General features: G+C 56.1%; 56 protein-coding genes, 1 tRNA gene, 2 pseudogenes and 2 riboswitches (1 of these 61 running past the window's edge). Of the genes and pseudogenes, 26 read left to right on the top strand and 33 right to left on the bottom strand.

Annotated features, from left to right (window positions below; genetic code table 11):
- Together ACG98I_RS11530 and ACG98I_RS11525 are read right to left on the bottom strand one after the other, a co-directional pair.
- Positions 1–508: the 5' portion of a YdhK family protein gene (locus ACG98I_RS11530; protein WP_394720789.1), read on the bottom strand. It extends 107 nt beyond the left edge of the window; only the first 508 of its 615 coding nucleotides appear in the window; its start codon is at positions 506–508; its stop codon lies off the left edge, out of view.
- A 57-nt stretch (positions 509–565) separates the two neighbouring features.
- Positions 566–2,653 carry a heavy metal translocating P-type ATPase gene (locus ACG98I_RS11525; protein ID WP_394720788.1) on the bottom strand — a complete coding sequence of 696 codons (2,088 nt, stop codon included), beginning with the start codon at positions 2,651–2,653 and terminating at the stop codon, positions 566–568.
- Between the two features lie 156 nt (positions 2,654–2,809).
- On the opposite strand from ACG98I_RS11525, the gene ACG98I_RS11520 reads away from it, so the two are divergent.
- The gene (locus ACG98I_RS11520) at positions 2,810–3,424 is read left to right on the top strand and encodes a CueP family metal-binding protein (protein ID WP_394720787.1); all 615 of its coding nucleotides are present in this window, start codon (positions 2,810–2,812) and stop codon (positions 3,422–3,424) included.
- Here the strand turns inward: ACG98I_RS11520 and ACG98I_RS11515 are convergent.
- On the bottom strand, positions 3,417–4,493 hold the full coding sequence (locus ACG98I_RS11515; protein ID WP_394720786.1) for a threonine aldolase family protein: 1,077 nt from the start codon (positions 4,491–4,493) through the stop codon (positions 3,417–3,419). The two genes, ACG98I_RS11520 and ACG98I_RS11515, sit on opposite strands and share 8 nt — an antisense overlap.
- 136 nt (positions 4,494–4,629) lie before the next feature.
- A riboswitch (TPP riboswitch) is annotated at positions 4,630–4,725 on the top strand.
- 85 nt (positions 4,726–4,810) lie between these two features.
- Between ACG98I_RS11515 and thiM the strand changes: the two genes are divergently transcribed.
- The 5 genes from thiM to ACG98I_RS11490 are packed head-to-tail and all read left to right on the top strand — an operon-like array spanning position 4,811 to position 8,840.
- On the top strand, positions 4,811–5,620 hold the full coding sequence (gene thiM / locus ACG98I_RS11510; protein WP_394720785.1) for a hydroxyethylthiazole kinase: 810 nt from the start codon (positions 4,811–4,813) through the stop codon (positions 5,618–5,620).
- Positions 5,617–6,267 (top strand): thiamine phosphate synthase, encoded by a 651-nt coding sequence (thiE, locus tag ACG98I_RS11505; protein WP_394720784.1) that lies wholly within the window; start codon positions 5,617–5,619, stop codon positions 6,265–6,267. The genes thiM and thiE overlap by 4 nt, the downstream gene beginning before the upstream one ends.
- A gap of 8 nt (positions 6,268–6,275) precedes the next feature.
- Positions 6,276–7,322, top strand: coding sequence for an ABC transporter substrate-binding protein (locus tag ACG98I_RS11500; protein ID WP_394720783.1), 1,047 nt, complete (start codon positions 6,276–6,278; stop codon positions 7,320–7,322).
- Positions 7,322–8,104 (top strand): ABC transporter permease, encoded by a 783-nt coding sequence (locus ACG98I_RS11495; protein WP_394720782.1) that lies wholly within the window; start codon positions 7,322–7,324, stop codon positions 8,102–8,104. The genes ACG98I_RS11500 and ACG98I_RS11495 overlap by 1 nt, the downstream gene beginning before the upstream one ends.
- The gene (locus ACG98I_RS11490; RefSeq protein ID WP_394720781.1) at positions 8,094–8,840 is read left to right on the top strand and encodes an ABC transporter ATP-binding protein; all 747 of its coding nucleotides are present in this window, start codon (positions 8,094–8,096) and stop codon (positions 8,838–8,840) included. The genes ACG98I_RS11495 and ACG98I_RS11490 overlap by 11 nt, the downstream gene beginning before the upstream one ends.
- 1 nt (position 8,841) lies before the next feature.
- Here the strand turns inward: ACG98I_RS11490 and tenA are convergent, their stop codons facing one another.
- From tenA to ACG98I_RS11465, 5 genes are all read right to left on the bottom strand, one after another.
- A complete protein-coding gene (gene tenA / locus ACG98I_RS11485) occupies positions 8,842–9,513 on the bottom strand; it encodes a thiaminase II (protein ID WP_394720780.1) in 672 nt (223 codons plus the stop codon).
- A complete protein-coding gene (locus ACG98I_RS11480) occupies positions 9,513–10,175 on the bottom strand; it encodes a TenA family protein (RefSeq protein ID WP_394720779.1) in 663 nt (220 codons plus the stop codon). The genes tenA and ACG98I_RS11480 overlap by 1 nt, the downstream gene beginning before the upstream one ends.
- The gene (gene thiD / locus ACG98I_RS11475) at positions 10,172–11,032 is read right to left on the bottom strand and encodes a bifunctional hydroxymethylpyrimidine kinase/phosphomethylpyrimidine kinase (protein WP_394720778.1); all 861 of its coding nucleotides are present in this window, start codon (positions 11,030–11,032) and stop codon (positions 10,172–10,174) included. Before thiD ends, ACG98I_RS11480 begins: the two co-directional genes overlap by 4 nt.
- 67 nt (positions 11,033–11,099) lie before the next feature.
- Positions 11,100–11,191, bottom strand: a riboswitch (TPP riboswitch).
- 36 nt (positions 11,192–11,227) lie between these two features.
- Entirely contained in the window at positions 11,228–12,358 is a 1,131-nt protein-coding gene (locus ACG98I_RS11470) for a calcium:proton antiporter (RefSeq protein ID WP_394720777.1), read from the bottom strand.
- Between the two features lie 124 nt (positions 12,359–12,482).
- A complete protein-coding gene (locus ACG98I_RS11465) occupies positions 12,483–12,662 on the bottom strand; it encodes a hypothetical protein (RefSeq protein ID WP_105324662.1) in 180 nt (59 codons plus the stop codon).
- Positions 12,663–12,875: 213 nt separating this feature from the next.
- Here ACG98I_RS11465 and ACG98I_RS11460 point away from each other — a divergent pair, with 213 nt between their 5' ends.
- The gene (locus ACG98I_RS11460; protein ID WP_394720776.1) at positions 12,876–13,385 is read left to right on the top strand and encodes a hypothetical protein; all 510 of its coding nucleotides are present in this window, start codon (positions 12,876–12,878) and stop codon (positions 13,383–13,385) included.
- Between the two features lies 1 nt (position 13,386).
- On the opposite strand, the gene ACG98I_RS11455 is transcribed toward ACG98I_RS11460, so the two are convergent.
- Positions 13,387–13,950: a LysR substrate-binding domain-containing protein gene (locus ACG98I_RS11455; protein ID WP_394720775.1), complete on the bottom strand. Its 564-nt coding sequence runs from the start codon at positions 13,948–13,950 to the stop codon at positions 13,387–13,389.
- A gap of 13 nt (positions 13,951–13,963) precedes the next feature.
- Between ACG98I_RS11455 and ACG98I_RS11450 the strand changes: the two are divergent.
- From ACG98I_RS11450 to ACG98I_RS11440, 3 genes and pseudogenes are all read left to right on the top strand, one after another.
- Positions 13,964–14,098: pseudogene (locus ACG98I_RS11450) on the top strand (putative sulfate exporter family transporter); the annotation flags it as partial.
- A gap of 112 nt (positions 14,099–14,210) precedes the next feature.
- Positions 14,211–15,350 carry an HNH endonuclease signature motif containing protein gene (locus ACG98I_RS11445; RefSeq protein WP_394720774.1) on the top strand — a complete coding sequence of 380 codons (1,140 nt, stop codon included), beginning with the start codon at positions 14,211–14,213 and terminating at the stop codon, positions 15,348–15,350.
- A 75-nt stretch (positions 15,351–15,425) separates the two neighbouring features.
- The gene (locus ACG98I_RS11440) at positions 15,426–16,436 is read left to right on the top strand and encodes a pirin family protein (protein WP_394720773.1); all 1,011 of its coding nucleotides are present in this window, start codon (positions 15,426–15,428) and stop codon (positions 16,434–16,436) included.
- Here the strand turns inward: ACG98I_RS11440 and ACG98I_RS11435 are convergent.
- The 3 genes and pseudogenes from ACG98I_RS11435 to ACG98I_RS11425 form a co-directional block, all read right to left on the bottom strand.
- Entirely contained in the window at positions 16,433–17,338 is a 906-nt protein-coding gene (locus tag ACG98I_RS11435) for a CPBP family intramembrane glutamic endopeptidase (RefSeq protein ID WP_394720772.1), read from the bottom strand. The two genes, ACG98I_RS11440 and ACG98I_RS11435, sit on opposite strands and share 4 nt — an antisense overlap.
- Complete coding sequence (locus tag ACG98I_RS11430) at positions 17,338–17,997, bottom strand: DUF3887 domain-containing protein (protein WP_075722122.1); 660 nt, start codon at positions 17,995–17,997, stop codon at positions 17,338–17,340. Before ACG98I_RS11430 ends, ACG98I_RS11435 begins: the two co-directional genes overlap by 1 nt.
- Before the next feature lie 55 nt (positions 17,998–18,052).
- Positions 18,053–19,572 (bottom strand): annotated as a pseudogene (locus ACG98I_RS11425) (DASS family sodium-coupled anion symporter).
- A 355-nt stretch (positions 19,573–19,927) separates the two neighbouring features.
- On the opposite strand from ACG98I_RS11425, the gene ACG98I_RS11420 reads away from it, so the two are divergent.
- From ACG98I_RS11420 to ACG98I_RS11395, 6 genes are all read left to right on the top strand, one after another.
- Positions 19,928–20,740: an ABC transporter ATP-binding protein gene (locus tag ACG98I_RS11420; protein ID WP_394720771.1), complete on the top strand. Its 813-nt coding sequence runs from the start codon at positions 19,928–19,930 to the stop codon at positions 20,738–20,740.
- Positions 20,737–21,396, top strand: a complete 660-nt coding sequence (locus ACG98I_RS11415) for an ABC transporter permease (protein ID WP_394720770.1) — start codon at positions 20,737–20,739, stop codon at positions 21,394–21,396. The genes ACG98I_RS11420 and ACG98I_RS11415 overlap by 4 nt, the downstream gene beginning before the upstream one ends.
- Positions 21,393–22,067, top strand: coding sequence for an ABC transporter permease (locus ACG98I_RS11410; protein ID WP_394720769.1), 675 nt, complete (start codon positions 21,393–21,395; stop codon positions 22,065–22,067). The genes ACG98I_RS11415 and ACG98I_RS11410 overlap by 4 nt, the downstream gene beginning before the upstream one ends.
- Before the next feature lie 11 nt (positions 22,068–22,078).
- Positions 22,079–23,005, top strand: a complete 927-nt coding sequence (locus tag ACG98I_RS11405; RefSeq protein ID WP_394720768.1) for a glycine betaine ABC transporter substrate-binding protein — start codon at positions 22,079–22,081, stop codon at positions 23,003–23,005.
- A 2-nt stretch (positions 23,006–23,007) separates the two neighbouring features.
- Positions 23,008–23,742 carry an alpha/beta fold hydrolase gene (locus ACG98I_RS11400; protein ID WP_394720767.1) on the top strand — a complete coding sequence of 245 codons (735 nt, stop codon included), beginning with the start codon at positions 23,008–23,010 and terminating at the stop codon, positions 23,740–23,742.
- A 253-nt stretch (positions 23,743–23,995) separates the two neighbouring features.
- Positions 23,996–24,277 (top strand): hypothetical protein, encoded by a 282-nt coding sequence (locus ACG98I_RS11395; protein WP_394720766.1) that lies wholly within the window; start codon positions 23,996–23,998, stop codon positions 24,275–24,277.
- 6 nt (positions 24,278–24,283) lie between these two features.
- On the opposite strand, the gene ACG98I_RS11390 is transcribed toward ACG98I_RS11395, so the two are convergent.
- From ACG98I_RS11390 to ACG98I_RS11370, 5 genes are all read right to left on the bottom strand, one after another.
- On the bottom strand, positions 24,284–24,811 hold the full coding sequence (locus tag ACG98I_RS11390; protein ID WP_394720765.1) for a GNAT family N-acetyltransferase: 528 nt from the start codon (positions 24,809–24,811) through the stop codon (positions 24,284–24,286).
- A gap of 16 nt (positions 24,812–24,827) precedes the next feature.
- On the bottom strand, positions 24,828–26,651 hold the full coding sequence (locus tag ACG98I_RS11385; RefSeq protein ID WP_394720764.1) for an ABC transporter ATP-binding protein: 1,824 nt from the start codon (positions 26,649–26,651) through the stop codon (positions 24,828–24,830).
- Entirely contained in the window at positions 26,648–28,252 is a 1,605-nt protein-coding gene (locus ACG98I_RS11380; RefSeq protein WP_394720763.1) for an ABC transporter transmembrane domain-containing protein, read from the bottom strand. Before ACG98I_RS11380 ends, ACG98I_RS11385 begins: the two co-directional genes overlap by 4 nt.
- Positions 28,253–28,351: 99 nt before the next feature.
- Positions 28,352–28,555, bottom strand: a complete 204-nt coding sequence (locus ACG98I_RS11375) for a hypothetical protein (protein WP_394720761.1) — start codon at positions 28,553–28,555, stop codon at positions 28,352–28,354.
- Positions 28,556–28,916: 361 nt separating this feature from the next.
- A complete protein-coding gene (locus tag ACG98I_RS11370; RefSeq protein ID WP_394720759.1) occupies positions 28,917–29,825 on the bottom strand; it encodes a hypothetical protein in 909 nt (302 codons plus the stop codon).
- A gap of 290 nt (positions 29,826–30,115) precedes the next feature.
- Between ACG98I_RS11370 and ACG98I_RS11365 the strand changes: the two genes are divergently transcribed.
- Together ACG98I_RS11365 and metE are read left to right on the top strand one after the other, a co-directional pair.
- Complete coding sequence (locus ACG98I_RS11365) at positions 30,116–31,087, top strand: methylenetetrahydrofolate reductase (protein WP_394720757.1); 972 nt, start codon at positions 30,116–30,118, stop codon at positions 31,085–31,087.
- On the top strand, positions 31,080–33,377 hold the full coding sequence (metE, locus tag ACG98I_RS11360; protein WP_394720755.1) for a 5-methyltetrahydropteroyltriglutamate--homocysteine S-methyltransferase: 2,298 nt from the start codon (positions 31,080–31,082) through the stop codon (positions 33,375–33,377). The genes ACG98I_RS11365 and metE overlap by 8 nt, the downstream gene beginning before the upstream one ends.
- A gap of 22 nt (positions 33,378–33,399) precedes the next feature.
- Here metE and ACG98I_RS11355 read toward each other — a convergent pair whose 3' ends face one another.
- On the bottom strand, positions 33,400–34,089 hold the full coding sequence (locus ACG98I_RS11355) for an HAD family hydrolase (protein ID WP_394720754.1): 690 nt from the start codon (positions 34,087–34,089) through the stop codon (positions 33,400–33,402).
- Between the two features lie 92 nt (positions 34,090–34,181).
- Here ACG98I_RS11355 and ACG98I_RS11350 point away from each other — a divergent pair, with 92 nt between their 5' ends.
- From ACG98I_RS11350 to ACG98I_RS11325, 6 genes are all read left to right on the top strand, one after another.
- Positions 34,182–34,718, top strand: a complete 537-nt coding sequence (locus ACG98I_RS11350; protein WP_394720753.1) for a peptidylprolyl isomerase — start codon at positions 34,182–34,184, stop codon at positions 34,716–34,718.
- A gap of 170 nt (positions 34,719–34,888) precedes the next feature.
- Complete coding sequence (locus tag ACG98I_RS11345; protein WP_394720751.1) at positions 34,889–35,557, top strand: rhomboid family intramembrane serine protease; 669 nt, start codon at positions 34,889–34,891, stop codon at positions 35,555–35,557.
- A gap of 117 nt (positions 35,558–35,674) precedes the next feature.
- Positions 35,675–35,875, top strand: a complete 201-nt coding sequence (locus ACG98I_RS11340) for a hypothetical protein (protein ID WP_394720750.1) — start codon at positions 35,675–35,677, stop codon at positions 35,873–35,875.
- Positions 35,876–36,529: 654 nt separating this feature from the next.
- On the top strand, positions 36,530–36,880 hold the full coding sequence (locus ACG98I_RS11335; RefSeq protein ID WP_394720749.1) for a PadR family transcriptional regulator: 351 nt from the start codon (positions 36,530–36,532) through the stop codon (positions 36,878–36,880).
- A complete protein-coding gene (locus tag ACG98I_RS11330; RefSeq protein WP_394720748.1) occupies positions 36,873–37,397 on the top strand; it encodes a DUF2812 domain-containing protein in 525 nt (174 codons plus the stop codon). Before ACG98I_RS11335 ends, ACG98I_RS11330 begins: the two co-directional genes overlap by 8 nt.
- 79 nt (positions 37,398–37,476) lie before the next feature.
- Positions 37,477–37,710: a hypothetical protein gene (locus tag ACG98I_RS11325; protein ID WP_394720747.1), complete on the top strand. Its 234-nt coding sequence runs from the start codon at positions 37,477–37,479 to the stop codon at positions 37,708–37,710.
- A 78-nt stretch (positions 37,711–37,788) separates the two neighbouring features.
- On the opposite strand, the gene crgA is transcribed toward ACG98I_RS11325, so the two are convergent.
- The 8 genes from crgA to ACG98I_RS11285 form a co-directional block, all read right to left on the bottom strand.
- Positions 37,789–38,064, bottom strand: a complete 276-nt coding sequence (crgA, locus tag ACG98I_RS11320) for a cell division protein CrgA (protein WP_394720746.1) — start codon at positions 38,062–38,064, stop codon at positions 37,789–37,791.
- Between the two features lie 152 nt (positions 38,065–38,216).
- Positions 38,217–40,247: a Stk1 family PASTA domain-containing Ser/Thr kinase gene (pknB, locus tag ACG98I_RS11315; RefSeq protein WP_394720745.1), complete on the bottom strand. Its 2,031-nt coding sequence runs from the start codon at positions 40,245–40,247 to the stop codon at positions 38,217–38,219.
- Entirely contained in the window at positions 40,240–41,802 is a 1,563-nt protein-coding gene (locus ACG98I_RS11310) for a serine/threonine-protein kinase (protein ID WP_394720744.1), read from the bottom strand. The genes pknB and ACG98I_RS11310 overlap by 8 nt, the downstream gene beginning before the upstream one ends.
- Entirely contained in the window at positions 41,802–43,217 is a 1,416-nt protein-coding gene (locus ACG98I_RS11305; RefSeq protein ID WP_394720743.1) for a penicillin-binding transpeptidase domain-containing protein, read from the bottom strand. The genes ACG98I_RS11310 and ACG98I_RS11305 overlap by 1 nt, the downstream gene beginning before the upstream one ends.
- Positions 43,217–44,566 carry an FtsW/RodA/SpoVE family cell cycle protein gene (locus ACG98I_RS11300; RefSeq protein ID WP_394720742.1) on the bottom strand — a complete coding sequence of 450 codons (1,350 nt, stop codon included), beginning with the start codon at positions 44,564–44,566 and terminating at the stop codon, positions 43,217–43,219. Before ACG98I_RS11300 ends, ACG98I_RS11305 begins: the two co-directional genes overlap by 1 nt.
- Positions 44,567–46,312: a PP2C family protein-serine/threonine phosphatase gene (locus ACG98I_RS11295; protein ID WP_394720741.1), complete on the bottom strand. Its 1,746-nt coding sequence runs from the start codon at positions 46,310–46,312 to the stop codon at positions 44,567–44,569.
- 2 nt (positions 46,313–46,314) lie between these two features.
- Positions 46,315–46,779, bottom strand: a complete 465-nt coding sequence (locus ACG98I_RS11290; RefSeq protein WP_394720740.1) for an FHA domain-containing protein — start codon at positions 46,777–46,779, stop codon at positions 46,315–46,317.
- 168 nt (positions 46,780–46,947) lie between these two features.
- Complete coding sequence (locus ACG98I_RS11285; RefSeq protein ID WP_394720739.1) at positions 46,948–47,808, bottom strand: DUF3662 and FHA domain-containing protein; 861 nt, start codon at positions 47,806–47,808, stop codon at positions 46,948–46,950.
- A 221-nt stretch (positions 47,809–48,029) separates the two neighbouring features.
- Here ACG98I_RS11285 and ACG98I_RS11280 point away from each other — a divergent pair.
- A tRNA-Leu gene (locus ACG98I_RS11280) sits at positions 48,030–48,114 on the top strand.
- Positions 48,115–48,208: 94 nt separating this feature from the next.
- On the opposite strand, the gene ACG98I_RS11275 is transcribed toward ACG98I_RS11280, so the two are convergent.
- From ACG98I_RS11275 to ACG98I_RS11250, 6 genes are all read right to left on the bottom strand, one after another.
- Positions 48,209–49,207, bottom strand: coding sequence for an SDR family NAD(P)-dependent oxidoreductase (locus ACG98I_RS11275; RefSeq protein ID WP_394720738.1), 999 nt, complete (start codon positions 49,205–49,207; stop codon positions 48,209–48,211).
- A gap of 172 nt (positions 49,208–49,379) precedes the next feature.
- Complete coding sequence (locus ACG98I_RS11270) at positions 49,380–50,525, bottom strand: ATP-binding cassette domain-containing protein (protein ID WP_394720737.1); 1,146 nt, start codon at positions 50,523–50,525, stop codon at positions 49,380–49,382.
- A complete protein-coding gene (locus ACG98I_RS11265; protein WP_394720736.1) occupies positions 50,480–51,139 on the bottom strand; it encodes an energy-coupling factor transporter transmembrane protein EcfT in 660 nt (219 codons plus the stop codon). The genes ACG98I_RS11270 and ACG98I_RS11265 overlap by 46 nt, the downstream gene beginning before the upstream one ends.
- A 2-nt stretch (positions 51,140–51,141) precedes the next feature.
- Complete coding sequence (locus ACG98I_RS11260) at positions 51,142–51,930, bottom strand: ECF transporter S component (RefSeq protein ID WP_394720735.1); 789 nt, start codon at positions 51,928–51,930, stop codon at positions 51,142–51,144.
- A 138-nt stretch (positions 51,931–52,068) separates the two neighbouring features.
- A complete protein-coding gene (locus ACG98I_RS11255) occupies positions 52,069–52,332 on the bottom strand; it encodes a hypothetical protein (RefSeq protein WP_394720734.1) in 264 nt (87 codons plus the stop codon).
- A 295-nt stretch (positions 52,333–52,627) separates the two neighbouring features.
- Complete coding sequence (locus ACG98I_RS11250; RefSeq protein WP_394720733.1) at positions 52,628–53,551, bottom strand: nucleoside hydrolase; 924 nt, start codon at positions 53,549–53,551, stop codon at positions 52,628–52,630.
- A gap of 172 nt (positions 53,552–53,723) precedes the next feature.
- Here ACG98I_RS11250 and ACG98I_RS11245 point away from each other — a divergent pair, with 172 nt between their 5' ends.
- Positions 53,724–54,431 carry a histidine kinase gene (locus ACG98I_RS11245; protein WP_394720732.1) on the top strand — a complete coding sequence of 236 codons (708 nt, stop codon included), beginning with the start codon at positions 53,724–53,726 and terminating at the stop codon, positions 54,429–54,431.
- Here the strand turns inward: ACG98I_RS11245 and ACG98I_RS11240 are convergent.
- The gene (locus ACG98I_RS11240; protein WP_394719581.1) at positions 54,422–55,765 is read right to left on the bottom strand and encodes an IS256 family transposase; all 1,344 of its coding nucleotides are present in this window, start codon (positions 55,763–55,765) and stop codon (positions 54,422–54,424) included. The genes ACG98I_RS11245 and ACG98I_RS11240 overlap by 10 nt on opposite strands.
- Positions 55,766–55,784 lie beyond the last annotated feature (19 nt).

Here is a 55,784-nt window from a genome sequence, read left to right as displayed (position 1 = left end):
CAATCGTGGCCTCGGCGTCCTTCATCCCGGGCATGTGCTCAGCGGTCATCACTGCCTTGGCGCCATCAGCAAGCGGTGCTTCGCCGGGATCCACGAGTTCTTCGTGCACAACCCAACGGTGATCCGTAACTGGAGCATCGCCGTTGGTGGGGGTGTAACTCACGGAGTAGGTCGTGGTATCAAAGGCTCCGGAGATGGTTGCGGTTGCGCCATCCATGCCGGGCATGTGATCCGCGGTCAAGGTGACCTCAGTGCCGACGGGGTAGGTCGGGTTTTCTGCTTCCTCAATTCCGGCTGGGGGAGCGCCGCCGTCTTCAGGATGGTCGTGAGCCATGTCTTTGTGCCCTTCGTCCTCCGTCGCATTTTCTGAAGTCGCAGCGTTGTCCGAGCTATCGGCACTTTCGGAAGTAGCCGGCGCAGGCTCTGCGGAATCTGAGGCGTCGCTGCAGGCACTCAAGGTAAGACCAGCGGCGAGCGTGAGAGCGATGAGAGAAGTGGAATGTTTCATGTGAAACCTTTCTGAGGTTGAGAAAATTATGGTTTAGAAAGCTTTATCATCAAGCGTTTATGGTTGAAGTTTTTCGCTTGAGGTAGCGGGTGCTACATGCGTTGGTTTTAGATCGATCCTTCTTAAAAGTTGGGCATTGAAGGCCACGATTATGGTCGACAATGACATCAAAATTGCGCCCACCGCTGGCGAGAGAACAAAGCCAATGGGAGCTAGTACACCAGCAGCGAGTGGGACCGCGAGGATGTTGTAGCCCGATGCCCAGACCAAGTTTTGAACCATCTTGGAGTAGCTGGCCTTGGACAACGTGATCATGGACAACACCGCGCGGGGATCATCGCTGGCGAGCACAACGCCAGCGGATTCCATGGCTACATCTGTGCCCGCCCCGATAGCGATGCCAATATCGGCCCGCGCCAAGGCAGGCGCGTCATTGACGCCATCGCCGACCATGGCCACGTCGAATCCGCGTTCCTGCAGTTCAGCGACTTTAGTGTCTTTGTCCTGCGGTAGAACTTCGGCAAAGACTTCGTCGATGCCCAATTCTTGGGCCACGCTTTCTGCAACTTGAGAAGCATCGCCGGTGATCAGCGCGACTTTCACACCCGCATCTTGCAGTGCCCGGACGGCATCGCGGGATTCGGGGCGGATGTGATCCTCGACGGCTATGGCCCCAATGACTTCCTTGTTGCGAAGCACGTGCAAGACTCCTGCGCCGCGGGAGGTCCACGTAGAAATCTTGTCGTGCAGTGAGTCAGGGGAGTCAACGCCAAGCTCGCGCAGCATATTGGGGCCTCCAACCATGATGTTTTCTCCATCGACGGTTGCTTGCACGCCACGACCCGCGGCGGTGCGGAAATCCGAGCCAACGCGCGGGCTTTGCGATGCCACTGGGTGCGCGGCTGCAGCAGTGACGATCGCTCGGGCTAGTGGATGCTCACTATTAATTTCAGCTGCAGAAGCTAGGGCCAGAACATCTCCCTCCGGCACTTCCGATGCTGCCGCGACACCGGTGACCGCGTGTGCACCTTCGGTTAAGGTGCCAGTTTTATCAAATAAAACAATATCGATGGAGCGCATGCGTTCAAGGGCAAGCCGGTCCTTGATGAGTAAGCCAGTTTTGGCGGCGCGTTCCGTAGCGATGGCAATGACCAGGGGGATGGCCAGGCCCAGGGCATGGGGGCAGGCAATGACCAGCACGGTGACGGTGCGGACAATGGCGTCATTAGGGCTGCCGATGATTGTCCAGACGATGGCCGTAATAATGCCAGCGGCTAAGGCAAACCAGAAGAGCAAAGCCGCGGCTCTATCGGCCAGGGCTTGCGCACGGGAAGAAGAATTTTGTGCTTCGGCAACCATGCGTTGAATACCAGCCAAGGTGGTATCAGCGCCGGTCTTTTCCACTCGGACGCGCACGGTGTTATCCGTAGCCACGGTGCCGGCGATAACTGTTTCGCCACTGTTGCGATATACAGGCTGGGATTCGCCAGTGATCATCGATTCGTCGAATTCGGCGAAACCATCGATAATGGTGCCGTCAGCAGGTACTCGCGCGCCGGGGCGAACTAGCACGATGTCATCAGCAGTAAGTTCAGAGATGGCTACCGAGTGGATAGCATCGCCGTCAACCTTTTCTGCTTTGTCCGGAAGGAGGGCAGCTAAGGCATCGAGGGCAGAAGATGCAGAACCTAGGGCCCGCATTTCCATCCAATGGCCCAACAACATGATGACAACCAGCAGGGCAAGCTCCCACCAGAAGTCGAGTTCAAAACCACCGATGCCCAAAGTGGTAACCCATGAAGCGACAAATGCGACTGTGATCGCCATGGCAATCAGCAGCATCATGCCCGGTTGACGCGAGCGAATCTCTGACACGCCACCTTGGAGGAAAGGGCTGCCGCCGTAGAGGAAAATCACGGTTCCTAGAACCGGGGCGACCCAGGTTGAACCTGAGAATTCCGGCACGGTGTAGCCCAGGAAGGTGGCAAACATAGGGCTGAAGACAATCACCGGGATGGATAGTAGGAGGCTCAGCCAAAAGCGGTCTTTAAACTTTGTAACGCTGTGACCCGCATGTTCATCATGGTTATGGCCTTCATGGCCATCATGGCTTGAGGACTTGTGATCGTGGTGTGGGGTACTCATGTCACTTCTTCTCTCAATTTTTAGGATTTTAGGAAACCGAGATATGGAGGAGATAGGTAATTAATCGCTACAAACAACGGTATACCCCGACAGGGTATGTTTCAAGGAAGGCTAGTTCTTTGTCGGGATAGGAGAAATGGTGCTATTAATTAGCCTATGGAAAATATTCAGGATGGAGCTGGATCACAACCAGCAAGCCCCCAGCGGGCTGCGAGAAAAAGCGCGTCAATTGTTAGCGCAATCGTCGGTGCTTCGCTCGCTTTAAGTGCTTGTTCATCCTCGGGCACGGAGCAGGAAGAAGTACTAAACGCGTACGGCCTAGAAGGGATGGATGCTCGCGAGATTATTGACTATCTGGATCAGCAACCGATCGCTGAACGCCCTACTGATTTGATGGCTTCAGTAAGAAGCGAAGAATTGATCCTGAGCAATCAGGCGGGAGAAGTGACACTCGATATGCCTGAGGACCGGAGTTATGTCTCGGTCGCCCCCTTCGTGTCGCAAACCCATGATTGCTACTACCACAGCCTTACCACCTGCGTGGGAGAGCTGGACAATGAGTCAGTAGAGGTATCAGTCTTTGATGAGGAAACCGGCACAACGCTTGTCGATGGCCCCGCCACGACCTTCGATAATGGCTTTGCCGGGTTTTGGGTTCCGCGCGGAAGCGCCGGTACCATCACGGTGAATTACCAGGGATTAGAGGGCACAACGGAATTTGCCACGGGAACAGAAGACGCAACGTGTATCACCGATTTGCGCCTTAGCTAGGGTGTGAAGCCCACACTTGTTTTATGGCTGCGGCAAAAGCGTCAATGTCGTTTTCAGTGGTGTCGAAGGAGCACATCCAGCGCACTTCATTGCGTGTGGCATCCCAGTCGTAGAAGTGGAAGTTTTGGCGCAGTTCATCGGCAATGTCGTCGGGCAGGGTGGCAAAGACCGCATTAGATTCGGTGGTTTGGGTAAATTTCAAGCCCGGTAGGTTCGCTTCTTCCAGGGAGCTGCGTAGGCGCTTGGCCATCGCGTTGGAATGACGAGCGTTATTAAGCCACACGTCGCCTTCATATAGGGCGATGATTTGTGCGGAGATAAACCGCATTTTGGAAGCTAATTGCATCGATAGTTTGCGCACAAACGGCAACGCCTCCGCGCCACCGACTAGCGCATCGGGGTTAAGAATTACCACGGCCTCAGCCCCGAGTGCACCATTTTTGGTTCCACCCAGGCTTAAAACATCCACGCCAGCCTCGGTAGTAAAAGCAGACAGCGGCAGCCCGAGTGTTGCGGCCGCATTTGAAAGACGCGCACCATCCATATGCAAGGCCATGCCGCGGGCATGGACATGATCTGCCAATGCGCGGATTTCTTCGGGGGTATAGCAGGTACCCATCTCTGTGGTCTGCGAAATGGAGACCACCAGTGGCTGCGCGCGGTGTTCATTGCCAAAGCCCCAGGCTTCACGGTCGACGAGTTCTGCGGTGAGTTTGCCATTGGCAGTTGGCACTGGCAATAACTTGATGGAACCCATGCGTTCGGGTGCGCCGCCTTCATCGACATTGATGTGCGCAGTCGCAGCACAAATCACCGCGCCCCACCGCGGCAGCAACGCCTGCAAGCCCACCACGTTTGCGCCAGTTCCGTTAAAAACCGGATACGCGGTGGCGGTGGAGCCAAAATGTTTCACGATGACATCGTCAAGCAATGCCGTGTACTCATCCGCCCCATATGCCGCCTGGTGCCCGCCGTTAGCTGTCGTCAACGCCGCCAGTACCTCCGGGGCAATGCCGGAATAATTATCGGAAGCGAAACTGTGCGCTTGTACGTTATGCAAGGATTTCACGCGGGACTCCTTCGAGATTCTTCGGCTCTGCAGAAAACCGTACACCGCACCGAACTCGCGCGATAAAAATTTCTCCCCCGGCATGTTCTGATATTAAAAGTTATTGCCGGGACACGCGGCCTGGGCTAGTGTGGTGCGTTAAGACACGGGGTGCCGTAAAGACCGGCTGAGATAACACCCGTCGAACCTGATCTAGTTAGTACTGGCGAAGGGATTGTCCGGATGAAACTGGCTGTGCGCGGATACCATTGGTGTCCTATTGAGCGCTGCGGTGATGCTGCACATTCTTCTTCGTCAGAGGAAGAAAGCGAAAGGCCATGACCTTATCTTTTGCCGCAGCATTGCTCGGTGAACTACGCGCGCACAATCCTTTGGTGCAGTGCATAACCAATTCGGTGGTTACCAACTTCACCGCCAATGTGGTGCTTGCTATCGGGGCGGCACCAGCGATGACGGACATCGTCGGGGAAGCAGGCCCTTTCGCCCGGGTCGCGGGCGGGGTACTGGTGAATTTGGGAACCCCCACGCCGGAGCAGCGCCTAGCGATGGAAGAAGCCGTCGCCGCCGCCAACGAATCTGCAACACCGTGGGTGTTGGATCCAGTGGCGATTGGCGCTTTGCCCATTCGCACGGCCTTGGCGCAGAAACTCGCGCCGCAAACCCCGTTTGCGATTCGCGGTAATGCCTCTGAGATTCTTGCCCTGACAGGGGAAGGAGCCGGCGGCAAGGGCGTGGAGTCCACGGATTCCACAGAAGCCGCCGCGCCGGGCGCGATTGCTTTGGCGCAGCGTCTCAACACCGTGGTGGCGGTATCCGGGCCGGAGGATTTCATCACCGATGGTACGCGCGTTATCCGCGTGGCTAACGGCGATGAGCTTTTAACCAAAGTCACCGGCGGCGGTTGTGCGCTGGGCGCGTTGATAGCTGCGTTCGCTGCGGTGCGCGGGACAAATTCCCCAGTCGAGGCAGTCGCCGCCGCGCATGCAGTCTACGGCATTGCAGCCGAACAGGCCGCCGCGCAAGCAGCAGGTCCAGGGTCTTTCGCAGTTTCGCTTATCGATGCCCTCTCCACCCTCACCCCGTCCGCCATCTCCTCGGAGCAGCGCATCCGGGAGTACGCGGCATGAGCAGCAACCAGGATTATGGCATCTATTTAGTCACCGACCCGGTGCTGTGTGGAACCCGCGGCGTAGTGGAAACTGTACGTCTGGCCGTGGACGGTGGCGTGCAAACGGTGCAGCTACGCGATAAAAATGCCAGCTTTGACCAGCAGCTATCCCAACTAGATCAGCTCGCAGCTGTCATCGATGGCCGCGCGAAGCTAGTGATCAACGACCGCCTCGATGTCGCCGTCGAAGCTCAAAGGCGTGGCATTGCCATCGACGGTGTGCACCTTGGTCAAGGTGACGAAGCGGTCCTGACCGCCCGCGAAGCCCTTGGAGCGGGCGCCGTCATCGGACTTACCGCCAATACCGAAGATCACCTCGCTGCCGTTGCCGCACTTCCCGCAGGCACCGTGGATTATGTCGGCGTCGGTGTTATCCGGCCGACTTCTACCAAGCCGGATCATCCACCAGCACTGGGCATCGCGGGCTTTGCGCACCTGACCGCGTTGTCATCAGCGCCGACCGTGGCCATCGGTGGTGTCCTCCAAGAAGACATCGCTGATCTGCGATCCGCTGGAGCCGCAGGCGTCTGCTTTGTCTCCGCGCTATGTGCTGCCGAGGATCCCGAGCATGTCGCCCGCAGCATGGCCGAATCCTGGAAGGAATAAAGAAAACCGTGAAAACTACATCAATTTCTCTTCGCACCATCGCCGCAGCCGGCGTCCTTGCTCTTGCTACCTTGCTGACTAGCTGTGCGGGAGGTGATGCGGCGGAGGAGGCATCGACAAGCAATGCGAAAACCACCGTCCGCTTCGCGCTGGACTGGACACCGAATACCAACCACACCGGGCTGTATGTGGCGTTGAATAAGGGCTACTTCGAAGAAGCCGGCATTGACGTGGAAATCCTGCCGTTTAACAACAGCAACCCCGAAGTACTTGTCGATGCCGGCCAAGCCGAGTTCGGCATCAGCTTCCAAGACACAGCATCGATGTCCATGGCGTCTGGCGCGGACCTGAAATCAGTACTCGCCGTGGAACAAACCTGGGCCACGGAAGTAGCGGTACTGGCAGACCGTGATGACATCCAAAGCCCTGCCGACTTGGATGGGCTGACCTTCGGTGGATTCGATAACCCGGCGGAGACCAAGACCATGCAGGGCGTGGTGCAGTCCGCCGGCGGCGAGGGGGATTTCGAAACCGTGACGTTGGGGACCTCTGCCTATGAGGCGTTGTACTCCGGCGATGTTGATTTCACCGTCCCTTATGTCGCCTGGGAAGGCATTGAGGCTGAACACCGCGGCGTGGACCTGAAGACTTTCGCGTACACCGATTATGGTTTCCCGGATGCGTACCAAGTCTTGGTGGTGGGCAATAACACCTGGTTGGAAGATAATCCGGATACCGCGCGTGGCTTTGTGCAGGCCCTTGCCCGCGGCTATGAAGATTCCGTGGAAGACCCCGAAGCCGCCGCAAAGATTTTGCAGGAAGAAAACGCCGGCCTGCTCACTGACCTAGACATACTGGTGGAAAGCCAGGAGATGCTTGCGGATAAGTACATGCTCGATGACAACGGTGACTTCGGCGTGCAAACCGAAGAGCACTGGAGCGAGCTCGGCCAGTTCCTCTTTGATTCCGATTTGCTGACTGATAACAACGGCAAACCGTTGGATGAGCAGCCTGCGTGGTCAGAGTTTTTCACCAATGAATATCTGCAGGACTGATGAAGCAGTATTTATCTTTTAAGAATATCTGGGTGCCCGCAGGCTTTCTGGCCGTGCTGCTTATCGCGTGGGAGTTAATCGTGCGTTTGACTGCGGTGCGCCCGCAGGTGCTGCCGGCGCCAACGCTTGTGGCAAGCTCCGGTTGGGAGCACCGCAGCGCACTTGGCGCGCATGCCCTGGCCACCTTAAATGTCACGCTACTGGGCTTTGCGGTGTCGTTAGCGTGCGCGTGGATGATTGCTATCGTCATTGATTTCTCGCCGCTTATGCGCCGTGGCCTGGTTCCGCTGCTGATTTCTTCCCAAACCATTCCGATTGTCGCTATCGCGCCGTTGATGATCATCTGGTTCGGCTTCGGGCTGCTGCCCAAGATCCTGGTGGTGGCGTTGGTGACCTTCTTCCCAGTCACCATCGGGCTAGTCGATGGTTTTGCGCGCGCGGACAGGGAAGCATCGGCGTTGCTGCGCAGCATGGGTGCCGGGCGCATCAAAGAGTTCCTCTTTTTGCGGCTACCGTCGGCGCTGCCGCTGTTTTTCACTTCCTTGCGCATCGGCATTACGTATGCCGTGGTGGGCGCCATCTTCGCCGAGTATGTCGGCGCGAAGCAGGGCTTGGGCATTTATATGAGCGTGCAAAAGAATGCTTTTCGCACCGATTTGGTGCTCGCCGCCGTAGCCGTCGCAGCTGCGATTAGCATCGTGCTCTACCTATCCACGTACCTGGTGGAACGGGCCGTTATTCCGTGGCACATCAAAGAAAGGACCACTGCCAATGAGCGTTAAAACCGTACCGCGCTTGCAGCTAGAAGGCATCTCGCGCACCTTCTCGCTTGCCGATGGCCGCCAGCGCGCAGTGCTGGATGACATCTCTTTGACGGTGAATCCCGGGGAATTTGTCTCCATCATTGGGCCATCCGGTTGCGGGAAGAGCACGCTTTTTAACATCATCGCCGGTTTGGATTCACCGACTAGTGGCACGGTGGGCATTGATGGAGAAGTGGCCTATATGCCGCAAAAGGATGCGTTGTTTCCGTGGCGCAGCATCGCCGCGAATGCCGCACTCGGCCTGGAGGTCCACGGGGTCAAACGCCGTGCGGCGCGGGCACGGGTCAAGGAATGGTTTCCCCGCTTTGGGCTTGCGGGCTTTGAAGATTCCTTGCCGTTTGAGCTTTCCGGGGGCATGCGCCAGCGGGCAGCACTTCTACGCACGGTGGTTCAAAACAAGAGCACTTTACTTCTCGATGAACCCTTCGGCGCCCTCGACGCCCTTACCAAACAGGATTTACAAACCTGGCTGCAACAAGTGTGGGCCGAACATAATTGGACAGCCCTGTTGATTACCCATGATGTCCGCGAAGCGATCTTGCTTTCAGACCGCGTGGTGGTGCTCAGCCCACGCCCGGCGAAAGTCAGCCTCATTCTCGACGTTGACCTACCGAAGCCGCGCGGGATCGATGCGTTGACCAGCCCTAGATTCTTAGAGCTGGAACGCACGCTGCTTCAAACACTAGGCAGTTGAATCAGTCAGCTGAGTCCAGTGCTTGCTGCCAGAACGCAGCTTCTAAGCGGGTGGCGGCGCGGAAGATTTCCACTAAGGAATCAAAGCGCTCCGCGGTGACACTACCTGCGGTTAGCGCGTCGAGTCTTTCGGTGGCAGCACGTGCTGCGGTTTGGAATTCCGTGCCGGAGTATTCCGCAATCCACTCGCCGTAGGGGTGTTCTTCGCTGGCATCGAGAGCCCGTATTCGTTGCGGCTCTAGGGCTACACCAATTTCTGCATAACCAATGGAGCATGGTGAAAGCGCGACGTGCATATCCAGCAGGTCGCCGGACATCCCGGTGTCCAAAACGTAGCGGGTATAAGCCACGGTGGTTTGTTTTTCTGCCGCCGCATCAAGCTCTTCTTCCGTGATTCCCCAGCGTGCGGTCAGTCGGCGGTGCAGTTCGGTTTCGTGCAAGATAGCCTGCAGTGCGCCCGTCGCGTCTTTAATATCGGCCAGCTTGCGGCTCTTGTATGCAGCCAGTGCGTTTGCCCGCGCGAACTGCACTAGGAAGTGATAATCCTGCACCAGATAGTCCTGGAAGACGGGTAGTGGCAAGGTGCCTTCGCCAAGTTTGCGCACGAATTCGTGCTCGGTGTAGTCGGTCCACTCGGTACCGATGGCCTTTTTCAGATCAGCAAATAGTGTCATTACTTTTCTCCTATGATGGGGTGGGCGTAGGCAGCGTCGAAGAATGCGAGCTCGATTTCGACTGCGCGGTGAAAGAAGTCTTGTGCAATAGCGCGCCGGGCCGGGCCTACGCGGTCGAGTTCTGCGCGTAAGAACGCGATACGCTCGTGGAATTCGGGGAAATCATGCAAGCGAATCCACTCCGCGTGCACGAAGTTCTTAGGTAGAGGGCGTGAGTCGCGGGTTGCCCAGTCAAGATATAGCCATTCCGCAACCAGCAACACCGCGACGATTGCTACGTAATCGCGGGTTTCCGCAGCCTCACGCATCAATGCGCAAAATGCGGTGGTTGGCTCGGTATTCGGGATTTCTTCGCGCTGCTTGGCGCTCACGCCCAATGCTTTAAAGGCGTCGAGGAAATAAGTATTTTCATCGCCGGCTATCTCGCCGATAAATTGCGCAAACCGCAGCCGTGGTTCCAGCGCATCCGCCGTGCTTACCGATGCCCCCAGCAACACCAAGAAACTATCCAAAAAGCGGTAGTCCTGCACCAAGTAGCTGGCCATGACAGAGTCGTCGATGGTGCCATCGAAAAGCTCCTGCACAAAGCGGTGAGTAACTGCCTTCTCCCACGTGGTGTGGTTCTGCTCGCGCAAAAGGTCCGTAAATCGTTGAGTGCTCATCGCTGTGCTCCTTGCAGTTGTAAAGGCGCGTTATTCCACAGCGCTTGGAAGTGATGGACGGGGCCGTGGCCTGCACCGACGTCCAATTCATCCGCGTGGGCCAGCGCGTGCGTGAGATAGTCTTTGGCGCGGCGCACCGCTTCATCGTAGCCGTGTTGGGGTAAAAGCGCTGCTATCGCGGCCGATAATGTGCACCCGGTGCCGTGGTCATTGATGGTGTCCACGCGCGGTGCGGTCAGTTCCACGGTGTGCTCGCCGGCATCACCGCCGGTGAGGATATCGGTGCTTTCCGCACCGCTTAAATGCCCGCCTTTGAGCAGTACCCACTTTGCGCCCAAAGCGCGCAGATCGTTTAAGGACTCACGCATTTCTGCCAAGCTGTCCATCTCCACATCGCGGCCAAGCAGCACTGATGCCTCTGGCAGGTTCGGCGTAATCAGCGTTGCCCGCGGCACGAGACGCTCCCGAATCGCGTCGACATCATCCTGGTTGAGCAGATGATCGCCACTTTTAGCGACCATCACCGGATCCAAGACCACCGGGCACTGCGCGTATTTATCCAGTGACTGCGTGATCGCATCGGCGATCCCAGCATTGGCCACCATGCCGATTTTCACTGCATCGACGCGGACATCCTCAAAGACCGCGGCGATTTGTTCGGCCACGAATTCAGGTTCCATCGCGACGATGCTTCCCACACCGCGCGTATTTTGCGCGACCACCGCGGTGACCACGCTCATCCCGTATGCGCCGTTGGCTGAAAATGCTTTTAAGTCTGCTTGAATCCCCGCGCCACCGGTGGGATCTGTGCCAGCAATGGTTAATACGTTCGGTATCAACGCTTGTCTCCGTTTCATCACTCATATCGAGTTCGAAGAAGCGAAGCGTGCTGCAATAGATACAGGTATCCCTGCATATATTGCCTGCGTCGTTTACCGACATTCCTCCGCGAGTCCGAACTCGATCAGGTTCTCGGGTGTAATCTCAGCCCTTTTTGGGCACCCCGTGTCTGGCGCCCACGCTAGCACAGAAAGTCCTGGCAAGGAACGACTTTAAGAAAATACGCTGAGTGCGTAGAGGATGAAGACGAATAGGTGTGCTCCGCCGTGAATCGCGGTGATTTTCTGGGAGTTAAACGTCGCGATGCTCAAAGCCAGGCTGATTCCTAGGAGCAGCAGGTTGGTGGGGTTTTCGGCGAGAGTAACGGTCTGCCCAGTAAGCAGACCGATGATGAGCACGACCGGCAGAGTGAGGCCAACACAGGAGACGAGCGCGCCGTGGGCGAGGTTAACCACGCGTTGTCCTTCGCCACCCCAGGCAGCGCGGACGGTGGTGATTGCTTCGGGCAAAAAGACAATCATTGCGATGATGATGCCTGATAGGGCGATGGGAGCGCCGAGGCGGTTGAGGCCGTCATCGAGAAGCGATGCCATATCGTGAGAGAGCAACACGATCGGAATTACCGTGATGAGCAAAACCAGCGCGCGGGTGAGAATTTCGTCTTTGTGCTCGCGGAAAATTGCGGCGATTCCGGGGTTGTTGGAAGCAACGATGTCCTTGTCTGTTTCGGTGAAGTCGGCATGCTGGGCGCCGGTTTGGCGGTAGAGAAAGAATCCGTAGAGGATGACTGTCAAGGTCACGATGGTGATGGCCTGCGCGGTGTTGTATGCGCCATCGGTGCCGATGACAGCTGGAATGGCGAAGGCGGTGGCGATGAGTACGACGAGCGTCGATAAGTATGCGGAAATACCGGCGCGGTTGACCTGCAGGTTGCTATGACGCATGCCGCCGACGATGAGTGCCAGGCCGATGACCAGGTTGAGGACAATCATGACCGTGGCCATGACGGAATCACGCGCGATGGTGTGGTGATCGCCTGGGCCGAGCATGACCGCGGAGATGAGAATGACTTCAATGCCGACAATTGAAAGCGTCAGCACCAGGGTGCCGTAGGGATCACCAAGCCGGTGCGCGAGGTGTTCAGCCTGGGTGACAACCCCGCCGGAACACACGATGATGACGCCTACGATGAGCGCAAGAAGGGTGAAGACGAGAGGCGTCGATAAGCTGCCGGCGAGAAAACCTGATGCCAGTGATAGTAGTGCGACCGCAACCCAGCCCAATACAATTCGGGTGATGACGGATCCGGTGAGAACGCCGCGCAGTGCAGTAGAGGCTGACATGGACGAAGACTCCTTTAAGTGCAGGGTCGTCCCGGCTCTAGCTTTTAACTGTGCAGGTCGTCCTGCCAGAGTGTTCTAACCAGCAGGCTAGCACGCCTGGCCGCTACGGCAAGCTCAGATTTATTTAATTTGGACGATTGGTTTTATACACCAGATAAGACAGCAGAGCCCCGAACAGTACGAATCCGATGGTGGCTACCGTCATGGAATGCTGCCATTCGAGATAGGCAGCGAATAATAGGCCGCCGATAAATACGGTTATGGCTTTCGTAATGGCACGCTGCTTAGTTCTTTTATCACGCACGACTAGTGCTCCTTAGATCGCAGGATTGTCCCGGCCAAGCTTTAACTGTGTAAGTCCCCCCTACCAGTACGGCTCATAATGAACCCTACACGCCAGGCGGCTCAGGCGAGACAGCCCGATTTCTATAGTGGGGCTGTTTAGGGCAGTGGACGACGTATTAGTGTGGGGCACACTGAATGCTTGATTCCTATGCGTGCTCGTTGAGGGGAAATGATGACTGACACCGCCACGGTTAAGGAGCAACGCCGGCCCACGGCTTCGTTAAAGCGGTTAGCCACTGTAGAAGCCATGTTCGGCTATATTATGGTGCCGTTTTATGTGGTGTTGCAGTACGTTTTCCCAAAGCCGCGGGAGAAAAACGACCGTCAGCAAGGGGCAATTAAAGGTTTCATTGCCACGTGGGTGAAGTCGATTGGTATCGCGGTTAGTGTAGGAGCACTACTTGGCGCGGTGGAGTGGGGATTGGCCAAACTATTAAATCGCAGGCTTCTCGATGGCATCCCCGCCGTCCTGACCGGAATCAGCATTCCGGCACTGGTCGGGGGCTGGTTGATTGATAAGCGCCATCGCCTGCGCGGCGCGATGATTGCCGCGGTGGTAACGCTGCCGCGCATCGTGGTTTCTGAAAGTTGGGTCCGCGATAAATCCAGTGATGAGGAATTCGACCAGGAGATGAACATCGCGCGGGATCGCCTGTACGCAGTGCTTAACGATGCCTCCTGATTCAAGCGCCAGTGGACTTCGCGATGGTAATCAGTTCATACGCCAACCTGGGCGGACGGCGGTGTCCTGACCAGATTGCTGTGAGCGGGCGCGTGATCTTGTCGCCTTCTAAAGGCACTTGCAGGAGATTGCCATTGGCGAGCTGATCGCGCACGGCCAGTTCGCTCATTACTGCGGGGCCGGCACCGGAAGCAACTGCGACGCGCACGGCCGCAATGCTGTTGAGCACCTGGGCTGGAGTAGCAACATCCAATCCAGACAGATGCTCTTGCAGGGCTTCGAAGGTTCCGGAGCCGGGTTCTCTTACAACGAGTGCTGTTTCAGCCAGCTCTTGCAGGCTGATTCGCCCGGTTCGCGAAGCCCATGGGTGGTGCGGGGAAATCACCACAAAAAGCTCGTCCTCCTGGACGATTTGAGCATTCAGCTGCACTGGTACATGTGGCGTTTCGATGAAACCTACATGGAAATGCCCATGTCGAACCTGTGAGATAACTTCTGCTGAATTCACCACAGAAATAGCAACCTGGACATCGGGGTATCGTTCACGCAGCGCGGCAATCCACACCGGCAAGAGTGTCTCCGCAATGTTTGCTCTCGGGTGCGGGGTCAAAATTCAAAGCTTGCTAGACGTTGGAGTGCGCCCTTTCATCCTCGCTTTTGCGTCAACAGGGATCGTCGCAACCATCGCACTTGTAGGCATTGAGCTCGTCTAATCGGCGGCCCTGTGGATAACTTCGCCATTTGGGTGACGTGTCATGTGAATTACTCGCAGGTTTTTGAACTTGCCCTAGTCAGGGGTTGCACTGTCGTTTTAGTGTCGAAGTTATGAACGGATATGAATTATTTGAAGCTTTCGACAGAGGTGGCGTGGGTATTCTTCGCGACTTTTACGAGCTATCCCCCTACGACGTAGCTACTGAGGGACACAGACTTTCTACAGTGCAGAAATATGCTCGGCTGGCCAGAGTTTACTTCGGGTCCTGCGACTCGCCGCGTGTGCAGCAAGAGGCTGTCGCACTTGCCGAAGAGCGCAGGTTGGGCATTGAGTTCTTAGAGATGGTTAATAAACACGCGAAGAAGTTGAAAGCGCGTGGTGCCGCGTGGAAGTTGCGTGCAGAACTCATCGCGTATGAGGGAAGCTACGAAGAAGTCGATGAGCATGGCAAAAAGCGCGTGACCGAAGAAGGCGGTGACAAGCCGAAACAATCCGGCGTACGCGTAGGCCGCGCAATAGACGGGATGCGCACCATTAGCATTACCGATACCCAACGACGCATTACTGATTTGGAAAAGACCCTCGACGCGGCCATCAAAGGCGATGACCAACCGCGCTCCGAAGCTCTACTGCAACCTTTCTGGGACCTCATCGAAGGAACCGGCACGGGTCTTATCAAGCCTGAATACCGCACCGTGATTGCTCTTGGGCTGGATAACTCTGCCAAAATCTTCAGTGGCGAAGGCGACGATGTCAACGTCGGCGCCTCTGACGGCACCACCATGACCGGTGCCGAAATTGTTAATGCCGCGATGGAAGGTGCTTTAGACGAAAAGCTTTACGTCGGTTTGTTCCATCCGACCGAAGGCCCGGTAAATCTTTATGAAGCCCGCTTCGCTTCCGACAAGCTGCGCATCTTGGCCATGGCGGAGAATCTCGTCTGCCCCTGGCCGGACTGCAACGTCCCGGCTGACAGGTGCCAAGTCCACCACATCGAGGCGCACAAGAACGGCGGCCATACAAAGCCCTCGAATCTGACGATGTTGTGCAAGTACCACAACGGCGTCAATGATGACGGCCCGGCTACGCCGGGCGGGAAGAAAAGAGGACCAGGCAAATCAAAACGCGGCAAGCCGAAGCGGGGAAGAATGCACCGACACCGCGGCAAAGTCCGCCTGCGCACCCCAGGCGGCAAACTACTAGGCAATACTCACGACCTCAGCAGCATGGGAGCGATGAACCTGATCTAATAGGGCATAACCACGCTGAAACTGTGGACCGAAAGGTGGAAGAGAAAATAAACCCATTCGACTAAGGTTGTTGACATGAACGCAACCGCAGTTGAGATCATTTCTTCCCGCGCTGTGCCGCTTGGTGGTCCGCGTGCGATGACGGTTCATCGTACGCTGCCGCACCGTCAGCGATCGCTCATTGGCGCGTGGTGCTTTGTCGATCATTTTGGTCCTGACGATGTGTCAAAGACCGGTGGCATGGATGTTGCGCCGCACCCGCACACTGGTCTGCAGACCGCGACGTGGCTCTTTACCGGCGAGATCAGCCACATCGATGCCGGCGGCGGACGCGGCTTCGTGCATCCCGGTGAGTTCTACCTGATGACTGCCGGTAACGGCATTTCGCATACAGAAACCACCACGCAGAAGACCACCATTTTGCATGGCGTGCAGTTGTGGATTGCGCTGCCGGATGCCACGCGCAGTACTGCCGAGCGCGACTTGGCCTATTTCAAACCGCCAGCTACCGAGCTCGATGGCGGTCAGCTCAAGGTATTTATGGGTGAGCTCATGGGTGCAGCCAGCCCGGTGCATTCGCACACACCGATGGTCGGCGCGGAAATCACCATCGATCCACGCTCAGAAATCGTGCTTGACCTAAACCCCGAGTTTGAGCACGGCGTGATCGCTGACTCCGGAACCATCGTGGTCGCAGATACCGAGCTGGAAAAGACGCAGATTGGATACACCGGCATCGGTGAAACGCGTCTGCGCATCCGCAACGATTCCGATGACATGGGTCGCGCACTATTCATCGGCGGCGAACCACTGCGGGAAGAAATCCTCATGTGGTGGAATTTCATCGGCCGCGACCATGATGAAATCGTGCGTTTTCGCGACACTTGGCAAGCTAGCCAAGGCGAAGACGTCGACGGCCAATTCGGTTTCGTCGATGGCTACATCGGCCACGGCGGCGTCGGCGAAGATGGCCTTGGCCGCAACGCCGATGGCATGACGTGGCTTCCCGCACCGAATCTCCCCAATGCCCGAATGCGCCCGCGCACTCTTACCGAACCCGTCGCGCGGCCAAACACGAAAATCTAAACCTTGGATTTCACGCCGTGCGAGCTAGAAAACAGCACGACGGCGACTACCGCGAAAATCGCGATGCCGGGAACGCCCATGGGTGCAGCAAGGACGCGGTCCCAGGTATCACCGGTTGCAACAAGCATCGCGGGGAAACCTGCGAGTGCGTTGAAGAATGCGTGCCCAATAGCTGCGGGCAGTACGCTCTTGGAGCGCAAACTCAGCCAGCTCAATACCGCGCCGAAAGCAATGCAGAAAGCCGTGAACAGCAGCACCGCCACGGCGCCGGGAATCTGATCGCTGAAGTTATAGCCCGCTGCGATTAACGGTGCGTGCCATAGTCCCCAGATAACGCCGATGAGCAGCACCTGACTCAGGCGCCCCAGCGGCTCCAGCGCGTTTTGCAGCCAACCGCGCCAGCCGGCTTCCTCACCGAAAGCCATGAGAGCGTTGATAGTAATGCCCGCGATAAACGCCTGGATAACCGTCATGACGATCAACACCGTCGGCGAAATATCTGCACCCGCTTCAATCAAAGGCGCACGGGTCTGCGTCATCTCCCAATCAGGATTCAACCACCCAGCGGCAGTCGTCAGCGCGATCGATGCTGCAATCACGCCCACAACCAGCACAAACCCAATGAATACCGAAGAAACAATCTTCTTCCACTGACCATTCGCAAAAGACTCCCGTCCCAAACCAACAGCACCGGTCCACTTTTCAAAGGTAATAAACCGGCAAACAATGACCGTTGCAATCAGTGGCGTGAACATGCGCAGCGAAATCGGCACAATCGCTAACGGATGCGCCAAACCCAGAGTGCTCAAGAGAATGGCATCGAGCGCATAAGCAAGCCCGAAAGATATCAGCACGAAGAAGCCGACGGCTCTCCAATTGACTGCTCGCGTTACGGTATTCATTAATCTGGCCTTTCTGTTAGTGCCTGGTCAGCGGGCACGAACCACAGTCCAGCCATGCTGCCATCGGTGTTGTAGCTAATGCGCGCAACCAAGTCGGCGGCTTCGAAGGCGAGGGGTTGTTCGACAACAGTGATGCCATCGGCAAGCCCGATAGCTTCGGCAGGAAGACGCGTTTCTAATGCGCCACTTATCGATGCCACCTGTGCCCACGTCGTCGCCAAACCCTCTGCATCCAAATGCGCGCCGATGACCGGGCCCAATTGACCTGCTGCTTCTTCCCAGCGGGACGCGGTCAGGTCGTCTAAAAATTGTTCCGCCTTGGTTATGGCTTCGCGCTTGGCTTCTTCAGTGGGTTTATTCATCGCTTTTCCTGTCCGAGGGTCAATCGCGGTACCAAACCGCTGGAAGGCAGCCTGCCGCGAAATGCCCAGGGCATCCCCGATGGTCTGCCACGTGATCCCGCGGTTGCGGGCATCGGTGACCAGGTGCGCCAATGCTTCATCGGCAAGCGCCTGAAGTGAGCGCGCCGTGGACAGCGCATGGGTGACATCGCTGCGCGAACTCTCCTTCGCTGCGTCTGAGGTGGAGAGTTCATCGGCAAGCAATGCGACTATGCGCGTGATGTGATCTGCCAGCTCGTGGCCTCGTTGATTGCCCACGTGTCAAGTCTGCCTTTACAACAAATGCTTTGTCAAGGAAAACTTGACAAGCCCATCACCACAGACCGATGAGGTCCATCCAGCCCATACCGACCAGAATCCAGATGCTCAGCGACACAACGCCGGCGACAAGGCCCACGCCCCACCACTGCGCGACGGAGTTGTACTTCATGCCGAACAGCGTTGGGGATGCGCCACCTGCGTAGTGGGTGAGCGACTGGAAAATGTTGGAGCAGTAGGCCAGGACCAGCGCGGCTAGCAGCGGTGGTGCGCCCAGTGCCAGCGCGGCGGCCAGGAATGCGATGTACATCGCGGAAATGTGCGCGGTGGCCGAGGCGAAGAAATAGTGCGCGAAGAAGTAGATGATGACCAGCAGGATTAGTGCGGTCAGCCAGTGGAGCGCGCCGAGGGAGCCGGCGATGACTTCGGAGACCCAGTCGATGAATCCGTAGGCCGATAGCGCGGTGGCCATCATGTACAGCACCGCAAACCACGTCATGGTGTCCCAGGCGGCTTTCTCACGGATGATGTCTTCCCACGTCAGAACCTGGAAGACCATCAGGATAATCACGCCCACGAATGCGGTGGTGGTTGCGGAGATGCCCAGCACCAGATCGCCGACCGTCCACAGCAGCAGCAAGACCACGAAGGTGGCGCCCAGGACTTTTTCGCCGTAGCTCATGCCGCCGAGCTTCTTGAGCTCATCACTTGCCATGGTTTGTACTTCGGGGGTTTTCTTGAGCTCTGGCGGATAAATCAGGTAGATAACCAGCGGCACCACAACCAGCGCAAGCAGGCCGGGGACGATGGCGCCCATTGCCCAGGTGGTCCAGGAGATGTCCACGCCGAGTTCACCGGCGAGGGAAGCAATCAGCGGGTTGCCTGCCATCGCGGTGAGGAACATGGCACAAGTAATGGAGTTGGAATTTGATACCACCAGTGACAAGAAGGCACCGGCGCGGCGCGAGGTTGGCCCCGGTTCAGAGTCGTAGGTCAGCGCTACCGACTTCATGATCGGGGCCATGATTCCGCCGCCACGCGCCGTCGCCGATGGGATCGCGGGGGACAGGACCAGGTCAGCTAGGCCCAAACCATAACCGACACCCAGCATGTGCCCGCCGACTTTGGAGACGAAAAACAGCGCTACGCGGCGGCCAAACCCGGTCTTAATAAACCCACGTGAGAGCAAAAGGCCATGACAATGAGCCAAATCGTTGAGTTGCCGAAACCAACCAGCGCGTAAGGTGCGCCTGGGTTATCGGCACTTGGCGCAAGCGGGACTATCCCCGTCAACACGGTGGCGATCATGCCAATGATGGTCACCGCACCCATCGGCATCGGCGCCATAATGATGCACACGATTGTGGCCACGAAAATGCCAAACATGCGCCACGCTTGGTCGGTGAGCGCTTCAGGGTGCGGACTGAACCAAAAGATCAGCGCAATAATAATGGGAACGCCGAAGCCGAGCGCCATTTTGCGCCAGTGTTGAGCGGGCGGGGCATCGACACGCTGCTGCGGCGGCGAAGTGTGCGACTGCGTCTGGCTAGGTGTGCTTATGGGATTGGCAGGCATAACATGGCTCCCGTCGTGAAAATATTCCTGCTTGTGCAAGATCTCGATGCGGATATCTCTCTCCCCCGCGGTCGTGGGAAGAAAAACTTCCGCTAAGTCCCACCTTAGTAACTTGCTATGACGGGAGGAAAGCCATTGACCTGCTAAAAAGGTGAGATTCGCTACACGGTGGTCCAGCTTTAGTCACTATCGGAATTAAACCGTTCCCGATGTTTTTCGGAGTGCTCCAGTAGATGGCCAGTGTGCTAACAACAGTGGTAGCGGAGCTCCTGTCGGCAACTGCTGCGGCGATGTGCACGCGAAGGATTCTGATTTTCCAGTTCTTTCTGTGCTTGTTGGCCATATACTGGTGCCCATGATCGAGTTTGAACACGTCACAAAGTCCTATCCGGACCAAACCGTGGCGGTAGCAGATTTCTCGCTTGCCATAGACTCGCATCGCACCATCGCGCTCGTGGGGTCTTCAGGCTCAGGTAAGACAACGCTGCTGCGCATGGTAAACCGCATGGTGGAACCTACCGCAGGCCGCGTGCTTATCGATGGCACCGATGTCGGAAGCGTTGATCCCGTCAAGCTGCGTCGCTCCATTGGATATGTCTTGCAGCAAGGTGGCCTGATGCCGCACCACACGGTGGTGGATAATGTTGCTGCCGTGTTGCGCTTAAACGGTATGGCGAAATCTCCAGCGCGCGAGCGCGCGCTAGAAATGATGGACCGCGTTGGGCTTGACCGCGCGATGGCCAAGCGCTACCCAGGGCAGCTTTCCGGTGGCCAGCAACAGCGCGTCGGCGTGGCGCGGGCGCTGGCGCCGGAGCCGAATATTTTGCTCATGGATGAACCATTCGGCGCAGTCGATCCGATTGTGCGCCGCGAACTCCAAGATGAGCTGCTGCGACTGCAGGCCGAACTCGGAAAGACCATTGTTTTTGTCACTCACGACATTGATGAAGCATTCCGCTTGGGCGATGAAGTGGTGATTTTAAAGCCCGGCGGGGTCATCGCTCAGCAGGGCACTCCAACGGAAATTATGGCGCATCCGGCAGATGATTTCGTGCGCGGTTTCATCGGCAGTGACCGCGGGGAGCGGCAGCTGCGGATTGAAAAGCTGAATGGACGCAGCGTTGCCGTGGACGCCAACGGCCGCCCCGTCGGAGTGATAAGCCGATGATGTGGCTGCAGCTGAATTGGCCGCAGGCACTGGAACTGTTGTGGGCGCACCTCACTCTAGCTATTCCGGCGATTGTGCTGAGCGCCTTAATCGCCATCCCCGTCGGCCGTTTTGCCTTTCGCAGCCCGCGTATCGGTGGACCGCTTTTGAGCACGGCGACGTTGCTCTATGCCATCCCGGCGCTGCCGATGTTGATTATCGTGCCAGTGATTTTCGGTGTGGGGCTGCGCTCGCCGGCGACGATGATCATCGCGCTGACCGCCTACGGCGTGGCCCTTTACGTGCGCACCAGCGCTGATGCTTTCGGCTCCGTGGACCGCACGGTGCGTGATTCCGCGATCGCTATGGGGTATGCCCCGCAGAAGCTATTTTGGCAGGTAGACCTGCCCCTTGCCACACCGGTGCTCATCGCGGGATTGCGTGTGGTGTCAGTATCGACCATTGGTCTGGTCACCATCGGCGCGCTCATCGGCGTGCAAAACCTCGGAACGCTGATGACGGATGGTTTCCAACGCGGCATCGCCGGCGAAGTTGCCGTCGGAGTCATTGCCACAGTGTTTTTGGCGTTGGTGATTGACGCGGTGCTGTTGATCATCGGCAAGCTGCTTACTCCCTGGACGCGCCGGGTGAAATCCACCAAGGCGGTGAGCGTATGAACCTTGTAGCTCAAGCCTGGCACTGGCTGACAGATCCCGCCCACTGGACGGGCATTGCTGGAATCCCGAACCGCCTGGCAGAGCATGTCACCGTGACCTTCGCGGCGCTGGTGGTAGCGGCAATTATTGCCATCCCCGCAGGCCTTATCATCGGCCATACCCGCCGCGGTGCAGCGGTAGTCGGCGCGATTACCGGTGGTGTGCGCGCTATCCCGACCTTGGGCCTATTGACGCTTTTGGGCTTGTGGCTGGGCATTGGCATCGAAGCGCCATTTATCGCGCTGGTGGTCTTAGCCATTCCCTCGCTGTTGGTAGGTGCGTATTCCGGCGTGGAAGCCATCGACACCCACACCCCGCAGGCTGCCCAAGCCATCGGCATGCGACCTGCCCAAGTGCTGCTCACCGTGGAATTACCACTGGCACTGCCCGTGATCGTCGGCGGACTCCGCGCCGCGACCTTGCAATTGGTAGCCACCACAACCCTTGCCGCCTACACCGCCGATACTGGGCTTGGCCGCTATATCTTCTCCGGGCTGAAAACCCGCGACTACGCGGAGATGCTCGGCGGCGCCGTGCTAGTCATTGCTGTTGCTATTATCCTCGAACTTATCCTCGCCACCTGCCAACGACTCGCGCACCGCGTCGCTATTCCTGCTTCCCACAACCTCTAAGGACTAACGCCATGTTCTCTAAAAACCGTTTGACCGCACTTGCTGCACTCGCCGTTACCAGCGCCTTTGCTTTGACCGCGTGCGGTACCGACAGCAGCCCGTTAGAAGATGACGGAGCAACCAACGATGCCAGCGGTGATGACACCATTGTTATCGGCTCACAGGATTATTACTCCAATGAGATCATCGCCGAAACTTACGCGCAGGCGCTAGAAAATGCTGGTTATGATGTGGATCGTCAGTTCCGCATCGGACAGCGCGAGGCTTACCTGCCGGAAATTGAAGCCGGGGAGATTGACCTTTTCCCTGAGTATTCCGGGCCGGTTCTGCAGTACTGGGAGCCAGACACCGAAGCACGCCTGCCGGATGATGTCTTTGCTGCGCTGGAAGAAGCAGCGCCTGAAGGCTTGAATGTTTTGGAGCAATCACCGGCCACGGATCAGGATTCTTATGTCATCACGCAAGAATTTGCCGATGAGTGGGGGATCGAAAACGTTGAAGATCTAGATAAAGTCACTGAACCCATGACCTTGGGTGCAAACTCTGAGGCGGAATCACGTCCCAATGGCCCGAAGGGACTGGAAGAAACCTATGGCATTGAGGTAGGTTTCGCGCCGATTGAAGACAGCGGCGGACCGCTCACGGTCAAAGCCTTAAAAGATGGCGATGTTCAACTGGCCATTATTTACACCGCCGACCCGTCCATTGAATCCAACAATCTGGTGTCGTTAGAGGACACCAAGGGTTTGTTCTTATCGTCTAATGTCGTGCCCCTTGCCAGCGACAAAGTCGACGACAAGGCTGCCGAAGTCATCAATGAGGTCTCTGCCGCGATGAGTCCCGAAGACCTGGTTTCTTTGAATAATCGCAGCGTCACCGAGCAGTTGCCCGCCGCGGACATCGCCAAGGACTGGCTGGAGGAAAAGGGCCTGGTGTAGTCATGCCGGAAAAGGCCGCACACGTCATCCTTGTCCCGGGTGCCTGGATGGGCGGCTGGATCTGGGAGCCGACGGTGCAGTGGCTGCGTGCCCGCGACATTGATGCGGAAATGATGACCCTTCGCGGCCGTGAACCCGGGCGATCTGGTGCCGATATTGCGCGCGTGAGTCTCGAGGACCACGTGCAGCAGCTTGTCGATGTCATCTATCAGACCCGCGACGACAAAGTGATTTTGGTGTCGCATTCTTATTCTGGTTTCGTGGTGGCAGCGGCAGCCGACCGGCTGGGTTCCCAGGTCTCCGGCATCATTCACATCGGCGCTTTCTTGCCTGTCGCTGCCCACGCGCTCCTCGATAACTGGGGCTCTTCCGATGATGAACGCGCGCAAGAAAAGGCAGAGATCGAGGCCGCCGGTAACCTGTGGCTTGCGCCCACGCGTGAGATGCTCGACTACGTTGACGCCCTCACCGATGCCGACCGCGACTACTTGGCTTCTAAGTTCACGGCGCACCCTGGCCGAACGGTTCTTGATGCAGCGGACCTATCTTCGCCAGTGGAGGAGCAGCCTGCGACTTATGTTGCGTTGTCGTTAAAGGATGCTCCCGCCGTTGCCAAATCAGCTACCACTTGGCAGCGCCGAAGCTTAGCCAGCGGGCACTGGCCGATGGTCTCCGCCTTTGACGCAACCGCCGCGCTGATTGAAGAAGAAATCCGCCATTATGGGAGTTCCGCTTAGAAACGTTTCGCCAAAACAGAAGCATCTGACCAGCAATTAAGACCTAATATGTTTATTTAGGCCGAGAATTTCGACATGTTTTCTGGATATGTCGATGGAGTGTACATATAGACTTGTCTGCAATTCACAGGAAATTGAGCTTAGTCAGCGGTCACTGGCCGTTAGTTTCCGCCTTCGATGAGACCGCTGCCGTCCTTACACTTAGAAACCTGTTAGCCCTTGTGAGCCGGGTTTTTTAAAGTAGCCTGAGGCCATGGATACTACGTGGTCATTAACACCGAAGAAGACGCTTCCGGTGCTCGTGATGCTGGTCGTTGTTTATGCAGCATCTGTCATATTCAGTATTGAGTCGCTCATAGTGGGAGTGACGGTATTTTTAGCTGGCTGGTTAGCAATTGTCAGCACCACTTTTCTCCATCAGTCGTCGATGCAGAAAACACAAAGGATTCATCCAGCTGTCTTAGTACTGAACTTTGCACTGGCCGCAGTACTATTTTTCTTTATTTTGAAGTGGATTGCGGACCTCGCTTTCTAACTTCGCCTAGAAACGCTTCACCAAAACGTAGTGGCCTTCGCGCTCACCGACTTGTTCAAACCCTAAGTGGAAATACAGGCGGTGAGCGCGTTTATTTGCCGCAGCTACGGATAGTGAAATGCCGGGAGCGCCCATCTGGCGGGCGAGTTCCGTCGCGGCCTCCAACAACGCGGTTCCGATTCCCTCACCCTTGTAGCGGTTTTCCACCGCCAAGGCGAGCTCGGGGATACCTTCTTCGACGTGGCCGAAACCGTGGAGTTCATCGGTGCCCCAGTTCAACCACACACCACCAGCGGGGATGTGCCCGCGCCAAGCGATGAATCCGCCTTTCTCTTCCGACCAGTTTTGCAGATAATAAATCCAGTCGCGGTCAAAATCTGCGGTGACCGCGCCGAACTCATCGCCGAAGGTATCGGTCAGGAAATTCAAACGCGACAGGTACGTGCGATCTGATTCAGTGGCGACGACCAGGACCAAGTCATCTTCTGAACTGCTGTCTGGACTGCTTACGGGAGTGAAATTCATGCGCACCATTTTAACGCGCGCATACCTACTTGCCGTGCTCCCATTGGGCATACGCGCGAGCGTAGTGCCCGCCGAGGGCAATGAGTGATTCGTGGTCGCCGTCTTCGATGATTTCGCCGGCTTCCATAACTAGGATGCGGTCGGCGACGCGGGCCTGATCGAGCCGGTGTGCCACGACCAAGGTGGTGCGGCCGCGGGCGACAGCGCGCGCGGCGGACTCGAGGGCCTCGGCGTGCTCGCTACCGGCTTCGGAGGTTGCCTCGTCCATGATCAGCACTGGGGGCTGGCGTAAGAGCATGCGCGCCAAGGAAATCTGCTGGGCTACCTCCGCGCCGACCTCGGGGTTGCCGGCACCGATTTCGGTATTCAGCCCCTTCGGCAGCCAGCGATCCCAGGCCGGAGTGCCGTGGCGCAAACCGACGGTGGAAAGTGCCGTGAGCAGTTCATTATCGCTGGCATCGGGTTTCGCCAGCAGCAAATCATTGAGCAAGGTGCCTGAAAATAGGTGCACGTCTTGGGTAATCAATGCGACGTGCTGGCTGATCCACACATTGGGAACCGTGGCGGTATCTGTGCCATCGACAACGATCTTGCCGGCGGTGGGATATTGCAAGCCCGCGACCAAAGCAGCCAAAGTCGACTTACCAGCACCCGATGTACCAACTAGCGCGGTGGTGGTGCCGGCTTTGAGGGTGACGGAGACATCGGAAAGCACGTGCGCGCCGCCGGGGTAGGCATAGTCCAAGTTTCTGATCTCCACCGTGGGCTGGGGTTTTACGGTGGGAAGCTCGGTATCGGCGACGATGTCATCGTCAGCAATCTTGCCCAGCGCAACAGCGCGGCCCAAAGCAGTTAACGCGTGCTGGATATCGCCAGCGGAAAAGAGCAGGGTAAATACGTGCATCTCCAAGCGCATGACCAATAACACCGCGGTAGCGGCCTCACCCACGCTCAACCAATCGGCGGACACCATCGGCATGGACATCACTAAAGAACCCAAGAGCAAAAAGCCAAAAGCGATACTGCCTTGACCCATGATGCGGTTAAACAGCGGCAACCTATCACCCCAGGCCTGCACCGTTTCCCAGGAAACATAATCCATGCGGCGATGTGCCCAGCGCATCAGGCGGAATTGCCGCAGGGTCTCAAGCGCGCGGATGCTATCGAGCAACACATTATTGCGCTTAGCTTCTACCGCGGAGACCACGTTGGTTACCGCAGGAACATCGCGGATGACCTGCTTAATCCACGGCCACATGATGATCGCCGTAACAATCATCAACACTAAATACGCCGGGTGCATGAGCACCAAGGTCACTGCGGTAACGGGAATGAACACCAGCGTGACAATCAGGCGGTCACCGGTGTGGCTAATCGTGGACACGGTCGTGTCGATGTCTTTGGACAGCCGCGTAATCACATTGCCGGTGCCCAGCTCCAAAATACGCGGGACGGGCGCGCGCATCACGGCATCGAGAGCCGTTTTGCGCAGGTCGATGCTCAACCGACGCGTTGCCGTATTGATTAAAAAGAGGTTGAGCGCGCGCCCGATGGTTTCGATGATTAAGGCGATGGCGAAGATGATCATCGCTAAGCTCACGGCGTCTTTCCCGGAACCTAAAATAGTGTTGCTGCCACCGGAGATGAGATCGACAAGTGAGCCGATTACCGTCGCGCCGATATTCATCGCAGCGGCCGCGGTGATAATCGAAGCCAGAGTGAAAATGACTTGGTAGCGCTTCGGTGCCGAAGGCAAAGCCTTAATGAAATTCCAGATTTCTTTGCCACCGGCAGGAGCCAGCGCATCAGCTTGGCGCACCACGGGTTTAGATTGTGCAGGTTTTGTCATCGTGTCACCACCTCATCAGCGACCGCTGCCCAGGACGGCGAGGAAGAAATCACGATGGTCATGCGCCCTGCGCGCAAACTAGCCACGCGCCGGGCAACGGTTGCCAGCGTGATGGAATCTAATCCCGTGGTCGGTTCATCCAGCACCAGTACCTGTGGGTCATAGGCGAGTGCGCGCGCTAAAGCCACGCGTTGGCGCTGCCCGCCCGATAAGTTAAGCCCGGCCTCACCAATGCCAGTGGTGGGTAACTCGCCATCCTCGCCAAAGCCACCAAGCCGGGTGACAATATCGTGGCAGGCTGCGGCATCGAGTGCCTCATGGACTTGTTCTAGTGAGAAGCTTCCTTCGGGGTTGATATTATCCGCCAAGGTTCCTTCCAACACCGATACTTGGTGCGGTGGGCACAGCGCGCCCATGGAGCCGAGCAGTTTAATATCTTCAGCGATGCGGTGCCGGCCAGGGACCGTTATCGGCTGCCATACCGTTAGCCCCTTATCCAGGTTGAATGCCGTAGCAATAGAATCCGTGTTGTTTCCTGTGGAATTGGCGGGAGTGGGTTGCGGCTGGAGGTCATCGACAAGCGATGCGATACGCTGCGTCGATGCCAAAGCCCGCGCATAGAACTGAGTGAGAAAGCCCAGCGCATAGCCTGTCGATGTCAACGCCGGCGGCACCAACATCACGATAGTCATCAGCGCACCGGTGGAAATTTCCCCGGCATAAGTCTGCGTGATGGCATATAACACCAGCGCAATCGCCCACATGGTGGGAACCAGCTGGCGCACAAGCGTCGTCCACGACAGCGTGCGGACCTCTTTGAGCATCGAATCCAGCGCTGCCTGCGACACCTTGGCGAAACGCTGCGACACTATATCGCCGGCACCTAAGCCTTTGACCACGCGGTTGCCCTGGGCGGCATCGGTGGCCAAGCTAAGCGCGATATTGTCATTCGCACGGCGCGAAGCTGTGACTTTGGTCAGCGACTTGGCCGTGAAATAGGAAACCAGCATGGTCAACGCGACGCCGACAGGCAAGGCCGTGGCGACAAACGGCGAGGACGGCGCGATGACGATGACGGCACCAACGACATAGCCCAACATCATGACGGGGAAGTTGAGGATTTCCTTCAGCTGCCCAATGTTATTGGAGTCCTCATCCATCGTGTTGAGCAGTCTGCCCGGATTGAGTCCCTGGGTGCGGCTGCGCAAAAGGCGCTGCAGTAATCCCAGGCGCAAATCATGCGTGGTGCGTGCGGCGCCCATTTCAGTAAACGCGTCGGCAGTTGATTCAGCTACCCACTGAAACCACAGCAGGAGGATGGTCAACAACACCGGTACCAGTAGGGAAGTCCAGGTGAGTTCGGTGAAAACGGACTCGGTGGCGTAGCCAATCACGGCTGAGACAGCCGCTCCGACCGGCGCAGAAAACAGCATGCACACAAGCGTCATCCACACGCTGGTGCGGTGCATGCCCAACAGGGCAAGCGTCGCTTTTCCCGGGGAATCCCAAGTGGTGGAGTCAATGGAGTATGTGCTCGGTGGTGAATCATCGGGCAGATACCACGCCCACGTACGCATCCGTGGATACTTCGGCACAGTCATGGTCAATCAGTCTATGCGGATTGATTTACCCAGGATAGTGTTTTTCGCAATCCTCGCGGGAAGTTTTAGAAAACTTGAATATTAAAGGCTGCTTTCGCCTTAACGCAGTGTGTAGCGCTCCACATCGGCGCCGTTAAACACCTGCTCATTGCCATCGACGTCAACAGAGCGGAAATCGCTGGAATTTTCAATGGCCTCGCGCAGCAAATCAACGCGGGCGGAGCTGTCTCCAATTACCGCACCAACTGGGAAGTAGAACGTTTCGCCGTTTTTCAGGTTGATGGTAATAGTTTCATAGCTCATAAAGACCGAGTCCTCCAGTAGGGCAGGGAATAATCGTGAAATAAGAAAAACCGCCCGACATCAAGGCAGAACAATTAAACAATTCATAAAAGGATATCGATGCAGTTTTACTTCTTATTAGAACTTCTACAGGTATTGGGCATTATTGAACCAGCGCCAGTCACTTACTTCAATGCAGTGCGATCTACGTTACGTTCAGCCCACCCCCAAAAGGCGAAATCTTAGCCAATCCCAACCAATTTAGTCTCAGTACAAGTGGGAAACGGGTAGGGGAATACGGCGAAACCCCAAGATTCAAACCTCGATGGAGAAATCGGGGTAGAAACCTTGGGGTATGGGTAACGCTGAAAGCGGAGCCGGCTTACTTGTCGTCGCCTTCGAGGCGGTGTTTGCCTTCATCCTCGGAATCATCGGTGACACGCGAGGTGTCGGTGGAGTCTGCGTCGGACTGTTCCGTGATGTCGTCTGCTGCGGCATCACGCTCCGACTGGGCCTGCTCGGCGTGGGCCTGCTCGCGGTGGGCGGCGAGCTGCTCATCGAGGGAGTTGAGCAATTCTTCGTCGCGTTCCTCGGGGCCATCTTCAGCCAGGTCGCCTGCACCCTTGTTGCCGCCGGCAGTTGCTGTGGCCTTGTCATCTTCGGAAGTTGAGGTGTAGACCAAGGTGGAGCCGGAGGTATCTGGCTGGGAATTATCGGCAAAGTCCTCCACGCGCGGCGGAACTTCCCCCGGGGTGTCGTTGCGGCGCAGCAGGTAGTAGACGCCGCCTGCAACCGCAGCAATCAACGCGATGATGCCAGCCACGGAGAAGAGTGAACGAGACTTCGACTTCTTCTTGCCCAACTGCTTGCGCTTGGCCTGGGTCGCCTTAGTAGCCTGCTTTGCTTGCTTGCGGGCGTTCTTGCGGGTCTTGGTGATGGACTTCTTCGCATTCTTACGGCCAGCGCGGGTCGCCTTTTCGGCGCGGTCGCTCAACTCAGAGGTGGCGGAAACCAGGCGTTCGCCGGCTTCCTCGCTGCGGTTATTAAATTCCGCCAGCGCGCGCTCAATGCGATCGTGTGCGGCCTTGGTGACAGCGCCGGCCTGCTTGCGAGCCTCAGGGAAGCGTGCGTCCAAATCCGCACCGAGATCATTGGTGTTGGACTTCGCCGTGTTCGCTGCCTCTTCTAATGCGGAATAAGCCTCAGCCGCTTTGTCCTTGCGGTACTTGTTGAACTGGCCCCACAAAGAGGATGCAACCTTCAACGCTTGCCGCGCTGCAATGGGATTCATGTGCTTTTCGCTCCTTCTCATGCATATCCAACTACTTAATTACCAACAGTAGTTGTCTTTTGCCGCGCTGTGGGAGAGCTGTGGGAGATATTTCCACAATCTAGCCGGCCACCAAACCACAAAGTAGACAGCTTGGTTCATAGGCGGGCTTTTAAATTCATCCAGGTGAGTGCCCTTTGGCAAGGCAGCGAACTTTCAAAGGTAACACCATTAAAAACTCCTGTCGGAAAAAGTGAACAGCTTGGTACGTTTTCATTACTCGCACATCAACTACCAGCACAGGAGGAATCATGGTGCCACGTATGTCAGCATCCGCGCCGCTCGATTATCTTGAGCTGGACGCGGGCGTGAAGGGGGTATCGGCAAGCAATGCTTACACCCGCACCGCGCTGTCTTTTGAAGTTATCCCACCGCGGGATGATGCCGACGACGCGAAAGTGGACAACCTGCTTGACGTATTAGAGAGCTACAACCCCGACTACATTGCGGTGACAAGCTCCAAGCGTTCGGGCTGGCTGGAGGGCACCGCGAAATTCATCGAGCGGATTTCTACCACCACCTCCATGCGGCCGCTGGCGCACTTGGCGTGCACGGCGGGGAACAAGCAGCAACTAGTGGAGTGGGTCAACGTCTTAGTAGATGCCGGCGTCCGCGGATTCTTGGCACTGCGCGGGGATTTGGAGCCGGGCCAAGCCACGTTGCCGGCGGGATACCTGCAGCACGCCGATGAATTGGTGCGCCTGATCCGCCAATTAGAAGGAGAGCAAGCCGCACGCTTTGCCGCTGGGCGCCTAGCGGTAGGGGTTGCGTGCTATCCCAATGGCCACGTCGAATCCGCCAACGCTGATGAAGACTTCGACGTCATCTTGGCTAAGCAGCGCTTGGGCGCGGACCTAGCCATAACGCAATTGTTCTTTGACGCCGAGGACTACCTCAAATTCGCCCAGCGCGCGCGGCTGGCGGGAACGAAAATCCCACTCATCCCCGGCATCATGCCGGTGACTTCGCTCAAACGCGCCCAGCGTATGGGTGAGCTATCAGGGCTGAAGGTGCCGCAAGGGCTCATCGAAAAGCTTTCGCGTGCGCGTAGCCCGGATGAGGAATATGCCATCGGCATGGCGCACACCGTTGAACTTGCCCAAGCGGTGCTCGCCGGCGGCGCAGGCTGTTTGCACATCTACACCCATAACAACGCATCAATTACCCAAGAACTCCTGAGCAGCATCGGGATTCAACCTCAAGAAGGAAAGAACAATGACTGAGAAAACACCATTTCCCAAGGCCACTATTGAGGGCTACCCACGCGTGGGCGCCCAGCGCGAGCTCAAGAAGGCCCTGGAAGCATACTGGTCCGGCAAGATTGACCAGGAGACTTTTGAATCCGCCGCGCATTCTCTGCGCGTGGATACCTACGCGCGCCTGGAGGATTTGGGTCTGGATGAGGATTACGCCATCCCAGCAGACGTTGCGCTTTATGACCAGGTGTTGGAGACCTCGTTGACCGTTGGTGCCGTGGGCGGCGACGCAGCTGAGGTTAGCCTGGATGAAGAATTCGCTCTGGCTCGCGGTAACGCTGACCGTGCGCCGCTGGAGATGACCAAGTGGTTTGATACCAACTACCACTACATCGTTCCGGAAATCGTGGATGGCCAGAACTTCGTGGCTCGTCCTAACCGCGTTCTGCGCCTAGTTGAGGAAGCTCGCGAACAGGGCCATGCCGTACGCCCATACCTGGTTGGTCCAGTCACCGTCCTGGCGCTGTCCAAGCAGGCAGAAAGCTCCACCAGCCAGCCACTTGAGCACCTCGATGCGCTCGTTGAGTCCTACATCCAGGTCCTTGCCGCGCTTGCCGATGCCGGCGTCGAGTGGATTCAGCTCGCCGAACCAGCAGCCGTGGCTGACCTCGCCGTTGCTAACGACGAGCAGATTGCCGCACACTTGAAGGCTGCATACACCAAGATTCTGGCGGCGGAAAACCGCCCACAGGTATATGTCACCACCCCTTATGGCTCCGCGCGCGCCGGGCTCGACGCACTGGCAGAAGTGGCGCCGGAGGCACTGCAGGTGGACCTGTCCGTCGGCACGCAAGTTCTGGATGCGGGCTACGTGGAACGCGTAAAGGATACTGTCAACCGTGAGAAGACCCAGCTGGTGACCGGCCTGGTCGATGGCCGCAACGTGTGGGCAGGAAACCTGCGCGCGCTGCGTGAGGTCTTTGAGCAGTTTGAGGGCGCATCCGTGTCTACTTCGGTATCGCTGCAGCACGTGCCGCACACCGTGGAAGCGGAAACGAAGCTGCCGGTGGATGTTGCTGCGTGGTTCTCCTTCGCTAATGAAAAGATCGGTGAGGTCGTGGCTTTGGCTGCGGGCCCACTGGATGCGGCGGAAGCTTATGCTCGCGCTGACCGTGCGGTACGTACCCGCGCTGAGTCCACCCGTACCCACAACCAGCAGGTAGCGGACCGCACCGCGGCACTGCCTGAGGGCCTGGTGCAGCGTGAACCAGCTTTTGCTGAGCGTCAGGAAGCACAGAAGGCTCTGGGTCTGCCGGTCCTGCCAACTACCACCATTGGTTCTTTCCCACAGACCGCTGATATTCGTAAGGCACGCTCGGACCACCGCTCCGGCGCGTTGACCGATGAGCAGTACGATGAGGCGCTGCGCAAGGAAGTTGCCAGCGTGATTGGGCTGCAGGAACGCCTGGGCTTGGACGTGCTGGTGCACGGCGAGCCAGAGCGCAATGACATGGTGCAGTACTTCGCGGAGCTTCTCGATGGCTTCGTGGTCACCGAAAATGGCTGGGTCCAGTCTTATGGCTCCCGTTGTACCCGTCCACCAATCGTGGTTGGTGACGTTTCCCGTCCAAAGGCAATGACCGTGGAGTGGGCTAAGTACGCACAGTCCCTGTCCGATAAGCACGTCAAGGGCATGCTGACTGGTCCAGTCACCATCCTGGCGTGGTCTTTCGTTCGCGATGACGTTCACCAGTCGGTGTCTGCTGACCAGATCGGTGTCGCACTGGCGGATGAGGTCAAGGACCTGGAAGAAGCCGGCATTGAAATCATCCAGATTGATGAGCCTGCACTGCGTGAGCTGCTGCCACTGCGTGAAGAAGACCGTCCTTCCTACCTGGATTGGGCAGTGCGCTCTTTCCGCCTGGTGTCTTTGGATGCTGCGCCAACCACTCAGATTCACACCCACCTGTGCTACTCCGAGTTCGGCCAGATCATCGACGCCGTTGCTGGCCTCGATGCTGATGTCACCTCCATTGAGGCTGCGCGTTCCCGTATGGAGCTGCTGCAGGACATCGACGAGAAGTTCCACTCCGAAATCGGTCCTGGCATCTACGACATCCACTCGCCACGTATTCCATCCGTGGCTGAAATGGCCGAGCTTATTCGTGCTGCTTTGAAGCACGTTCCGCTCGAGCGCCTGTGGGTCAACCCAGACTGTGGCCTGAAGACCCGCGGTTACGAAGAAACCGAGCAGTCCCTGCGCAACATGGTCCTCGCCCGCGAGGAAGTTGCTGCGACGGTCTCCGTTTCCGTTTAGTGCTTAAACGTAGGAACGAGCATTAAGCCCTAAACACCAACTGGCTGAGTGAGGAAATTACCTCTCGGTCAGCTGGTTGTGGTTTTGGCTGGTGTGAAAGGCCCTGGTAGAAGTACACACCGGTTAGGCCTGCTTGGCGGGCGCCTTCGACATCGTTAAGCCAATTGTCCCCAATTAATGCGGTGCGCTGCGGGCTGGTGCCAATCTTTTCGCAGCCCAGCGAATACGCGCGCGGGCGTGGCTTGGGGGCGTCGTGTTCGACCAGCGGGATCAGTTCCACGCCGTCAATGACCAAGTCGCCGGCACGGACCTTGCCTTCCTGCATCTCACGCGCGCCATTAGTGAGGATGCCGACCTTCTTGCCGGTATCGAGGGCGCGGTGGATGGTGTCGATGGCATCATCGAAAGCCGCCCAATGGGCCTGATAGCCGCGAATGAACCCGGCGTAGAGCTCAGTGGCTTCCTCATCACTTAAATTCATCTGGCCGGTGAATTCTTTCGCACGCTCGCGACGCTGCTGTGGATGCGAGATGTCGCCGCGCTCATAACGGCTGACCCACTTGTGCTCGATCTCTGCCCAGCGGTCATACTGCCCCGTGCGCAGACCTAAGTCTGCGCACCAGCTATCTAGGCCCTTGATAGAGGCACCCGTGTGATCCATGAGGGTGTCATCGAGATCGAATAAGATTCCATCATAACCAGCTAGATTCATAATTCTTCAGTGTACAAAAATGCTGGACTGCGTGATCGCTGTGCGCGAGCATCACACCGTGCGGCGGCACACAACTGAGAAGTTTGTTTACAATGGCTGACATGACTCAGAAGACTGCAACTGCAACGCTGCACACCAACCTCGGTGACATTGTCATCGACCTGTTCGGTAACCACGCACCAGTAACTGTTGAAAACTTTATCGGCCTCGCAACCGGTGAGAAGGAATACTCTGCTCAGAACGCTAAGGGCGAGCAGACCGGCCCGTTCTACGACGGCGCTATCTTCCACCGCATTATTGACAACTTCATGATCCAGGGCGGCGACCCAACCGGCACCGGCCGTGGTGGCCCTGGCTACCAGTTCCAGGATGAGTTCCACCCAGAACTCACCTTCGACCGTCCATTCCTGCTGGCAATGGCAAACGCTGGTCCTGGCACCAATGGTTCCCAGTTCTTCATCACCGTGGCACCAACCCCACACCTGAACAACCACCACACCATCTTCGGTGAGGTCACTGACGCTGCTTCCCAGGAAGTTGTTTCTAAGCTGGGCAAGGTTCAGACTGACCGTATGGACCGTCCAGTTGAAGACGTTGTCATTGAGTCTGTGGAGATCGCACAGGCTTAAGGCCATGATGAGCTAGTTTCTCATCGTTATTTCTACCCGCGCAGACTGCCTGTGCGGGTTTTATAGTTTTCGGTTGAATTGCTCTTACGGGATAATGGAGACATGAAGGCTCCGATCTTAAAATTATGCCCGTGGTGCAGTTATAGCATTGGAATGCTCGGAGTTTGCGAATGAGAACTGGAAGTTTGAGTTCCTGGCTGAAGTCTTTTTATCGCACGGCGCCGGCGACGCTGATTATTACGGCTGCGTCCATTGTTTTGTGGTTTATAGCGGCCTTTCAGGCGGGTTCATTGACGCAGGTTTTCGGTAATTCCGAGCTTGTCCACAACATGATGGTGTGGGGGCCAGCCTTTGAGATAGCAGACCATTGGTGGACGCCGTTGAGCTACGCGTTCATGCACCTAGACATCGGGCACCTGACGGTCAACATGATCATGCTGATGCTGATTGGGCGAGAAGTTGAACGACACTTCGGCACGGTGCTGTTTGTGGCTTTGTATATCTCTGCGGCGATAAGCTCGGGTCTGCTGATTCTGACGCTGGATTTCATGTCACCCACCGCGGGTGCTTCCGGGGCGCTGTTTGCGCTCATGGTGCTGCTTATCTCCGTGTATCGCAGCCGCGGCATGGATTTGCGCGCGCCGATAGTGCTGGTCGTTGTGAACGTCGTTTACACGTTTATCTCCTCCGGTGTATCACTTTGGGGACACCTCGGCGGGTTGTTTGCGGGCATCATTCTGGCGCTGTGCGTGACCCGCAAATCACAGGTGGTGCACTGGCTGGGTCTTGCTGGTCTGCCGATTGCTACGTATGTCCTGTATGCGTCCACGGGTATATAGATGGCTTCGGCGGTGTGAGTAATTCACTGATAGAACCCTGAATGCTATTGCTTGTGAAATCATTTTCATTTAGCGTGGCGGACGAAAGGTGCATCCAACGTCGTAGGAGACATGAACGTGGAAGAAAAGACTAACTCCCAAAAGGCAGTACTGCTGGGTCTATCAGGATGGGTGCTGAGTTTTGTCACCATGCTGATCGTCAAAGAGGGCGATGTTGGTCAAGCCTTGTCCTCGCTTCTGGTCATTATGACGACTGCGTGCGTTGCAGCCACAGCGATTGCTATCGCGATGCAGAAGAGAAAAGTTGATGGCGCTTAATTAACTACGGTTCCTCAAGGCGTCTTCCACAGATTGTGTGGAGGGCGCCTTTGTCGATCCTGGATGCCGTGGGGCTGGGACCGTAAACCTGTGCGTTGGGTGGGCTGAAGCGTAGAGCCGGCGGGCGGGCCGCGTCGCAAAATAACAAGAATCAACCCCAGTGGTAGCCTGCGCCCTGAGCAGGGGAGTGGGGATAACTACGGCATGTTATCCACGGGGACGTGTGTGCGAAAGTATTTCACATGAGTTATCCACACTGTGGATAACTACACGCGTGTAATTGTCGAAAGAAAACGCTAATCGAACACATAAAACGCCAGGTATTCTGATCTTTCGCACATTTTTCGAAACTTTAGGGCCTTGTTAAAACAGTGAGAAAAGTTATCCACAGGCTGTGCGTAAACCTGTGGAGACTCGAATTTCACAGAGTTCTCCCCAGCCTGTGGATAACTTTTTTCACGGCGCGTGGACAACTATGAAATTTGGGCGAAAAACGCGCTGATCTGCGGAAATGTCGGCAGACGACAAGAATTTTCTGGGCGGCTGACCTGTGGAAATGGGGGCATCGGCAAGCTTTTGTGCTTTTTGGGGTTGTGCACAACTTCGATCCGTGTTTACTATGTCATTAAATGATATATCGGAAGGAGATATAGCATGGCACGAAAGTCAGGCTTCGATGAAGGCAACCTTCCCGAAGCAGCGTTTTTCATCTTGCTCGCGCTCAAACAAACGCGGCATGGTTACTCAATCATGCAATTCCTCGAAGAACGCACCGGCGGCCTCGTGGCTATTGGACCGGCGTCGCTGTACACAACCCTGAAGAAACTCGTCGATGCCGGCCTCATTGAGGAAGTGAGTGCCTCCGACGATGGCGAACGCCGCCGCAGCTATCGCATAACCGACAAGGGAATGGCCGTAGCAGCCACCAACGTTGAGCGCCGTGAGCAACTTGTGGCCGCGGCGCAAAATTTGCTCACGGAAACAGATGGAGAAAACAATGTCTAAGCGACTAAATTCAGGACTGGCAATCAACCCCGAGCGCGAATTGCGCCTTTTTCGCACCATGGCGGCAAAGGGTGAGCACCTTATTGGCACCTCATATGCCGGACACGGCTGGGAGTTCGAACCAGGCGAGAAAGAAGACGTCATTTTCGACATGGTGAATGAAGCCGACGCTGACGATGACTTCTTCGCAATGTGTAAGGAAGCCGGTTGGACGCACGTGATATCACTCGTGGATACGCACATCTTTAAGGCGCAGCCTGGCACCGTTGCACTGCATACCGATGATGGATTGAAAGCCGAGGCCTTGGAATCGCGGCGCAACGCGTTTGCGAAGGCTTCGGCGGTGTCGATTGTCATCTTCATCGCGGTGTTCTTGCTCATCGAGAATGTTGATTGGTACAGAATCATCGAGGTTCTGCTGGGCGTTTCCGCCGTCTTTGTTTTGGTCTACTCGGTTATTCCATTGATTGGTTATCAAATCAAACTGGTGAGGGCGCGCAAACTGCTCGAGGGTTAGCCTTGCGGCCAGGGTACGAAAGTACTGAGTTTGTAATTTAGGTAGACAAACATTCTGTGGGGAGTAAGGTGAGCTGGCGATGAAGAAAAATGAGTTCCGGAACCCGAAAACCATAGTTACGAGCATGCTCAGCGTGCTATTGGGCGTTGCTATTTATTGCGGCATTATCGCGCCTTTGATTAAAGACGGGAGTTATGCCGAGACTGCCGGGGCAACCTTTCGCAGAACGGGCCTTGGCATGGGGGCTACCGTCATTGTGATTGGCGCAGTCTGGCTGATTGTTGTCGCGGTGATGAACCGGACGCAGAAGTAGTCGGGGAGATAGACAAAATGAGCACGGTGGAAATCCACCGTGCTCAATTCTTTGGCTGGGTTCTAACGCCAGCTAAAGCTAACGCCAACCCATGGTCATGAGAAGACCGATGATGGCGAGGCCGAAGCCGATGGCGTAATTCCACGCGCCGAGTGCGGCCATGAAGCCGATCTGCTCGCCGGCGAGGTAGTTAACCACAATCCACGCCAGGCCCAGGATCATCAGGCCCAGCATGAGGACGATGTACCACTTTGGGGTGCCCTCAGCATTAATCTTGACTGGGGTGCGGTTGGCCGCAGAACCCGTGCTGGTCGCTGCGGGAGCGGTGGTTGGGTTGTACTTTGACTTTGGCATGGGCCTTTATCAACCTTTACGCGAGTAATAAATTGAGAATTATTTCTATTGTGGATTAAAACTCTACCAGCTCAAACTGGCAATTGTCTCTACGCCCCGGAGCCGGAAGGAACGCTGGGCGCGGGCTGGGCGCGGGCTGGGCGCGCCCAGCCCTAGTTGGAGGGCAGCAGGGCGCCGAGGTCGAAGTCCCAGATGCGGATTTCGATGTCCTCGTCGCGGCGGATGGAATCGCCCTCATTGGCAGAGGCCCACGCAATGAGACCACTGTCCACGGCGGCGCCGGTGGCTACTGGTTCGCCAACATTGAAGTCACCGGACCAGCCGGCATCACGCAGCGCTTGCTCAGCAGCATCCGGATCCTCACGGACCAGCGCGGGCGCCTCAATGAGTTGACCATTGGAAACGCGAACGGTCACAGTGGAATCGGCGGGGATCTCATTACCCTCATCGGACACGGACAGGACTTCGCCGTCATTTTCGGTGGAGTCAATGGTGTCCACATTCACGGTCAGACCCATCGCATCCAGGGTGGAACGGACCTCCTCAATATCCTGGCCCACCAGGTTGGAAGGGATACGAACCATGCGTGGACCAGTACCAACAGTCACCGTGACACGAGAACCGCGGGATAGCTGCGAACCGGCCGGCGGATTCTGCAGAGTAACCCGGCCGGTGTCATCGGCAGAGGACTCTTCTTCTTCGACGTTGTCGGAGATTTCGAGGCCGGCATCGGAAAGCGCGCGCGACGCGTCTTCCAAGCTCATACCCACGACGTCTGGAACCTCAGTAATCTCACGGCCCGAAGATACGGTCAGGATGACGGTGGAATTGCGTTGCAGCTGCGAACCCGGAGCTGGGTTAATGCGGATGGCATTATCGCGTTCAATATCCGGATTTGCTTCCTCATTGACCGTGACCAGCAGGTCTAATTCTTCCAATTCGGCAATGACTTCTGCGCGTGGGCGGTCTTCGACGTCTGGAACAGTCACCATATTGGCTTGCTCAGCCTGGCGTTGTTCCTGCTCAGCCTGACGCTCGCGGGAAGTATTCCAATAATCAAAAGCAAAGCCTGCGATGACCGCGACCAATACAACCGACAAGATGATGGCCAGCCACTTCAGCCAGGGCTTGGGCTCGTTATCGTCATCGTCTTCGTCGTAATATTTCGGCTGTGAAGATACGCCGGGGTTTGCCACCGGAACGCCTGCTGCTGCCGATGCGGCCTGGGGCTCCATCGTCGTTGTCGCCGGATGGGACGGTGCGACGCGCGTGGTGTCTTCGGGTTGGCTATGGGCCGAGGGGGCATCGTCAGCAATATGCATCTGCGCAGCACGGGTGACACCGCCGGTGCGCATGCGGTCTAAGTCTTCGCTGATTTCTTGCGCCGACTGGTAGCGGTCGGACGGATCCTTGGCCATCGCGGTGAGCACCACGGCATCCAGATTCACGCGATCGGTCGGTGTCAACGCATCGGGAGTCAATGACTCCGAAGGCGGCACCGGTTCTTCCTGCACATGCTGGTAGGCAACGGCGAAGGGGGTTTCGCCTTCAAAAGGCGTATGGCCGGTGACCGCCTCATACATGACGCAGCCGAGAGCGTAGACGTCCGAGCGGGCATCGGCAGGCTTGCCTTGCGCCTGCTCCGGGGAAAGATACTGCGCGGTACCAATCACCGCGGACGTCTGCGTCATCGCGGAGGTGGAATCATCCAACGCACGGGCAATACCAAAGTCCATGACTTTGACCTGGCCGGTATTGGTGAGCATGATATTCGCCGGCTTAATATCGCGGTGAATAATGCCTGCATCATGCGAAGCCTGCAGTGCATGCGCTGCCGGAATGAGCACCTCGGCTGCCTCGCGCGATGGCAAAGGGCCATCCTCGCGGACGATATCGCGCAAGGTACGGCCATGCACGCGCTCCATGACAATATAAGGGATGGCGAGGCCATCATCATCGACCTCGCCCGTGTCATATACCGCCACAATATTAGGGTGATTAAGGCGGCCCGAATTCTGCGCCTCCTTGCGGAAACGCTCACGGAAGCTGACATCGCGCGCCATCTCGGGGCGCAGCATTTTGATGGCCACGTCACGGCCGAGCAAAGTATCGGTAGCGGCAAAAACTTCTGACATGCCACCGGAACCAATGACTTCGCCTAAACGATAGCGATCATTAACCATTGGCACCTCCCTCGAGTCCGTCTATGATGTCTCCAATAATATCCTCACCTGGGTTAACTGCAGTGTCATTTTCAGTTTCTTCATCAGCAGTATCGGTTGGTTGTTCAACACCGCTGTCGTTTCCTGTTTCATCGCCATTGCCATCATTGCCGTTACCGCTGGTGGGTTCTTCGGTCTCACCAGGGGTATCGGTTGGCGTTGGGGTAGGAGAAGGGCTGGAACGAGTAGGCGTTGGGGACGGCGAATCCTCGGTTTCTTCCGGTGCAGGCTCACTCGGGGTATCGGGGGTGTTGGTGGGTTCTACTTCCTCGGTGGTGTTATTTTCCGTGGTGACATATTCGGTCACGATGGATGGTTCGGGCTCGGTGGTTGGCTCGCTCTCTCCACTTTGATTACTGAACATGGTGGCAGCGTAGAAACCGCCGCCGACTAAAGCGACCGCCAGGGCCGCAATGCCGACGCCGATGCCGAAATTCTTGCCGGCGCTCGACTTCTTCGCAGGCTTGGGCGTGGTTGCCACAGCGGCACCCGCACCGGCGGCATGCGCACTGGTAGCGCGTGCATCTGGGTCGGTGCTTGGGCGTGCATCCACGGCCGGGTGAATAGTTGTTGGGTTCGTTGCCTCGCCCAACATTGCGGTTGCCGCGGTCGGTGAAGGTTCCGGCGCGATCATGTTAGCCGGCATGGCCTTTGGCTGCGGCGGGCGCTTGCCCAGGCGCACCGCGGAGACCGCGAGCGCTATTTCATTGCCGTCGGCATAGCGCGTATGAGGATCTTTGCGCAGTGCAATTCCAATGAGCTCGCGCACGGGTGCGGACACATTCGTGGACAGCGGCGCGGGCGCCTGGCTAATATGCGCGAGAGCAACGGATACCGAAGAGTCGCCCGAGAATGGGCGCTCGCCGGCGAGCATTTCATAGCCAACGACACCCAGGGAGTAGACATCGGAAGCCTCGGTCACATCTTTACCCTGAGCTTGTTCTGGCGATACATATTGAGCGGTGCCGACCACCATGCCGGTGCGCGTCAGCGGTACGGCGGCGGCAGCTTTGGCAATACCGAAGTCGGTGATTTTCACCTGACCATTTTGGGTAATCAGTAGGTTGCCCGGCTTGATATCACGGTGGACTAATTCCATGCGGTGGATGATGGACAGACCATGCGCGGTTTGCTCCAGCACATCGAGCGCCAAGGATTCCGGCAGTGACTTTTCGCGCGCAAGCAGGTCAGCCAAAGACTCACCGCGTACGTATTCCATGACGATGAAACAAAAGCTATGGCCCGCAGGGTCTTGGACCTCGCGGTAGTCATAGGTTTTGACCACATTGTCAGAGTCAATATTTTCCGCGGCATCAGCCTCATTGCGGAAACGGGAGAGGAATTCCTCATTATTGGAAAACTCCGGGCGAAGTACCTTAAGGGCAACTTCGCGCTGATTATTGACATCATCGGCCAGCCACACAGTCGACATGCCGCCGTGGCCAATGATCCACTGCAGGACATAGTCATCCCCGATCAGTGATTGGAGAAGCTCTTGGTTGTCAGCAGTATTCATTACTGGCCACCTCCGTAGCTGTCCAGAATTGCGCGGCCAATCGGTGCTGAGACCTGGCCACCGGTCGCGGATTCACCTAAGTTGCCGCCGTTTTTCACCACGACAGCCACGGCGATATCACGATCAGGGTCAAATGCCACATACCAGACATGCGGTGGAAGACCATCGCCGTGCTCAGCGGTACCGGTCTTAGATGCGTAACTATTGCCGTTATAACCGGAGGTGCTGCGTTCCGATGCATACATCAGGTCCGTCAGCGTTGCGGCGACGTCTTCGCTGACCGCGGTTGCCGCTTCCTCAGGGTTGGTGGTGCGGATGTCATTCATGGTCGAATCGGTAATGCGATTGACCAAGTAAGGCTCCATGCGCACGCCACCATTGGCGACGGTGGCTGCCATGCCGGCTGCCTGCAGCGCGGACATGGAGACGTCGCGCTGGCCGATGGATGATTGACCCACGGCGGCATCGTCAGGCAATTCGCCCAAGTTGCCGGCTGCCGCATCGACGCCGATTTCTGGCTCATCGCCGACACCGAATCCTTCGGCGTATTCACGAAGCTCATCAGCGCCCACGTCAATGCCCATCTCGACGAATGCGGTATTACAGGACAAGGAGAAAGCGGTGGTCAACGTAACCTGCTGGGAGCCACCACAGACTTGGCCGCCGTAGTTGGTCAGCTGAGTATTGGTGCCGGGCAAGGTGATTTCCGATGCACCAGTGAGCGTGGAGTCCGGGTTATAGCCATTGTTCAAACCGGCTGCGGTGGTGATGATTTTGAAGATTGACCCCGGAGGCAAGGTTTCTTGGGTGGCGTGGTTGAGCAGCGGGTTGCCCTCTTGCTCCTGCAACTGCGCCCATTGCTCATCAATATTATTGGGGTTATAGGACGGGCTCGATGCCATGGCCAAAATCTTGCCTGACGATGGCTCCAGCGCCACCGCGGCACCTTCATAGCCTTTCTGGTTGAGCTCATCATAAGCCAGTTGTTGCAGCTGCGGATCAATGGTGACTTCCACGTTGGCACCATCTGGCTGTTCACCAGTGATGAGATCCTTGAAGTTATTAGTCAAAAGGGAGTCATCAGTGCCGTTGAGGATCTCGTTATAGGAGGCCTCAATCTGAGATGCCCCATATTGCGTGGACAGGTAGCCGGTTACCGGGCCCCAGGCAGGGGAGTCCACCGGATAAGAGCGTGAGTAGATGCCCTCCTCATTCGGATTGGATTCAGCCAAGACGGTGCCACCGGCAAAAATCTGCCCGCGTGCCACGGTCTGAAGATCGTAGAATCCACGCTGATTGAGTGGGTTGCTGGCGTACTTATCCTCACTAAATGCCTGCACCACGGTGAGGTGGATCAACAAAATAATGGTGAGGATGATGGAAAATAGCGCGGTAACGCGAATTGATTTATTCATTAGCGAACCTCCGCCATTGATGTCGTATCAGTTGACAGGGGAGGATTAGGGTCCGCTTGTTCCTGCGGGCGGCGAGCCGTATTAGAAATCCGCAGCAAGATTGCTAGCAGAATGTAGTTAGCCATCAATGCCGAACCACCCGCGGAGATGAATGGGGTGGTGAGACCAGTCATCGGCAGCAATGCGGAAATGCCGCCGGTGACGACGAAAATCTGGATCGCGATGGTCAAAGACAGACCGCCGGCAACCAGCTTGCCGTAGGAATCGCGCACGCGCATGGACGTATTGAACCCACGAGAAACCAGCAGTGCGAAAAGAATCAGCACGGCGGCCAGGCCAATGAGGCCGAACTCTTCACCGATAGCGGCGAGGATAAAGTCCGAGTGCGCCACGGGAACGAGCTCCGGATAGCCATTGCCCAGACCAGAACCGGTGATTCCGCCAGTGGACATGCCAAACAGAGCTTGGGAGAGCTGGTAGCCCGTGCTGTCATAGTTAGCCAAAGGATCCAGGAAGTTGGAAAAACGATCCTGGATTTTATCCGAGATCATCCAAATGCCGGTCGCGCCGATAGCCACCAGAAACAAACCGATGACCAGCCAGGACACGCGTCCTGTGGCCATGTACAGCATGCCCAGCACGGTGGAAAATAGCAGCAGCGCTGGACCGAAGTCATTAGAGATACCCATGATGACAATTGCGATAGCCCACACGATGAGAATCGGGGCGAGATCGCGCAATCGTGGCAGGGAAAGCCCGAGGAAACGGTAACCCGCAACGGTAAATAGCGAGCGCTTTTGCACCAGCAACATGGCGAAGAAAAGCAGCAGCAAGATCTTGGAGAACTCACCCGGCTGGATGGAAAATGGTCCCAGCCAAATCCAGATGCGTGCCTCAGCGTCTGGCGGCTGTGGCCACACCAGCGGCAATGCGAGCAGCACGATGCCGGCTACACCCAGGATGTAGGAGTAGCGGGTAAATACTCTGTGATCGCGGACGACGATGAGCACCGCGGCAAAGAGCACGAGGCCAACAATCGTCCACATCACCTGCCGGGATGCCAGCTGCCAGCCCTGTGCAATATCTAGGCGGGCGAGCATGAGCAGACCTATGCCGTTAAGCACGGCGACAATCGGCAGCATGAGCTGGTCGGAGTGCGGCGCAAGGAAACACAATACGAGGTGTGCACAGACCAACACGCCTGAGAAACCAGCGATGATCCACAGGATCTCGCTGTTGATTTCATTGCCTTGGGAGAATTCCAGGCTCACCAACGTGATGGTGAAGACGATTGCTGCCATGATGAGCAGGCTGAGCTCCGTCTTTCGGCTACGGAATTCTTTGAGCATTTAATTCACCTCCCGGCAGTCAATCCCGGGGGTTGACCGGAAGCGGTCCTTATCGGTAGTAGATTCACGGCACTTTGGAAGTGCACGTTCGGATAATTGAGTCAGTTGTGATTGCACGTCATCGTAGGAGCCTGATTCCAGGTTTCCCACGGCGCTGCGCTCTGATGGCGGCAGGTCACTGAGCGTAAATGGTTGAGCATCTGCTGGGCAGGACGAAGTGGCTAGCTGCAACGCACCATCTTCCTTCAGGCAGGCAACCTGGTACGTATGGTTGAGCGAACGTCCGAAGAGCTCGAAATCAACGCCCTGCATGATGGTGATTTCTTGGCCCTGCGGAACTGATTCCTGGGCATCGTCATCTGCTGGTGCTGCAGTTTCCGACTCGCTCGGTTCTGCTTCCTCACTTGGCTGTTCAGCCTCCGAGGCCGGTGCAGCCGATGTTTCAGCAGCTGTTGCATCGGCAGCATCTGCGTCATCGGCCGCGCCAGGTTCAGCTGCAGCTACTGCGACGTAGTAGTTGTTATCGAGATAATTCTTACCTGCAACCCACACGCCGCCGACAACGACGATGATGACCAGGATGGACACAATCAGTGGCCAGCCAAAGAAGCTACGGCGAGGTCTACGAGGCTCCTCGTCGACTGGTTCTGCGGCGCCGGCTCCGGAACCGCTTTCACCTGTGGCACCATCAGTACCGCTGCCATTGTCTACTGGGTTAGTAGGATTTCCGCCCGTGGGGGACAGTTGCGAACGCGGTGCGCCAGCAGCAGTGGTGGGGCCAGAAAATGGCTCAATCACTTGGGAGCGACGGTTCAGAGCAGCCGCGCGTGACGCTGCTGAATCCGGATGCGTTGGCTCTGGTACTTCACCAGCAATAGCGCCGACGAGGATGGCCTGCGGATTGATGGATGCTGCCTTTTCGGCGGCGGTTTGCTCCTCAGGGATACCCGCGGTAGCGGAAAACTTAGAAGTATTTGCCTCAGCTGGATTGGACGCGCCCTGCTCCTCAGCAGCAGCGATGTCTTCTTCGGTTGCTTCTACAACATCAGCCAAGACCACGGTCACGTTATCGGGACCACCCGAGCGTAACGCCAATTCAACCAGGCGGGAGGCGGCTACTTCCAATGACGTCTCTTGTGCAAGCGTGGATTCAATGGTTGATGCTGTGACAGGATCCGATAGACCGTCGGAGCACAGCAGAATACGGTCACCGGGTTGCGCATCAAAGAGGAATAGCGTCGGCTCCACACCGCGGCCGTTATAGGCCTTCAAGATCAAAGATTTTTGTGGGTGGGAGGTGACATCCTCTGGGTCGAGCTTGCCTTCATCCACCAAAGACTGCACATAAGTGTCATCTTTAGTGACCTGCTGCAACTTATTATCGCGCAGGAGATAACCGCGGGAGTCACCAGCATGGCAGACCGCGAATTGGGAGCCATTGAACATCATGGATGTCAGCGTGGTGCCCATGCCATCAGTTTCTGGATGGTTGCTGATGTGCTCAGAGATGGACCAGTTTGCTTCCGTAGAGACTGTGCCCAATAGCGCCAGCATGTCATTGTCACTTGGGTTCTTATCCAAACCCATCAGGTGAGTGATCATCAGCTGGGAGGCGACTTCACCTGCTGCATGTCCGCCCATGCCATCGGCCATAGCAAGCAAATAAGGTCCTGCGTACGCGGAATCCTCATTATTTCCACGCACCAGGCCCCGGTCGGAGGCGGCGGTAAAATTCAGTTTTAGCATCTTTACGCCACCAGCCTTACTGTTGAACGGCCCAACTTAATATCGGTATTAATGCTTACATGTTCTGGCTGGTCAATCCGGGTACCAGCAACGAAAGTTCCGTTCCTGGATTCCAAGTCTTCGACAAACCATTGGCTTCCACGACGGAAGAGACGCGCGTGACGGGATGATGCGTAATCATCACCTAAGACAAAGTCACAGTCCTGGGCGCGCCCTAATGTGAAGTTTTCTAAGCCGCTCAAAGCCATGTGTGAACCCGCCAGCGGGCCATCCACAATCTTAATTTCGCGCGCTGGTTGTGCCCGCCCCTTCACGCGTGGAGCTTTGGCAGAATCAGACTTCAATGCTTGGTATGAACCGGCCGCTTTGTTGGCGTCACGGCGCATTGCGTTCAAGGCCACCAAAATGAACAGCCATAGGAGAATCAGCAGTCCGATTCTCAGTCCGGACATGATGACTGAATCCATGGGGGACCTCCTCAATAAAACGTCTGAAACCAGCTTAGTCAGGCGCACCTTGTAATTTCAGTAGTGCTGGCACTAGGTTGCGTAGCGCAAAAGCTTAACTGGTTTTAAGTCGTAGTGAAACATAAATGTTGGGTAAAGAACTATCCAAGCGGCGTTTCACGTGCCGCTTTAGTCCTGCAGACCAGTGATGCGGACTTCAATCTGTGAATGTCCCATAGTGATGATGTCGCCGTCTGCCAGCAACCAATTCTCAATCGGGGTCTCATTGACCGTGGTGCCGTTGGTGGACTGCAAGTCAGCGAGGACTGCATCCTTGCCGTCCCAGGTGATCTCAGCATGCTGACGGGAAACACCAGTATCTGGCAAGCGCAGATGCGCATCATTGCTGCGGCCGATGATATTGGAACCATCTTGTACCTGGTAGGTGCGGGATGAGCCATCCTGCAGCAGCAGGTTTACTGAAGGGCCATGATTGGTGGCCTGCTCATGAGGAGCTTCCTGGCGTACGAAAGAGGTAGTTGCTGCTTCCTCAGCCGGATAATTGGAATCTGGGTTAGTCAAGGAATCCTCCTGGGCATTGGGGTCCGAAGATTTCTCATCTTCATCATTGGGGTCGTGGAAGATCGCGTCAAAGCCTGTTTCTTCTTCGGGCTCATGGGTAATGAAAGATGAAACGCGCAGCTGACCTGTGCGCAAAGATGATTCTTCACCGATGCGCACCACAACAGGTCCGGCTAGTTGCCAGCTGTTATTACGGATAAATCGTGAGATTTGATCAGCAAGGCTGTCAGGCACGGAGCGATCCTGTGACAGGTTTTCTAGATCTTTAGAACTGACGCCGACAGAGTAAATATTTGGGCAATACAGCAGCTCATCATCACCGCGCACCACATTGTCGTGCGCTTCTTGTTTGAGCAGCTCTTCAATTTCGGCCGGAACGACTTTGCCACCAAAGACAAATGCCATTCCATTGTCGAGGCCCCGCTGCATTGCGGAATCTAATCGAGCTAGTTTATCTAAGAGTTCCATGAAAGCGGCGCCTCCTTTCTGTCTGCGTTCTTAATGAAACCTCCCTTATTATAGGCAGTCATAGGCTCATAACAGTAGCTCGCACGCCCGAATCAGATAGTTTTACCGGGAAAACCCAAGGTGTTTTCCATACATTGAACTGCCGTTTTGGTAAAACTTATACCCCTCGTGTTATCTTTATCTAGTCGATGTGAGCCATCAGGTTTCACGCTCTTCACCCTGCCCGGGTGGCGGAATTGGCAGACGCGCTGGCTTCAGGTGCCAGTGTCCTTATAGGACGTGTGGGTTCAAGTCCCACCTCGGGCACAAAATTTTAGCTCCGAAACATTTTCCTAGATTATGTTTCGGAGCTTTTGCATGCAGGCCTCCCAGCCAATGAAGACTGGGTGGCGTGCGGTGGTTATTGCACAGACCAGCCACCATCGGAGGCCAAGATTTGGCCGTTGACGTTTTCACTATCATCGCTGAGCAGCCAGGTAATTGAGCGGGCCAGAACCTCAGCGGTGGTCACTGGTGGAATCAATGCCATGTGAGGGCCCAGGCGCTTTTGTGCGAATTCGGACTTGAAGCTGCCTTCGATTCCTGTGGCGGTTGGGCCAGGTGCCACCGCATTAGTACGGATATTATGAGGTCCGTAGAGGAATGCGGCGCTCTTGGTCAGGCCAAGTACTGCGTGCTTTGAGGCGGTGTAGGCGGTGCCAGCGGCATTGCCGCGCAGGGATGCTTCGGAAGCGACGTTGACAACAGATCCACCGCCGGTCGCCATCATTGCATTGACTACCGCGCGGCTGAGCTTGACCGTGCCCGTCACATTTACGTTCATGACGCGTTCCCAGGTGGCATCGTCAAGCTCATGTAATGGCAGCATGCCATCCATGATGCCGGCATTATTAACTAGGCCATCGATGTTGTCACCTGCCGCGTTGATGATGGATTCGATGTCATCGCTATTAGTGATATCACCGGTGACAGGCACAATGGTGTCTTCCGGGGATGCGTTCTTCAGCGCATCAAGGCCTTCAGCGGACAGATCGACGGCGATGACGCGGCCGCCCTCAGCCACGATCTTTTCAGATGTAGCTTTGCCGATTCCGGATGCAGCACCGGTGACAATCACAGTCTTTCCGCTAAAACGCGCGGCACCAGCTGGTGCTTCAGCTTCCTCAGGAATGATGCCGCCATTGGCCTGGCGCACCAGTTCATCGATGGTCTCTTGCGTTAATTTGCCTTTGCTGAGCTCTGCCAACGTATTGAGCGGCAAGTTGCTGACTTGGTCAGTGATATCTCTATCCGGGCTCATGGAGCTGAGAAATTGCTGCATGACGGGTGCGCCAGTGGGGTGATTAAGCCACTGAGTAATGGTGTCTTTAGCAGTGATTGGTGCAGGGCTATCGGACATATATTCTCCTCCTCAAATAAGTGAGCCTTGGTGAAGACGCATTAATTAGGGGAGTGGTAGAACCCCGAATTGCGCGCTGGGTACGTGCTCACATGCCTGAGCCTACACGTATTTTTCACAGGGTAACTGGACCTCGAGAGTGGAATGAGGACAGGGAGAACTGTTCAATTTCCTACCTGTGAACAGGGCTTTCTAATTCGTGCACCTTCACGCGGGCATAGGAACGAACTTCCTCGACGAAGCGCTCATCATGGCACGCGAGGACAATGCTCCCACCGTGGTTTAAATGCGATGCAAACCCTTCGTGCAAGAGATTGCGCCCGGTGATATCCAATCCGACATCAAGTTCATCAGCGCACAGGATTTCCACCCGTTGGCCGTTGTCTGGGCCGATGACTGAGGCGAATTGTGTCAACCTTAGGGCACGCTGAGATAGATCGAGCGGGTGCTCCTCGCCATCAAGCTCAAAATGTTCCCGCAACTGCGTATCCGGAACCATGTGGTCCACTTGTGAATCGATCACCTGATCAACCGGATCCTGCAGCATCAACCGGATCTGATTATCGCGTTCGACTAGTGCTTTCATCAACGTTGATTTGCCAGCACCATTGGCTCCGCGCAGCCACAACACGCCACCGCGCGGGATGGAAAGAGATACCGGACCAATCTCAAAATGGCTCTTCTGAGATTTCCGAAATTGCCACCAGCGCCGTTTGGTAGTGCCGTGGCTTCCCACCACATCCGGGAAGTAAAAGTCCGCTACCTCCACTTGAAAAGTTGAATTGACCCTTTGTGGCAATTCAAGCACCGACTCTTCACCGAAGTATTGAGTTTCAACATCATCAAGCCATGCCTGATGACCAGCAACCACAACATCAGAGTCCAAAGAATGAAGCAGGGCTGCAAGCTGTTTACGCGAGGTGGGGTCGAGGCCGGCAAAGGGGTCATCGAGAAGCACCAGCGGAGCATCAAGAATCAATACCGTCCCTAATGCCAAGCGTCTGGTCTGCCCGCCCGATAGCTGATTCGGCGCACGCCGTAGAAGTAGCTGAAGATCCAAAGCTTGCGCGATCTCGGCAATACGCTGACGCATCTCAGCATGAGCAACCCCACGCTGTTCAAGACCAAAAGCCAACTCTTCTTCCACCGTGGCGCGTAAGTATGTGATGTGCGCCTTGGGGTCAGAGGTCAGCATGACCGCATCAGCGGTATTTTCATATAACTCTGTGAGGTGCTTAGTCAGACCCGAACCAGACTGGCCAACAATCTGAGTTATAGCCACACAACCACCGCCAACGCCGCGATCGGCATTAACCACCGCAGAACCTTTTCAACGCGGGTATCTTTGACCGGATTCAATAGAGTACGCCGGCCAGTTCGTTCTAGCCCGGATACTTCCAGAGGAATAGCGCGCGCCGCTCCGGCTGATAACAATCGCGTGATCAGGGGAAGAATCACAAATTTTACCGTATTCAGTGGGCCGCGAGTACTGTGCTCTTGCGTGCTCAGCGTACGCAGATGATTGGCGTACCTCACGGAATCCAACGTGTCACGGCCTTGGGGAAGAAGCTGCACAGCTGAGCCCACAATGTAGGCCACTCGCGGCATGTGGCTGAGTGATTTCACCAGATCTGACACAGTTATCGCACTGGCCGCCGCTAAGAATGCTGACATCATGGCGATGAAGCGAATACTCAGTTCCCCCGCTGTTGACCAGTCATTCCTACCGAAGGGAACATGGATAATCAGCATGGATAGACCAACCGGGATGCTCAACGCCACGGTTGTGGCGAGTACGGAGAAATTTCTTAACCGCACTAGGGCAATAAGCTGTGCGAGCAGAGCGATGGCCACACTGACTGCTAGCTCATTGAACCCCAGAACCAGAATCCATGAGCTGGCTGCCGCAACAATCCAGGTCAACGGATTCATTATTAACTACGGCCAACTTCACTGATCGCAGCGTTGCTCTTTGTTTTTGCACCTTGGTTGGGAGCTAGAGCGCGCCGGGTCTTCTTGGGTAATGCCGCAACAACAGCAAACACAATGACCATGATGAGTCCCTTATCCAGTGGATCGGAGATAAATGACTGCAAGGTGACAGAACCGAGCAGTGAATTACCCATTTCGCGGAAGAGACTCACCAAAGCGCCGGTGCCCACACCAGCGGTGCCGCCGTAGACAAAAGCCGCAACTGGTGCAGCGATCGCACCGGTAATCAAACCCAGTACCGCGCCGGAGACGAATGCCAGGAAAATATTGCGGAATGCGCCCTTATGGATAGCCACACCAGCGAGCCATCCTGTCAGCGCCGAACCTGCGGCGAAAGGCAAAGCCAGCGGGTTAAATAGTGCCCACACCACGGAGCTTAAAGCACCGGTGGCAAGTCCTGCGCTGGGGCCAGCGAGCGCCGCCACCAAGATGGTGCCCACGGCATCCAAATATAGCGGGATACCAACGGACCCCACGACCTGACCGATGAGGATATTCATGATTAAGGCAACCGGAATGATGGCGATGGTTCGTGCTGGAAGCGTGGGGAGGACACCGGCGAGCAGTGCCAAAGTACCGCCAACATAACCGCCGAGGGTTATCAATGCTTCTGTTGAGCCACCCACAGATTCCCAATCAGTGGGGCGAACCAGAACGAGATAAAGCCAGGTTGCGGCAACAAGCGCGCCACCAACGACGACGAAAACCTTGCGCGTGGAATTTTGTGACATGCGGAATTTCCCCTAGAAGATCCGAAAATGGCTGAAACGCTCGCATCCTATGTCACCTCGAATACGAATCGATTTCAGAGTATAGCGCCGGGGAAAGCCGGTGTTGAACTCGGCGTAGACATGTTGCGACGCGCTTGTCTAGGCGGGTGGGCCAGAAAAGGCGAACCCAAAAGCCACAAATATCACGATTGCTGGTGCAGCCAAAGATAGTATGGCTGCGAAATAGAGATCATAAACTTTGAACTTTGCCGCCGCGTAGCAATTGCCAATGCATATCGCGACAAAGAGAATGCCGAAGATGACCAGAGATGGAGTCCACCAGTGTCTGGACACTATCCAAAAGAGGTAGCCCAACACGAATGCGACGATCACGCTTGCCCAACCAAATAGCCTGGATTTCATCGAACGTGAAGTATGTTTCGAGTTTTTTGTGAGTACATGATTTCTTCCCTCGTGAATGAAGCTGTAGAAATGCCAGTGTGGCATCTGCGTCGCTGAATTACAAGGGGTGAGAGCAAACTCGGTACTTTCGTTCCGAGTTTTCCCAAATGCTTGACTCTTCGGTCAATTTTTGCATGGGAATCAGAACAATTACGTCAAAGCCGATGTGGTTTTTAATGCGCACCGGCCAAAAATGCCCGGGTGTATATCCTCGGCACTATTTCAATGGCAGATAGGCCCCTAGACAGGCTGGCGCCTATCTGCTTGCTAGAGCTTTCGCTGCACGCAGGAGTTCCGCATGTGCCGCAGCGATATCTATGTCCGTCACCAGCGAAGCATTTGCTTGCTGATTCCAATGCCCACGTATATCCGCAATGGTGGTACCGCGCATAAGCTCTGAATCCGCTTCCACATCCACCGTGACCTCACTGGTAGTGAAAGGAACTTTGCCCAGCGCGATCATGACCGTGATTAGGTCATGGATTTGAGCGAGGTAGCCTTCGCCCTGAGCTTCGTGGAACTCAAAATAGAATCGCAGCATCTCCGGTAGGTAGGTAGCCAGTGGTACATCACCAAGCTGTTCAACCAGCGCTTTCAAAGAATCCGGGTTGAGCGTGAATTTCTCGGTCACGCCCAAAGAGCAGACCGTGATCGGTTCTTCGGCCTGCGCGAATGCCTTTTTAGCCGCATGTGGATCCACCCACGTATTCCATTCGGCGGTAGGCGTTGTATTTCCTGGGTACAGGTACGTACCGCCCATGAGAGTTGTACGTTCTACCGGCCCAAATGTAGCAAGATTGGTTGCGGGACCAGTGACAATCAACCGCAGATCTGCATGCTGATTAATGGCATCATGCCATAACATCTGCCAGTCTTCCTGGCCGAGGTGTTGCGGACCTGGATTGATATAACCCAATCCAAACTCACCATGAGTTTCTGGCGTGGTCGTCAAAGGATCCTTTAATGGAACCGGTTGACCTGGAAGTACAGGTACATCGCTGAGCCCACACTGATCAAGAACCCACCGGGTATTGATTGCTGTTTGTGCGACATCCACATTGCCGGCAGTTGTGGTTGCGCCGAGAAGGTTGATGTCACCTTCATGGTGCAGCGCCGCTAAGTACATCAAAGCCAACGCGTCATCAATGCCAGTATCACAATCAATCAAAACAGGGATCATGTTTGCTGAGTGTAGACCAGTTCGTCAATTGATTTTGCAATCAAAGCAACCGTGAAGAATAATCCCTTTTAGGGAAGGGCGCCCCTTGGGTTAATCGTGGCACATTGGTATTTACTCATGGTGAGTCGGCAAATGCCGCCGTGGCGTTGAAAAGTACAAGGAGCCATGATTGATGATGAGTGCAGAAAAGAAGAAACTGTCACCCAACGTGCGTTTATCCCTGTGGGCCGGTTTCGGTGGGTTGGCTTCACTTGTGCTCAATTACATCGGAAACTCCGACGCCTATAACCAATCATGGTTGATATTTGCTTCCGCTGTTACCGTCATCATGCTTTTTCTGGTGCCGTGGTTCCCGCTGACAGTCTGGGCAGCGTATCAAGTGCTGTACTTCTACATCATGGCCCATGAAATTGTCGGAGTCCCCGCTTTGATTCTCATGGCGTGTTTGATGGGCGGGCTGGTGGCCTACTGTGGGCATCTCAAAGCCGCAATTCTTGGTGGCATTTTCATCTGCTACTTCGGTTCGATCGATATTTTTGAGGGAGTATATTTCCCGGATGACTTGCTGGCTTTGATGATTAATGCGTTGGCTGTCGGGCTTCCCATCGGCATCGGTTTTACGTTTCACCACACCGGTGGTCAACGCAAAGACCTCATGCGTGAATGGGATAGGGATATCCAGCGACGCCGCGAAACTGTGGGCCGACAATTACATGATTCGGTGGCATCATCGCTGACCTCATTGATCATGAGGTTAGAAGGCATGAGTTTGCGGGAAGACCTTCCGAGCCAGGCGAGGGAAGAACTCATTGAGTTAGCGGGGCAAGAGCGTGTCAAGTATTTTGTGTGTGGGGCTTTCGGTCTGAGTGTTTATAGGTAGTTCGTAAAGCGTTCGGGATAGGCCACGGCCATTTGGTTGATGGCTTGTTTCCAGTTGGTGACTTTCCTGCCTTCGATGAGTCTTCCGCTGGTCGCGGCGGCTTTTCGACCTTCTTTAGCTCGTTTGGCCGCGCGTTTATCTTCGATATTGCAGATCATCAACCACAGCGTCTTAATCGCGGAATCATCATTGGTAAACTGCACGCGGTTGCGAGTGGCTTTACGCAGCTCGTTATTCATCGACTCAATGGAATTAGTCGTATAGATGACCTTTCTGGCCATGGGTGGGAACTGCAGAAACGGCACGAACCGCTCCCACGCATCGGACCAGACTTTCACTGATTGCGGATATTTCTGGCCCAATTCTGATTCGGCGAATTCATCCAACGCTGCGCGCGCGGTTGACTCATCTGGGGCAGTGTAGACCTTCTTTAATGCCGCAGATACCGCCTTACGGTCGCCATAAGCCACCCACCGATTCGCAGCCCGAATCAGGTGCACGACACAGGTCTGCACCATCGAATCCGGCCAGGTCGCTTCGACAGCTTCCGGCAAACCCTTCAAACCATCGCAGCAGACGATGAACACGTCCTGGATACCGCGGCTAGCTAAGTTTGCGCATACATGTGCCCAAAAGGATGCGCCTTCTTCTTTCGCCAACCAGATGCCCAGGATGTGTTTGATACCGTCCATATCCACCCCGATGGCCAAATACGCGGACTTATTGACCACGCGCCCACCGTCACGGACTTTAATTCGTAGCGCATCAAGAAATATCACCGGGTAGAACTCGTCTAACTGCCGGTTCTGCCACATCATGACCTCATCTAAGACAGCATCCGTGACTGCTGAAACTGTCTCATGGGAGATATCAACTTTCATGGCTGTGGCCATATGATGCTGAATATCACGAACGGTCATACCCCCGGCATACAAACTGATGATCATGTCATCAACATCAGTCAGCCGCCGAGAGCCTTTCGGCACCATAGTAGGCAAAAACGTGCCTTCACGATCCCTAGGCACAGTGACATCAACCGGACCATAGTTCGAATCAACCTTTTTGACATAGGAACCATTGCGGTAATTATCGCCGCCACCGGCCGCTTTAGCCTCACGATCGCCTTTGGAATACCCCAGGTGAGCATCCATTTCCGCTTCCAGGCCGCGAGTGACCGAGGCCTGCAACAAGCCACGCACTAAATCATTAGCATCCGTTGCTGTTGAGCCGAGCTCGTCAATAAGCTTGGCTATCTCCGGGTTCGCCAGCAGCTTTTGCTCGATTGCTTTGATCTTCGCGGAATCTTCCGGGTCTCGTTTCGCCACAGAATCCATTATGGTTTATCTCCTTCAT

The sequence above is a fragment of the Corynebacterium sp. L4757 genome (genome assembly GCF_043673995.1).
Lineage (GTDB): Bacteria > Actinomycetota > Actinomycetes > Mycobacteriales > Mycobacteriaceae > Corynebacterium.
Note: the sequence above shows the minus strand (reverse complement) of the source record. Positions and strands in the feature narration are given on the sequence as shown.

Excerpts from the sequence above, each read along its gene's own strand:
- ACG98I_RS11245 (WP_394720732.1), top strand. The coding sequence starts at position 53,724 with ATGATGAGTGCAGAAAAGAAGAAACTGTCACCCAACGTGCGTTTATCC.
- ACG98I_RS11265 (WP_394720736.1), bottom strand. The coding sequence starts at position 51,139 with ATGAATCCGTTGACCTGGATTGTTGCGGCAGCCAGCTCATGGATTCTG.
- metE (WP_394720755.1), top strand. The coding sequence starts at position 31,080 with ATGACTGAGAAAACACCATTTCCCAAGGCCACTATTGAGGGCTACCCA.
- ACG98I_RS11470 (WP_394720777.1), bottom strand. The coding sequence starts at position 12,358 with ATGTCAGCCTCTACTGCACTGCGCGGCGTTCTCACCGGATCCGTCATC.
- ACG98I_RS11275 (WP_394720738.1), bottom strand. The coding sequence starts at position 49,207 with ATGTCCGATAGCCCTGCACCAATCACTGCTAAAGACACCATTACTCAG.
- ACG98I_RS11390 (WP_394720765.1), bottom strand. The coding sequence starts at position 24,811 with ATGGTGCGCATGAATTTCACTCCCGTAAGCAGTCCAGACAGCAGTTCA.
- ACG98I_RS11520 (WP_394720787.1), top strand. The coding sequence starts at position 2,810 with ATGGAAAATATTCAGGATGGAGCTGGATCACAACCAGCAAGCCCCCAG.
- ACG98I_RS11490 (WP_394720781.1), top strand. The coding sequence starts at position 8,094 with ATGAGCGTTAAAACCGTACCGCGCTTGCAGCTAGAAGGCATCTCGCGC.
- pknB (WP_394720745.1), bottom strand. The coding sequence starts at position 40,247 with ATGGTTAATGATCGCTATCGTTTAGGCGAAGTCATTGGTTCCGGTGGC.
- ACG98I_RS11330 (WP_394720748.1), top strand. The coding sequence starts at position 36,873 with ATGTCTAAGCGACTAAATTCAGGACTGGCAATCAACCCCGAGCGCGAA.
- ACG98I_RS11380 (WP_394720763.1), bottom strand. The coding sequence starts at position 28,252 with ATGACTGTGCCGAAGTATCCACGGATGCGTACGTGGGCGTGGTATCTG.
- ACG98I_RS11350 (WP_394720753.1), top strand. The coding sequence starts at position 34,182 with ATGGCTGACATGACTCAGAAGACTGCAACTGCAACGCTGCACACCAAC.
- ACG98I_RS11365 (WP_394720757.1), top strand. The coding sequence starts at position 30,116 with ATGGTGCCACGTATGTCAGCATCCGCGCCGCTCGATTATCTTGAGCTG.
- ACG98I_RS11385 (WP_394720764.1), bottom strand. The coding sequence starts at position 26,651 with ATGACAAAACCTGCACAATCTAAACCCGTGGTGCGCCAAGCTGATGCG.
- ACG98I_RS11435 (WP_394720772.1), bottom strand. The coding sequence starts at position 17,338 with ATGAATACCGTAACGCGAGCAGTCAATTGGAGAGCCGTCGGCTTCTTC.
- ACG98I_RS11300 (WP_394720742.1), bottom strand. The coding sequence starts at position 44,566 with ATGCTCAAAGAATTCCGTAGCCGAAAGACGGAGCTCAGCCTGCTCATC.
- ACG98I_RS11370 (WP_394720759.1), bottom strand. The coding sequence starts at position 29,825 with ATGAATCCCATTGCAGCGCGGCAAGCGTTGAAGGTTGCATCCTCTTTG.
- ACG98I_RS11310 (WP_394720744.1), bottom strand. The coding sequence starts at position 41,802 with ATGAATACTGCTGACAACCAAGAGCTTCTCCAATCACTGATCGGGGAT.
- thiD (WP_394720778.1), bottom strand. The coding sequence starts at position 11,032 with ATGAAACGGAGACAAGCGTTGATACCGAACGTATTAACCATTGCTGGC.
- ACG98I_RS11480 (WP_394720779.1), bottom strand. The coding sequence starts at position 10,175 with ATGAGCACTCAACGATTTACGGACCTTTTGCGCGAGCAGAACCACACC.
- ACG98I_RS11415 (WP_394720770.1), top strand. The coding sequence starts at position 20,737 with ATGATGTGGCTGCAGCTGAATTGGCCGCAGGCACTGGAACTGTTGTGG.
- crgA (WP_394720746.1), bottom strand. The coding sequence starts at position 38,064 with ATGCCAAAGTCAAAGTACAACCCAACCACCGCTCCCGCAGCGACCAGC.
- ACG98I_RS11285 (WP_394720739.1), bottom strand. The coding sequence starts at position 47,808 with ATGGAACTCTTAGATAAACTAGCTCGATTAGATTCCGCAATGCAGCGG.
- ACG98I_RS11260 (WP_394720735.1), bottom strand. The coding sequence starts at position 51,930 with ATGTCACAAAATTCCACGCGCAAGGTTTTCGTCGTCGTTGGTGGCGCG.
- ACG98I_RS11295 (WP_394720741.1), bottom strand. The coding sequence starts at position 46,312 with ATGCTAAAACTGAATTTTACCGCCGCCTCCGACCGGGGCCTGGTGCGT.
- tenA (WP_394720780.1), bottom strand. The coding sequence starts at position 9,513 with ATGACACTATTTGCTGATCTGAAAAAGGCCATCGGTACCGAGTGGACC.
- ACG98I_RS11445 (WP_394720774.1), top strand. The coding sequence starts at position 14,211 with ATGAACGGATATGAATTATTTGAAGCTTTCGACAGAGGTGGCGTGGGT.
- ACG98I_RS11400 (WP_394720767.1), top strand. The coding sequence starts at position 23,008 with ATGCCGGAAAAGGCCGCACACGTCATCCTTGTCCCGGGTGCCTGGATG.
- ACG98I_RS11255 (WP_394720734.1), bottom strand. The coding sequence starts at position 52,332 with ATGAAATCCAGGCTATTTGGTTGGGCAAGCGTGATCGTCGCATTCGTG.
- ACG98I_RS11405 (WP_394720768.1), top strand. The coding sequence starts at position 22,079 with ATGTTCTCTAAAAACCGTTTGACCGCACTTGCTGCACTCGCCGTTACC.
- ACG98I_RS11240 (WP_394719581.1), bottom strand. The coding sequence starts at position 55,765 with ATGGATTCTGTGGCGAAACGAGACCCGGAAGATTCCGCGAAGATCAAA.
- ACG98I_RS11250 (WP_394720733.1), bottom strand. The coding sequence starts at position 53,551 with ATGATCCCTGTTTTGATTGATTGTGATACTGGCATTGATGACGCGTTG.
- ACG98I_RS11375 (WP_394720761.1), bottom strand. The coding sequence starts at position 28,555 with ATGAGCTATGAAACTATTACCATCAACCTGAAAAACGGCGAAACGTTC.
- ACG98I_RS11290 (WP_394720740.1), bottom strand. The coding sequence starts at position 46,779 with ATGGATTCAGTCATCATGTCCGGACTGAGAATCGGACTGCTGATTCTC.
- ACG98I_RS11410 (WP_394720769.1), top strand. The coding sequence starts at position 21,393 with ATGAACCTTGTAGCTCAAGCCTGGCACTGGCTGACAGATCCCGCCCAC.
- ACG98I_RS11395 (WP_394720766.1), top strand. The coding sequence starts at position 23,996 with ATGGATACTACGTGGTCATTAACACCGAAGAAGACGCTTCCGGTGCTC.
- ACG98I_RS11335 (WP_394720749.1), top strand. The coding sequence starts at position 36,530 with ATGGCACGAAAGTCAGGCTTCGATGAAGGCAACCTTCCCGAAGCAGCG.
- ACG98I_RS11525 (WP_394720788.1), bottom strand. The coding sequence starts at position 2,653 with ATGAGTACCCCACACCACGATCACAAGTCCTCAAGCCATGATGGCCAT.
- ACG98I_RS11420 (WP_394720771.1), top strand. The coding sequence starts at position 19,928 with ATGATCGAGTTTGAACACGTCACAAAGTCCTATCCGGACCAAACCGTG.
- thiM (WP_394720785.1), top strand. The coding sequence starts at position 4,811 with ATGACCTTATCTTTTGCCGCAGCATTGCTCGGTGAACTACGCGCGCAC.
- thiE (WP_394720784.1), top strand. The coding sequence starts at position 5,617 with ATGAGCAGCAACCAGGATTATGGCATCTATTTAGTCACCGACCCGGTG.
- ACG98I_RS11325 (WP_394720747.1), top strand. The coding sequence starts at position 37,477 with ATGAAGAAAAATGAGTTCCGGAACCCGAAAACCATAGTTACGAGCATG.
- ACG98I_RS11355 (WP_394720754.1), bottom strand. The coding sequence starts at position 34,089 with ATGAATCTAGCTGGTTATGATGGAATCTTATTCGATCTCGATGACACC.
- ACG98I_RS11495 (WP_394720782.1), top strand. The coding sequence starts at position 7,322 with ATGAAGCAGTATTTATCTTTTAAGAATATCTGGGTGCCCGCAGGCTTT.
- ACG98I_RS11305 (WP_394720743.1), bottom strand. The coding sequence starts at position 43,217 with ATGAATAAATCAATTCGCGTTACCGCGCTATTTTCCATCATCCTCACC.
- ACG98I_RS11460 (WP_394720776.1), top strand. The coding sequence starts at position 12,876 with ATGACTGACACCGCCACGGTTAAGGAGCAACGCCGGCCCACGGCTTCG.
- ACG98I_RS11440 (WP_394720773.1), top strand. The coding sequence starts at position 15,426 with ATGAACGCAACCGCAGTTGAGATCATTTCTTCCCGCGCTGTGCCGCTT.
- ACG98I_RS11345 (WP_394720751.1), top strand. The coding sequence starts at position 34,889 with ATGAGAACTGGAAGTTTGAGTTCCTGGCTGAAGTCTTTTTATCGCACG.